This window comes from Streptomyces cinnabarinus (assembly GCF_027270315.1).
Classification (GTDB): domain Bacteria; phylum Actinomycetota; class Actinomycetes; order Streptomycetales; family Streptomycetaceae; genus Streptomyces; species Streptomyces cinnabarinus.
Genome location: NZ_CP114413.1, coordinates 4,384,505 through 4,440,200, shown reverse-complemented (window position 1 = coordinate 4,440,200; position 55,696 = coordinate 4,384,505). Strand labels below are relative to the sequence as shown.

Here is a 55,696-nt window from a genome sequence, read left to right as displayed (position 1 = left end):
AGAACGCTGAGGACTACACCTGGTCGGCCGCTGCCATCGGCGCCCAGAACGCGGCGAGCTACCAGCTCTCCACCGGTGAGCCCGTGATGGCGATCGGCGGCTTCAACGGCACCGACCCGTCCCCGACGCTGGCCCAGTTCAAGGAGTACGTGGCGGACGGAAAGATCCACTACTTCATCTCCAGCGGCTCCGGCGGCGGCATGGGCGGCGGCGACAGCGGTACGTCGTCCCAGATCACGGAGTGGGTGGAGGCCAACTTCAAGCAGGTGACGGTCGGTTCTGCCACCTTCTACGACCTGACGCACGAGGCGAGCAGCTAGGCGGTCGCCGGCGGCCCGAAACGCGCTGTACACCGTATAGGAGCCCCTATACGGTGTACAGCATGTCCACCCCCCAAAGTCTCCAGCGCCCCCAAGGCACCCAAGGCCACCCCCAGCGCTGGCTGATCCTCGGTGTCCTCTGCCTCGCGGTGCTCACCGTGGTGCTCGACAACACCGTCCTCAACGTGGCCATCCCCTCGCTCACCCGCGAACTGGGCGCGAGTACCTCCGACATCCAGTGGATGATCAACGCCTACTCGCTCGTGCAGTCGGGCCTGCTGCTCACGGCGGGCAGCGCGGCCGACCGCTACGGCCGCAAGAAGCTGCTGGCCGTCGGCCTGGCGCTGTTCGGCGCGGGCTCGCTGGTCGCCGGACTCGCCGATTCCACGGGCCAGTTGATCGCGGCCCGGGCCGGGATGGGCGTCGGCGGCGCGCTGCTGATGACCACCGTCCTGGCGGTGGCGATCCAGATCTTCACCCCGGAGGAGCAGCCCAAGGCGATCGGCATCTGGGCCGCGGTGAACTCCCTGGGCTTCGCGGCCGGACCGCTGCTGGGCGGATTCATGCTGGACCACTTCTGGTGGGGTGCGATCTTCCTGATCAACATCCCGGTCGCGGCGCTCGCCTTCGCGGCCGTAGTGGTGCTCGTCCCGGAGTCCAAGAACCCGCAGGGCGACCGCCCCGACCTGCTGGGCGCCGTGCTCTCCACGATCGGCATGGCCTCCCTGGTGTACGCGATCATCTCCGGGCCCGAGCACGGCTGGACGTCGGGCCGGGTCCTGGCCACGGCGGCCGTGGCGATCGCCGTACTGGCCGCCTTCGCGTACTGGGAGAGCCGGATCCCCCACCCCATGATCGACATGCACTTCTTCCGGAACCGCCAGTTCACGGGGGCGGTCTCGGGCGGTGTCCTGATCACGTTCGGCATGGGCGGCTCGCTCTTCCTGCTCACCCAGCACATGCAGTTCGTGCTCGGCTACGAGCCCCTGGAGGCCGGTCTGCGGACCGCTCCGCTCGCCCTGATGATCGTGGCGCTGAACTTCACCGGCGTGGCGGCGAAGTGGGCGGCCCGGCTGGGGACCCCGCTCGCCATCGGGCTCGGCATGGCGGTGATGGCGGCCGGTCTGGCGTCCATCGCGGTGGTGGCGTCCGGCGGATACACCGGCACCTTGCTGGGCCTTGTCCTCATCGGCACCGGTGCGGCGGTGGCGAGTCCGGCGATGTCGCACGCGATCATGAGCGCGATACCGCCGGAGAAGGCGGGGGTCGGCGGCGGGATCAACGGGACGGTGGCGGAGTTCGGCACGGGTCTGGGCGTCGCCGTACTCGGGGCTCTCCTCAACTCTCGGTTCGCGGCGCTGATTCCGATGGCGGCGGGGTCCCTGCCGGGGGCGTTGGCGGCGGCGCGGTCGGATGCGGAGCGGGCGCGGGTGACTTCGGCGTTCTCTTCCGGGCTGGAGACGAGCTTGTTGGTGGGGGCGTTGGCCGTGTTGCTCGGGGGGTTGGTCGCCGGGGCGTTGCTGCGCAGGGCGGAGAGGGCAGACTCGGAGGTGGTGAGCGCCCACTAGCTCGGGTTGTTCGGGTGCGTGGGCGGCTGCGGGACCGTCGTGGTTGATCGCGCAGTTCCCCGCGCCCCTGACGGGGCGCTCATGCTTGACCTGGTTTGTTCATCTAGGAAGGTGCGCCATGGCGAAAGCGGCCGCGCGGCCGGCCAGCGTTTGGCTGGAGGACAAGTCGCGTCGGGGTGGGAAGGGCGGCGGTGGCCAGCCCACCGGGCTCGACCGGGAGCGGATCACCGAGGTGTCCGTGCGGCTGCTGGACGCGGAGGGGCTCGCCAAGTTCTCCATGCGACGGCTGGCCGCCGAACTGAAGGTCACGGCCATGTCCGTCTACTGGTACGTCGACACCAAGGACGACCTGCTCGAACTGGCCCTGGACGCCGTCTACGGCGAGGTCCGCCTCCCCGACCCGGACACGGACGAGGACTGGCGCGATCAACTGCGCACGCTGGCCGGCGAGTACCGCGCCCTGCTGGTCCGCCACCCCTGGCTGTCCCCGCTCGCCGGCACCTACCTCAACATCGGCCCCAACTCCCTGGCCTTCTCCCGGGTCGTCCAGCGCGTCATCCGCAAAACGGGCCTGCCCGCCGAGGGCGTAACAGGCGCGATCTCCGCCGTCTTCCAGTTCGTGTACGGCTACGGCACCATCGAGGGCCTCTTCTTCACCCGGGTCCACAGCGCGGGCATGACCCCCGACACCTACTTCGAGCACGCCATGACGACGGTGAGCGAGGTCCCGGCCACCGCCGGAATCATCGAGGAGGCCAAGGACATCATGGAAGCCCGAGGCGGCGACACGGTCGAGGAAATGCTGGAACGGGACTTCGTCTTCGCCCTGGACCTACTGGTGGCAGGCATCGAGGCCATGGTGGCAAGGGCCGAGTAGAACGGACCCAGGGGCGCGGGGAACTGCGCGACCAGCCACGACGAGGCAGCAGTCGCGCACAAATCCCAAGCCCCAACCCACTAGGCGCCCGGCGAAGCCAACCGCGCCGGAAATCCCCCCGTAGCCACCGGACCCCACCGCTCCGGCGTGACCCGGATGATCGACTTCCCTTGCTTCACCATCGCCGCCCGATACTCGTCCCAGTCCGGATGCTCCCCGGCGATGTTCCGGTAGTACTCCACCAACGGCTCCACGGACTCGGGCGAGTCGACAACCTCCGCGACACCGTCCACCTGCACCCACGGCCCGTTCCAGTCATCGCTCAGCACGATGAGACTCACCCGGGGATCCCGCTTCGCGTTCCGCGTCTTCGCCCGCTCGGGATACGTAGAAACGACAATCCGCCCCGAGTCGTCCACCCCGCACGTCAGCGGTGACCCCTGAGGGCTCCCGTCGCCCCGCCGCGTCAGCAGGATCGCCCGATGACGCGGCCGTACGAAGTCCAGCAACTCGTCCAGCGAAACAGCGGTGTTGGTCGCGATGTTCGGTGCCATGGCCTCACCCTAGGGGCAGCGACTCCCCCTGCACGGCCTGGACATCCAGCTCCACCTTCAGCGTCGTACCAATGGCCGCGATCCCCGCCTGGACGATCTGGTTGTAGTCCATGGCGAAGTCCTCGCGCCGCAGCTCCGCCGTGGCCCGGAACGCGGCCCGGGTCCCACCCCAGGGGTCCGACCCGGTCCCCAGATACGCGAGATCCAGGTCAACCGGCCGTACGACACCGTGCAAAGCCAGCTCCCCATGCACGACCCACCCGTCGGCCCCCACTCTCGCCGTCAGCCCGGTCGAGCGATACGTGATCTCCGGATACCGCTCCACGTCCAGAAAATCCGCCGCCCGAAGATGCTCGTCCCGCCCGGCATTCCCCGTATCGATCGACGCGGCCCGAATCACCGCCGAAACCGACGACTTCGCGACATCGTCCGGCGCGACCTCGACCACCGCCGTGAAGTCGGTGAACCGTCCGCGCACACTGGAGATCCCCAGATGCTGGGCCACCGCACCCACCGTGGAGTGCGCCGGGTCGACCGTCCACGGCCCCGGCGGCGGCAGCTCCGTCCCGCCCTGCCGCGCCAGCGTCACCGTGCCGACCTCGGCCCGACCGCTCCCCGTGACGATCGCGCCGGCCGCGGCGGGCGCGTACCCGACGGCCGTGATGATGACGGTGTACGCCCCGGGCGGGAGGGGAGTGGTGTCCCGTACCGCCCCTTCCGCGTCCGCGGGGGCGCGCAGCACCTGCGTGCCGGTCCTGTCCGTCACCGTGACGACCGCGTGCGACACGGCCCATCCGTCCCGGGTGCGGATCCTCGCGGTCAGTCCCATGTCGTGTGACTCCTCGAACGTGAACATGAAACCGGCCCGTGGGGCGCACCTCCGCTCAGAGCGCGCTCCACGGGCCGGGGTCCGGAACTACTCGCCGGGGTGGGCGAGTTCGATGTCGTGGCCGTCGACGCCGGGGCCGGTCAGGGCCAGCGCGGACGCCACCGGCGGGTACCCCGTCGCGATGACGGTGTAGTCGCCGCCGTCCAGGTCGGTGAAGGCGTACGCCCCGTCCGAACCGGTCGTCGCCGTGCCGACGACGTTGCCCGCCGCGTCCACGAGCGTCACCCGCGCGTCGGCCAGCGGACCGTGCGGCGCCCGGACGATGCCCTGGAGCAGGGCGCCGGAGTCGAGGTCGACCTCTACCCGGGTGACCCCGGTGCCGCCGATCTCGACGGGCACGGCGTGCGGCCGGAACCCGTCGGCGTTGACCGCGACGGTGACCGTGCCCGGCACCAGTTCGGCGAGGGCGAACTCGCCCTGCTCCCCGGTGACGGCGGTGGCCAGCAGGTCCCCGCGCACATCGGTGACGATCACCATCGCGTCCTTCACCGGCAGCCCGCCCTCGGCCGCCCGCACCACACCGCTGAGCCCGCTGGTGCCGCTGAGCAGGAGGTCGTAGGCGAGCGGCTCGGTGCCGACGACGAGGGTGGACGCCTGTGGCTGGTAGCCGTCGGCGGAGGCGATCAGGACGTAGGAGCCGGTGCCGGGCGCGTCGACGCCGTAGGAGCCGTCCGGCTGGGCCACCGAGCGGCCGAGCTGTCGTCCGGTGAGCGAGATCAGGGTGACCGTGGCCCGGGGGACCGGCGCGCTCTCGGCGCCGCGGACGAATCCGCGGACGGGGATGCCGCTGGGCAGGGGCTCGGAAATCACGGGTGCCTCCTCGGCAACAGGAACCTCAGAGACCTCAGGAGCCACGGAAGCCGCAGCGGTCGGAGCCTTCGGCTCGCTCGCCTCCGCCGCCTGGGCCAGCGCGCCGGACGTCCGCAGCGGGACCTCCTTGATGAACAGGGTCACCAGGAAGGCGAGGAAGGCGATCGGGGCGACGTACAGGAAGATGTCGGCGATGCCGTGTCCGTAGGCGCTCTCCAGCCAGGTCCGGATGTGCGTGGGCAGCGCGTCCATGTCGGGCAGTTCACCGCTGCCCACGGCCTTGGCGGCGGCCGCCTGCTCCTGCGGGCTGAGCGAGCCGATGGTGTCGGTGGCGTAGTGGCTGATCCGGGTCGTCATCACGGAGCCGAGCGCCGAGACGCCCATCGCGCCGCCGAGGGACCGGAAGAAGGTGACCACCGAGCTGGCGGCGCCGAGTTCGTGCGGGGCGACCTGGTTCTGCGTGGAGAGCACCAGGTTCTGCATCATCATGCCGATGCCGAGGCCCATGACCGCCATGAAGACGGCGATGTGCCAGTACTCGGTGTCATAGCGCATGGTGCCCAGCAGACCGAGGCCCGCCGTCACCAGCACACCGCCCGTGACCAGCCACGCCTTCCACTTGCCGGTCTTGGTGATCACCGCGCCGGAGACGGTGGAGGAGACGAACAGACCGGCGATCATCGGGATGGTCATGACGCCCGACATCGTCGGGGACATGTCCCGCGCGAGCTGGAAGTACTGGCTGAAGAAGACGGTGCCCGCGAACATCGCGACACCGACGAGCAGGGAGGCCAGCGAGGCCAGCGTGATGGTGCGGTTGCGGAACAGGCGCAGCGGGATGATCGGCTCGCTCGCCTTGGTCTCGACGAGGAGGAAGAGCAGCGTCAGCGCGAGCGCGCCGCCGACCATCGCGCAGGTCTGCCAGGACAGCCAGGCGTACTTGTCGTCCGCGAAGGTGACCCAGATCAGCAGCAGGCTGACGGCGGCGGTGATGACGAAGGCACCGGCCCAGTCGACCTTGACCTTGCGCTTGCTCTCCGGCAGATGCAGCGTCTTCTGGAGCACGAACAGGGCGATCAGCGCGAACGGCACACCCACGTACAGGCACCAGCGCCAGCCCAGCCACTCGGTGTCGGTGATGACACCGCCGACCAGCGGACCGCCGACGGTCGCGACGGCGAAGGTCGCGCCGAGGTAGCCGGAGTAACGGCCGCGCTCCCGGGGGGAGATCATCGCGGCCATGATGATCTGGGCGAGCGCGGTCAGACCACCGGCGCCGAGCCCCTGGATCACCCGGGCGCCGATCAGCATCCCGGAGTTCTGGGCCAGGCCGGCGATGACCGAGCCGATGATGTAGATGACCAGGGCTATCTGGACCAGGGCCTTCTTGCTGACCAGGTCGGCCAGCTTGCCCCACAGCGGGGTCGACGCCGTCATCGACAGCAGCGCGGCGGTCACGACCCAGGTGTACGCGCTCTGTCCGCCGCCGAGGTCCTGGATGATCTCGGGCAGGGCGTTGGAGACGATGGTGGAGGACAGGATCGCGGCGAACATGCCGAGCAGCAGCCCGGAGAGCGCCTCCATGATCTGCCGATGCGTCATGGGAGCCTCGCCGGAGCCTCCTCCATGCTTGGCATGAGCCCGCACACCGGCTGGTGTGGTCGTTGCCATGGGCTTCCTTCTCTTATGCGGTGGTCTGCGCGGTGAACGCGGGTGTACGGGGGGACTGTTCGTCGAAGCAACGCCTCAGCCGGGCCATGAGCCGGGTGAGCTGGTCGACCTCGTCGTCGGTCCAGTCGCTCAGGCGCTCGGCGAGCAGCCGGGTGGTGCACCGGGCGAGCTCCTCGACCCGGGCTCGCCCCGCGGGCGTGAGCCGCAGGATGCGGCTGCGCTTGTCGGCGGGGTCGGGGGAGCGGTCGATCCAGCCGTGCTCGGCGACGTGGGCGACATGGCGGCTGGTGACGGACATGTCCACGGCGAGCAGCTCGGCGAGCTTGCTCATGCGCATGTCGCCGTGGCGGTCCAGGAGCGTCAGTACGGCGGCGGACCCGCTCGGGCAGTCGGCCGGCAGCACCCGCCCCAGCTCCCGTTTCACGGCCCCGAAGGCACTGAACTGCCGGACGAGCTCCTCGTAGAGCGCCTGCTCGGCCATCGCACCTCCCGGGTTTTGTTGCTTAGGGCAACCATAGAGAGGTTGGTTGCTACAGGCAAACAAACCGGGTGGGGCTGGTCTCAAAACTTGGCAAAGGCAAGTATTGCGAACGTAAATGTGCAGGTCGGGAGGGATGTGTGACGGGTGGTGCAGGAACCCGGCCCGCACTTGGGCGCCACCTCGGGATTCGCTAGTGTTTCGGCCCATGGCTAACACCCAGGGCCCCCAGGGCAACCACGACCCCGCCGGCAGCACCCAGATGTTCCGCGCGTTCGTCGACGAGGCCCCGCAGGGGCGTCAGCAGGCGGCCGCCTCCTCCGGTCCCCGCATCGGCCTGATCCTCGGTGTCGTCGTCGCCGTCGCGGTCGTCGCGGCGGTGGCCTGGCTCGCGCTGAAGTAGCCCGCGCCGCTCACTCCCACCGGACGGTCACGTCCCGCGTCTCGACGTGCATGCCCAGCGGTACGCGCCAGGCGTCGACGCACACCGTCCAGGTCCGCTCCTTCCGCGCGCCGCCCGCGATCGGTGCCGGAAGGCTCTCCACCGACTCCACGGTCCCCCAGTCGACCCCGAGCGCCCCGATGATGTGCGTCCCGAAGGTCACGCTGCCCGAACGCACCGGGCTGCCCCCGGAGTTGCGGAAGCCGAGCGTCACCTTCTCGCACCACCGCTCCTCCGCGCCCGCCCGCTCCGGCTCGGACCAGGAGAGGGCGGCGGGCGTGGCAGGAGTCGGTGAAGTCGCGGGCGTACGGCTTGGTTCGGCGCCCTCCGTCGAGGGGGTGGGCTGGGGGTCGGCCGAAGTTCCGGTCCTCGAAGGGGAGTTGCCCGGCTCCTGAGGCGTCCGAGACGGCTGCTGAGGCTCCCTGGGCGGCTCCTCCGTCTCCAGCGGCACCAGGGTCACCTGGCCGGTCGGTGACGCCATCGCCGTACCGGATCTTCCCGGCGCCCCCACGGCGACGTACCCGTCACCGTCCCCGTCGCCCGCGCATGCCGCCAGGAGGCCGCTCAGGCACACGACGGCCGCAGAGGCGCCGATGAGGGCGCATCTGCGGCCAGGTGTCCATGTCGTCGCGCGGAGCATCGCGCCATGGTGGCTGACGCCCCGTCAGAAGGGAAGCCTCAGTCGGAGATGAGGCCCTCGCGGAGCTGGGCCAGGGTCCGGGTCAGCAGCCGGGAGACGTGCATCTGGGAGATGCCGACCTCCTCGCCGATCTGGGACTGGGTCATGTTGGCGAAGAAGCGCAGCATGATGATCCGCCGCTCACGGGGCGGGAGTTTGGCCAGCAGCGGCTTGAGGGACTCGCGGTACTCGACGCCCTCCAGCGCGCTGTCCTCGTAGCCGAGGCGGTCCGCCAGGGAGCCTTCGCCGCCGTCGTCCTCGGGGGCCGGGGAGTCCAGCGAGGAGGCTGTGTAGGCGTTGCCGACCGCCAGGCCGTCGACCACGTCCTCCTCGGACACGCCCAGTACCGCGGCGAGTTCGGTGACCGTCGGCGAGCGGTCCAGCTTCTGGGAGAGCTCGTCGCTGGCCTTCGTCAGCGCCAGGCGCAGCTCCTGGAGGCGGCGCGGGACCCGCACCGACCACGAGGTGTCGCGGAAGAACCGCTTGATCTCGCCGACCACCGTCGGCATCGCGAACGTCGGGAACTCCACGCCCCGTTCGCAGTCGAAGCGGTCGATCGCCTTGATCAGCCCGATGGTGCCGACCTGGACGATGTCCTCCATCGGCTCGTTGCGGGAGCGGAAGCGGGCCGCGGCGTACCGGACGAGCGGGAGGTTCAGCTCGATCAGGGTGTCGCGGACGTAGGCGCGCTCGGGGCTGTTCTCGTCCAGCGCGGCGAGCCGCAGGAACAGGGAGCGGGACAGGGTGCGGGTGTCGATCGCCCCGGAGGCCGGAAGGGCCGGGGCGGGCGCGGCTTCGGCAAGGGCCGTTACGTCGTTGTCGAGCGCGGGCGCAGCCTCGCTCTTCGTGAGCGTGAGCACCTTGGAGCTGCCCTGTTCTGCGGACATGCCACCCCCTCTGGGTCGCGGGACGGTCGCGGCGAACGCTCCCATTGAGGAACGCAGCCTTCACCTGAATACCGGAGCCGAAGCCGCGGCAAACGCGCTTCCGGCAGAATGTCACATGTCGGCAACACGCTGTAGTGACATGTCGACATGTAAGACACCAATCAGCCCTGGAAACAAGGGGTCTGACGGCTTTTCGGCGCGAAACTGTCGGGAACGGCCCAGGTGAGCGATTCGCTCTCCCCGGCGACTGTTCGGTCAGCTGTTCGTTCGGCTATTCGACCGAGTCTCCATCAGGCGTCGATGCGGTTCGCGGACCGCAGCCGCTGGAAGCTACGCGCGAGTAGCCGCGACACATGCATCTGGGAGACGCCGAGTTCGGCACTGATCTGCGACTGGGTGAGATTGCTGTAGTAGCGCAGCAGCAGAATGCGCTGTTCCCGCTCGGGGAGTTGGACCAGCAGATGCCGGACCAGGTCGCGGTGCTCCACGCCGTCCAGCGCGGGGTCCTCGTAACCGAGCCGGTCCAGCAGTCCGGGCAGCCCGTCGCCCTCCTGGGCGGCCTCCAGCGAGGTGGCGTGGTACGACCGTCCGGCCTCGATGCAGGACAGCACCTCCTCCTCGCTGATGCGCAGCCGCTCGGCGATCTCGGCGGTGCTCGGGGAGCGCCCGAAGGCGGTGGTGAGGTCCTCTGTCGCGCTGTTGACCTGCACCCACAGCTCGTGCAGCCGGCGCGGTACGTGGACCGTGCGGACGTTGTCCCGGAAGTACCGCTTGATCTCGCCCACGACCGTCGGCATCGCGAAGGTGGGGAACTGCACGCCCCGGTCCGGGTCGAAGCGGTCGATGGCGTTGATGAGCCCGATGGTGCCGACCTGGATCACGTCCTCCATCGGCTCGTTGCGGGAGCGGAACCGGGCGGCCGCGTAGCGCACGAGCGGGAGGTTCGCCTCGATCAGCGCCCCGCGCACCCGGTTGTGCTCCGGCGTGCCCGGCCGGAGCTCCTTGAGCTGGCCGAAGAGCACCTGGGTGAGCGCGCGGGTGTCGGCACCGCGGCTGCGCGGGGCGGCGGGGGCCGCCTCCGGCGCTGCTTCCGGGGCGGCTTCCGGGGCTGCTTCCTGGGGAGGCGCAGTACTGGCCGACACGGTCAACTCCACCTCATAATCCATCAACTCATCCGTCAAAAGCGGTCATAGCATCACAAGACATGTGCACTGTGTGCAAGCACCGCATCACACCGTGTTGAGAGTGAAGTGACTTGAAAGATGCAAAAAGCCCCCTACCGTTCCGGTAGAGGGCGGTGCTGCCGAGGGGGCCTAGTACGGGTAGTCCGCGATCACCCAGGTGGCGAACTCCTTCCAGAGGGCCACGCCCGCCTGGTGCTCGGGGTGCTCCACGTACCGGCGCAGCGCTTCCGCGTCGTCGAAGCCGGAGTTGATCGCGTAGTCGTAGGCGATGGGACGGTCGCTGAGGTTCCAGCCGAGCTCCCAGAAGCGGATCTCGGAGATCGTGTCCGGCAGCGACTGGAAGGCCTTCTCGCCCTCCAGGACGCGCGGGTCGTCCCGCTCGACACCCTCGTTGAGCTTGAAGAGGACCAGGTGGCGGATCATGAGTCTCCTCCGTTGGCGATCCACGTCATGAATTCGCCGATGGCCTTGGCGGCGTCCGATATGCCCTCGAACCCTATCTGCACATAGTCGGCGGCCTTGGCCGGGTCCGTGATGATCACATAGAGCACGAAGACCACGAGCACATAGACGGCGACCTTCTTCGAATTCACCGCCACTGCGGCCTCCCTGCCCTTGTCGCCCCCGATGGGCCCCCTGTTGACGGCGGTGAGTGTAACCTTCACGCCCTTTTTAGGGACCAACGGCCCGTGCCGGGAGGCCCTTTGTCACGTCCCCCCGGGGAGGCGGGCGGGCAGGATGGAGGCGCGGCCCCGGGGGACCTGGCAGGAATCCTCAGGGCCCGGACGGAACCCCACTGCGGGGCACTCGCCGACGGTCTCCCCCGTACGCCGGCAGTGCTGCGGGCGCCGTCCGGACGCACGAAGGGCCCCGTCTTTCGACGGGGCCCTTCTTATGGCGGTAGCGGAGGGATTTGAACCCTCGGTGACTTGCGCCACACTCGCTTTCGAGGCGAGCTCCTTCGGCCGCTCGGACACGCTACCGAGGGAGACCTTACAGCACGGTGGGCCCTGCTCAGAAATCGGTATTCACCGGTTCCGGAAGAACTCCGTGAGGAGCCCGGCGCACTCCTCGGCGAGCACGCCCTCGATCACCTCGGGGCGGTGGTTGAGCCGCCGGTCGCGCACGACGTCCCAGAGGGAGCCGGCCGCACCGGCCTTCTCGTCCCGGGCGCCGTAGACGACCCGGTCCACCCGGGACTGCACGAGCGCGCCCGCGCACATGGTGCACGGCTCCAGGGTGACGACGAGCGTGCAACCGGTCAGCCGCCACTCGCCGGTCTCCGCCGCCGCCCGCCGGATCGCCAGCACCTCCGCGTGCGCGGTCGGATCGCCGGTCGCCTCGCGCTCGTTGTGACCGGCGCCGAGCACCGTCGTACCGTCCGCGGACAGCACGACGGCGCCGACGGGGACGTCCCCGCCCCGGACGGCCAGTTCGGCCTGGTCCAGGGCGAGCCGCATCGCGGCCCGCCAGCGGTCGCGTACCGGGTCCGGGGGACCCGTGGGGGTGGCCGGGGTCAGCGGACGGTCTCCAGGACCTCCGCGGCGCCCAGGGCCTCGGCGATGGCACCCAGCGCGTCGTCGGCGTCCAGGGCCTTCAGCTCCTTCTCGCTGACACCGAGGTCGTCGAGGATCTCGCTGTCGCCGACCGGGCTGTGCGGCACCGCGTCGCCGGCGCCCTCCTCGTCGTCGTCGGAGTCGCCGTCCGGCTCCTCCGTGCCGTCGAGGTCGAGGGAGTCCAGATCGGCGTCGTCGTCACCGGGCTCCCTCCCGAGCAGCTCGTCGGTGAGCAGGATCTCCCCGTAACTGCTGCGGGCAGCGGCGGCGGCGTCCGAGACGTAGATCCGCGGGTCGTCCTCGCCGTCGATCCGGACGACGCCGAACCAGGCGTCCTCCTGCTCGATGAGCACCAGCACCGTGTCGTCCTCGGGAGAGGCTTCACGGGCCAGGTCGGCCAGATCCGACAGGGTCTCCACATCGTCGAGCTCTTTGTCGCTCGCTTCCCACCCGTCTTCGGTGCGCGCGAGCAGTGCGGCGAAGTACACCGTGACTCTCCCACTGGTCATAGGCGTGCCGGTTGGGGGTCCCCCCGGCGGAGGTTGCGGGCGGAGAGCGGTGCTCCGAGCCCCACCCACTCGGAATCGTGGCAGAAACGGAGCGTTCAGGGGACGTCTTCCGCTCCCTGTGTCCGCCCGTTTTGATCGTCCACCAGCGGGATCGTACGCGGCGCCCGGCGTGGTTCACGCATCAGGCGGCCCAAGAACGGCCCAAGCCCTACCAGCGGAAGGTGCGCATGCGCATGGCGTGGCGCAGCCGGGCGGCCTTGGCGCGCCGGGGCTGCACCCGGTCGCGCAACTCCCGCGCCTCGGCCAGTTCCCGCAGGAACCGGGCCCGGCGCCGACGGCGTTCCGCGTCGGTCTCCGGCGGCTCGGCACCCTTCGGGGACTCACTGTCAGGCATCTGCACACCCCCAGTACGTCCCTCCCACTTTCCCTCTGATGGGCGGTTTGATGCCAGCGCGAGCGGCACGGTGGCCCGGTTACTGTTAGGGACATGCGTCTCCACGTCGTCGACCACCCGCTGGTCGCCCACAAGCTCACCACGCTGCGCGACCAGCGCACCGACTCCGCGACGTTCCGGCGGCTCGCCGACGAACTGGTCACCCTGCTCGCCTACGAGGCCACGCGGGACGTCCGTACCGAACAGGTGGACATCCAGACGCCGGTCGAGCGGACCACGGGCGTCAAGCTCTCCTACCCGCGCCCGCTAGTGGTGCCGATCCTGCGCGCCGGGCTCGGCATGCTGGAGGGCATGGTCCGGCTGCTGCCCACCGCGGAAGTCGGCTTCATGGGCATGATCCGCAACGAGGAGACGCTTCAGGCGTCCACCTACGCCACGCGGATGCCGGAGGACCTGTCCGGGCGGCAGGTGTACGTCCTCGACCCGATGCTGGCCACGGGCGGCACGCTCGTCGCGGCCATCCAGGAGCTCATCAAGCGCGGTGCGGACGATGTGACCGCGGTGGTGCTGCTGGCCGCGCCGGAGGGCGTCGAGGTCATGGAGCGGGAGCTGGCAGGGACGCCGGTGACCGTGGTCACGGCGTCTGTTGACGAGCGGCTCAATGAGCACGGGTACATCGTGCCGGGGCTGGGGGACGCGGGTGACCGGATGTACGGGGCCGCTGAGTAGGTGCGGCACCGCGGGGGCTGGTCGCGCCCCGCGGCGGAGCCGCATATCGATGCAGCCCCACGCCCCTAAGTGCGTCTCAGCAGGCCTTCTTTGATGTGGCGGGCGTCGGCTTGGGCTTGGCCAGTGCGGTCAGGGCCTTGGTGGCGCCCGCCTTTGTCGTCAGGTTCTTGAAGGCCGTGCCGATGATCAGGTCCACCTCGGTGCCCTTGCGCTTGGCGTCCGTGCGGCGCTCGGCGGTGGTGAGCTGGGTGCCGAGGACCGGCAGCGAGGTGTCCAGGGCCGAGGAGGGGCCGAGCAGTATGCCGGTGCCCTTGACCTTCTTGTCGTACTCCTTGGTCGCGTTGCCCACGTCGCCGATCTTGAAGCCGCGCTTCTTCAGTTCCTCCGCGGTCTTCTTGGCGAGGCCGCCGACGGGCGTGGCGTTGAGGACGTTGACGGTGATCTGGCCCGGCTTGGGCAGGGCGGCGACGGCCGGCGTGGCCGTGGGGGTCGCCCGGGTGCCGCAGTCCGCCTTGGGGCCGGCCGCCGAGGCTTCCTCGCCACCGCCGGTGAAGACGTCGATGAGCTGGAACGTGCCCCAGCCGATCACGCCGAGCGCGGTGACGGAGGCGACGGTCAGGAGCACGAGCCTGCCGCGCCGCCGGGGACGGCGCATCCGGGGGTACTTGTTCCCCCGGATCCGGTACTGGCCGCCCATGCCAGGGGGAGTCAGCATGCTCATGGGCGCAGCGTAGTGCGCCGCGGCGGCGATTCCTACTAGATGATCATTCGACGCCGGTCAGGAGAACCCGAAAGGGCCAACCCTTCACCGGACGGACACCTGACGTGCGCGCCGGAGGGGGCCCTGGTCCCGCCCTAGTCCAGCTCGAGCACGCGCGCGTGCAGCACCTGGCGCTGCTGGAGCGCGGCGCGCACGGCCCGGTGCAGGCCGTCCTCCAGGTACAGGTCGCCCTGCCACTTCACTACGTGTGCGAACAGGTCGCCGTAGAAGGTGGAGTCCTCGGCGAGGAGGGTTTCCAGGTCGAGCTGGCCCTTGGTCGTCACGAGCTGATCGAGGCGGACCGGGCGCGGCGCGACGTCCGCCCACTGCCGGGTGCTTTCCCGGCCGTGGTCGGGGTACGGCCGGCCGTTTCCGATGCGCTTGAAGATCACACGGAAAGCCTACCGGTCCAGACGTTCCGGGCGCAGCCATGGCGACGGAGTGTGACGCTGGAAAAGCTTGTGCAATCCAGGGCGAATCGGAAAAGGTGCCTGAGATGAGTGACAGGGAAACCATGCCGTCGGCCGCCGCTCCCGAGAAGCCCGGGAGCGCCCCCGCTCTTCCGAAGGAGGCTCTGGAGATCGCCTCCGGGTACGCCTTCACCGGTCCCGCCCTGGACCTCGGCGCCCTCCTGTGGGACGGACAGTGCCTCGCCGACGCGCAGATCCGGGTGCCGCTGCCGATGCTCAACCGGCACGGTCTGGTCGCCGGGGCGACCGGCACCGGCAAGACCAAGACGCTCCAGCTGATCGCCGAACAGCTCTCGGCGCAGGGCGTGCCGGTGTTCCTCGCCGACATCAAGGGCGATCTGTCGGGGATCTCGGCGCCGGGAAAGCCCGGTGAGCGGGTCGGCGCCCGCGCGGCAGAGGTTCACCAGACGTGGAAGGCGACCGGCTTCCCCGCGGAGTTCTACGCCCTCGGCGGCCTCGGCCACGGCATCCCGGTCCGCGCCACGATCACCAGCTTCGGACCGGTCCTGCTCGCCAAGGTGCTCCGGCTGAACCAGACCCAGGAGCAGTCCCTCGGCCTGATCTTCCACTACGCCGACACCAAGGGCCTGGAGCTGGTCGACCTCAAGGACCTGCGGGCGGTGGTCGCCTTCCTCACCTCCGACGAGGGCAAGGCCGAGCTGAAGAACATCGGCGGGCTGTCCACGGCCACGGCGGGCGTGATCCTTCGATCCCTGACCGCCTTCGAGTCCCAGGGCATGGGCGGCTTCTTCGGGGAGCCGGAGTTCGACACGGCCGAGTTCCTGCGGATGGCGCAGGACGGGCGGCGGGGTGTGGTGTCGGTGCTGGAGCTGGCCGCGGTGCAGGACAGGCCGCAGCTGTTCTCCACGTTCCTGATGTGGCTGCTCGCCGATCTCTTCCACGATCTGCCCGAGGTCGGCGACGCCGACCGGCCGAAGCTGGTGTTCTTCTTCGACGAGGCGCATCTGCTGTTCAACGACGCCTCCAAGGCGTTCCTGGACTCCATCACGCAGACCGTGCGCCTGATTCGCTCGAAAGGGGTCGGCGTCTTCTTCGTCACGCAGACCCCGAAGGACGTACCCGGCGATGTCCTCGCCCAGCTCGGCAACCGGATCCAGCACGCGCTGCGGGCCTTCACCCCGGACGACCAGAAGGCGCTGAAGGCCACGGTGAAGACCTTCCCGAACTCGCCCTACGACCTCGAAGAGCTGCTCACCGGGCTCGGTACCGGCGAGGCCGTGGTCACCGTGCTCAGCGAGAAGGGCGCCCCGACCCCGGTCGCCGCGACCCGGTTGCGGGCACCCGAGTCCCTGATGGGGCCCGTCGAGGCGGAGGAGCTCCAGCGGGCGGTGACGGATTCGGAGCTGTACGGGCGGTACGCGCAGGCGGTCGACCGGGAGTCGGCCTACGAGAAGCTCCGGCGGGCGCCCGCGGGCAAGGGCCCGGACGAGCTGAAGGCGGCGCCGCCGAGGGGGAAGGAGACGGCTCCGAAGGAGGACCGGTCCGTGGTGGAACAGGTCGTCGGCAGCGGGATGTTCAAGTCGCTGGCGCGGTCCATCGGCACCCAGATCGGGCGGGAGATCACCCGTTCGGTCTTCGGGACGGCCCGGCGGAGGCGGTAGGCCCGCCTCCGCGCGCGACTCAGCGGTTCTTCTCCTTCGGGGGCTTCTCACCCTGCTTGACCTGCGGCTTCGGTGTGCTGCGCGCGGCCTCGGCACGCAGCAGGGCGCGCAGGACGGCGTAGGGGTCCATGGGCATGGGGGTGCTCCTCGGGGTCGTACTGACGGTGGGACCGGTGGGGACGGGACCGGCCCTGTCAGCAGCGCAGGACCACCGAGCGCCGGGTGGGCGGGGTGTGGGGGTGCGGGGAAGGGGACGCCGTCCGGGGGTGCGGCGTCAGGCGCGGGGGTACGGCGTCGGTGCGGGGCGTACGGCGGGCGGTGACCGGCCGTGCGGCCGCGTCCACGACGTCGTACTCGACGACTTCCGCGACCACCGCGACCGGAGCCACCTGCACTCCGGCGGGCGCCGCCGGTACGAACAGGGCGAGCAGCAGGACGAAGCCCCGCAGCCAGGCGCGGCTGCGCGGGAGGCGTCGTGCGGTACTCACGGATGTCGTGTCCCCGGCGGAGCCGCGGGGTTCATCGCGGCACGCCTAGATCCGCTCGCACGGCGTACGGGGTGTGGGGGTCGCGGGTGAGGGCGCAGGCTGCGCGGGGGCTTCGGGCGGTCTCACGGACGTCTGTCTCCGGCCTTGCCGGCGGGGGGCATCGCGGCGCGCCCGAGATCCGCTCGCACGGCGTACTGGGTGCGGGGTCACAGGGTGCGTGGGAGGGGGTGGGCGCGGTGGCGGATGTGCAGGCCGGTGATGATCTCGACGGTGCCGACCGCGATCAGCCAGCAGCCGCCGACGAGGGTGAGGGCGGCGACCGACTCGAACGGCGAGACGATCAGCACGATCCCGGCGATGAAGGTGACGATGCCGAGGAACTCCTGCCAGCCGCGGGCGGGCATCGCCGGGTCGGAGGCGGCCGCCAGGGTCTGGGTGATGCCGCGGATCACCCAGCCGACGCCGATCCACAGGGCGAGCAGCAGGACCGACCGCATGGGGGTGCGGAAGCAGAACAGGCCGAGCAGGACCGCCAGGGAGCCGCTGATGAAGGCCAGGACGCGTAGCGAGGTCGTCTGGTGCGTACCGAAGGCGGCGACCAGCTGCAGCACGCCGCTCACCAGCAGATAGACCCCGAACAACACCCCGGCCGCGAGCAGCGAGGCGCCGGGCCACACCAGGACGAGGACCCCGAGCACGAGCGAGGCGACCCCCGTCCCGAGCACCGCCTGCCAGGCCGCACGGGACAGTAGCCGGAGAGGCCCTTCGAAGGGCGGCTCGGGCTCATGACCGCCGCGCGGGACACGGGGCCGCGCATGGACCTTGCGGTCGTCGTATTCGGGCCCCGGTGCCTCGCTCATGGTCCATGGTTGGGCCGGGCTGAAGACGGCTGCCATTCGGGGCGAGCCAGTCGACTGACGCGGCGCGGGCGCGATCAGCCCCCACCGGCCCGCACGCTGACGAGCTACTTGCCGGAGGCTTTCGCCTTCGCCTTCATCTCCTGCTTGTGCGCCCGCACCTTCGCCAGAGACTCCGGCCCCGTGATGTCCGCGACCGAGCGGAAGGACTTGGCCTCGCCGTACGCCCCCGCGGCCTCCCGCCACCCCTGAGGCGCCACACCGAGCTGCTTGCCCAGCAGAGCCAGGAAGATCTGGGCCTTCTGCTTGCCGAAGCCGGGCAGTTCCTCCAGGCGCCGGAGCAGTTCCCCGCCGTCGGACACGCCCTTCCAGACCAGCTCGGCGTTGCCGTCGTAGTGCTCGACCAGGTACTGGCACAACTGCTGGACGCGCTTGGCCATGGACCCCGGATAGCGGTGCACGGCCGGCTTCTCCGACAGCACCGCCACGAAGGCCTCCGGGTCCTGCGCGGCGATCTCATGCGCGTCCAGGTCCTCCGCGCCGAGCCGGTCCGCGATCGTGCGGGGACCCTTGAACGCCCACTCCATCGGAACCTGCTGGTCCAGCAGCATCCCGACCAGCGCGGCGAGCGCACTTCGCCCGAGCAGTTCGTCGGCCTCGGGGTCCTGGGCGAGGTGCAGGGTGGCGTCCATGGGTCGATGATCCCGCGTACCGGCTCAGGTCGCGCGCCAGTACCCCAGCGCGTGCATCCGGTCCTTGGCGACCGCCAGCTCCTTGCGGACGTACGCCGACAGGGTCCGGGTCGTCAGGGTGTCACAGGCGATCCAGACGTACGGGTTCTCGGTGCCCTTCAGAAGGTCGGGCAGGTCCGCCCGTACCGCGTCGACGAGGCCGTGGCGCGGGACCGTGCGGACGTCGGCCGTGTCCCCGCGGAACGGCAGCCCGTCCAGCTTCCCCTCGAACCACACCGTCACCGGGGCCGAACCCAGCTCGTCCAGGAGGGAGTTGAGCGCGGGCAGCGACGCCGGGTCGGCCATAGCGAAGACGTGCGAGGGCTCGGGCCGGGGCCGCTGGAAGCCCGTGCCCTGGACCGTCGCCTCGATGGTGTTCCCGGCCTTCGCCGCCCGCGCCCAGTCACTGGCCACACCTTCGTGCAGCGCGAATTCGAGGCTGAAGGTGCCGGCCTTCGGGTCGGGGTCGACCAGCGTGTACGCCCGCTGGTGCGGCTTGCCCGCGGTGTCGAACCACAGCCGGACCCACATCGTCGGGTGGACGCCGGTCGCCGCGAGCATGCCGCCGTCGGTGAGATGGAGCCGCCGGTAGTCGGAGGAGACGTCCTCGGCGTCGGTGACCGTGAACTCGAAGTCCTTGGCGCCCATCAGTTTCAGGACCGTGCCCTGCCAACCGTGCCCCTGCCCCATATCGCCTCTTCACCCTTCGCGTACTATTCCGCACGAATTACTTAGGCAAGGCTAACCTAAAGCACAGTGCTAGGACAGGAGGGTGACAGGTGACCGCACAGATCTACCGCGACGCCTGGGGCATCCCGCATCTGCGGGCGGACGGCGCACGCGAACTCGCCCGCGCCCAGGGCCGCGTCACCGCCCTCGACCGGGCCTGGCAGCTGGAGGTCGAGCGGCACCGCGCCCAGGGCACCTCGGCCGCCCTGCTCGGTCCGGACGCCCTGCCCTGGGACCGCTTCGTCCGCCGGGCCAGGCTCGACGACACCGCCCGCCGCTGCTGGGCGGAGCTGGAGCGCCGGGACCCGGAGACCGCCGACTGGGTGCGAGCCTATGTGGAGGGGGTCAACGAGGGCCTCGCCGGGGCCGACCTGCCGCTCGGCACCCCCGGCCGCTGGGAGCCCTGGACCCCGCTCGGCATCTGGCTCGGCATCCACATCCTCTTCGCCGGCTTCCCCGCCAAGCTCTGGCGCGAACGGGCGGTCCGGCAGCTCGGCGAGGAGGCCGTCGGCCTGTTCGCCATCGACGGCCCCGGCACCTCCGGCAGCAACGGCTGGCTGGTCGGCGCCGAGCGCACGCACACCGGGCAGCCGATCATCGCGGGCGACCCGCACCGGTTCATCGAGGACGCGGGCGTCTACCAGCAGATCCATCTGTCCTGCCCCGAGTTCGACGTCATCGGCCTCGCCGTCCCCGGTGTCCCCGGCATCGGCCACTTCGGGCACACCGGCACGGTCGCCTGGGCCATCACCAACGCCATGGCCGACTACCAGGACCTGTACCGGGAGCGGCTGCGCCGGACCGGAGCGGGTGTGGAGGCGCTCGGCCCGGACGGCGTCTGGCGGCGGGCCGCCCGGCACACCGAGACCATCGAGGTGGCCGGGGAGGGGCCGGTCGAGGTCGAGGTCATCGAGACCGACCGCGGCCCGGTGGTGATCGGCGGCCCCGAGGGCCCGGACGACGGCTCCGACGCCGACTGCGCCGTCAGCCTCCGCTATCCGCCCCGCGTCACCGGCGACCTGGGCTTCAGCGCCCTCCTGCCACTGCTGCGCGCCCGCCGGGCCGCCGACGTGGACCGCGCCTTCGACCACTGGACCGAGCCGGTCAACGTCGTCCAGGCCGCCGACACCGAGGGCGGCCTGCTGCACCGCGTCGCCGGGAAGGTGCCGCTGCGCGCGGAGGCCAACCGCGTCCGGCTGGTCGACGCCTGGGAACCCGGCCACGACTGGCAGGGCTGGCACGAGATGCCGTACGGCGACTTCACCGACGGTGTCGCGGTGATGGCCAACCAGCGCGGCCCGGCCGCGCCCCTCGGCGTCGAGTTCGCCCCGCCGCACCGCGCCGACCGCATCACCGCGCTGCTGGGGGAGGGGGAGCGCTGGTCGCCCGGCGACATGGCGACGATCCACATGGACACCCTGCTGGCCTCCGCGACGCCCCTGCTGGAGAATCTCGCCGCCCTCGACGGCCTCTCCCCCGAGGCGGCCGGCCTCCGCGAGGAACTCCTCGCCTGGGATCGCCACATGGACGCCGACAGCCGGCCGGCCGCCCGCTACGCGGCGGTGCGCAGCGCGGTCGTACGGCGGCTCGCCGCGCACCCCGCCTTCGCCGGGCTGACCGCCCTGCCCGCCTACCCCGAGGTCCTGCTCCCCTGGCTGGCCCTGGTCCCACGTATCGGCTTCGCCCTCGAACACCTGCTGCGCGCCGAGGAGTTGTACGGCGTCGACCGTCCCGAGGCGGTGCGCGCCGCCCTGGAGGAGGTGGCCGCGCGGCCGCCCGAGGGCACCTGGGGCGACACCCACCGGCTCGCGCCCTGGCGGGCGATCCCGGCCGAGTACGACGAACCCGGACTCTCCGGCGACCACGACTGCGTGCTGTGCACCTCCGCCGTCCCCGGCATCACCGACCTCGCCGCCCGAGGCCCCGCCGCCCGCTACGTCTGGGACCTGGCCGACCGCGAACACAGCCTGTGGGCCGTGCCGTTCGGAGCGTCCGGCGTGCCGGGCACCCCCCACCACCGTGATCAACTGCCCTTGTGGACCCGGGGAGACCTCATCCCCGTCGTCACCGACTTCGACCGACTGGAGAAGGAAACCGATGTCTGAGCCCCGCGAGCCGGAGTACGAGCAGCCGGTCGACGGTTTCGGCACCGTGCGCGTCCTGCGCCTCGACCCGCAGGCCGACGCCGACGTCGTGCACGCCTGGGCGAGCGAGGAACGCGCCTCCTTCTGGGGCATGAACGGCCTCACCCGCGACCAGGTCGCCGAGATCTACGCCCACCTGGACTCCCTCGACACCCACCACGCCTACCTGGTGCAGCGCGACGGAGTCCCGGCCGCGCTGCTCCAGACCTACGAGCCCGAGGCGGACCGGGTCAGCGAGTGCTACGAGGTCGAGCCCGGCGACATCGGCGTCCACCTCCTGCTCGCCCCCGCGGGCCCGGAGGGCGCCCGCCCCGGCTGGACGTCCGCGCTGCTCGGCGCGATCGCCTCCTACGTCCTCATCGGCCTCGACCGGCGGCGGGTCGTCGTCGACCCCGACGTGGCCAACGAGAAGGCCGTCGCCCGCTTCCTGCGCCAGGGCTTCGAACAGGGCCCGCTCGTCACCCTCCCCGAGATAGACATCCCGGACGTGTACCTGCCCGAGAAGAAGGCCCAACTTGCCTTCCTCCGCCGGGAGGTAGCCTTCCCAGGGTGACCCCGGAGGACTTAGTCACCCACTACAACCTGGAGCCGATACCGCGCGAGGGCGGCCTGTTCGCCCGTACCTGGGAAGGCCCCGCGCGGGCCGACGGACGCCCCTCGGGCACCGCCATAGTCGCCCTGCTCACCGCCGAGCCGGGCGACTTCTCCGCGCTGCACCGCCTGACCGGCGACGAGGTCTGGCACTTCTACCTCGGCGATCCCCTGGAGATGCTGCTCCTCGCCCCCGACGGCAGCTCCCGCACGGTCGCCCTGGGCCCGGACATACTGCACGGTCAGCAACCGCAGTTGACCGTCCCCGCGGGCACCTGGATGGGCGCGCGGGTGGTGACGGGCGGCGCGTGGACCTTCTTCGGCTGCACGATGGCGCCCGGCTTCACCTACGAGGACTACGAGCACGGCGACGCGGAGCGACTCGTCGCCCGCTATCCGCACGAGGCGGAGCGGATCGTGCGACTGTGCCGCCCATGAACCCGCGGAAGCTGCTCGAAGGACAGGTCGTCCTGGGAACGGGAGCCGGCGGCGGAGGTCATGCACGCCCGTGCGGCGGCCGTGGAGTACAGCCGCGACGGCATCCGCGTCAACACGGTCTCGCCCGGCCCGATCGACCGGGACGGACTGGCGGAGGCCTGGCCGGAGGGCGTACGGCCGTGGGGCGGCTCGGGCGCCCGGAGGACGTGGGGGACGCGTGCGTGTTCCTCGCGTCGCCGCCGACGGCATGGATCACCGGTCACGATCTAGTCGTGGACGGAGGAGCGTCTGCCCGCCCGACCTGGTGAGCGGAGCGGCTGTGGTGTACGTACGTATCCACGTGGCTGAGTCCGGGGAAGACGGAGAGACGACGTGGTCCGAAGGCGCGGAGTTCAAGGGCTGGTGCTGCTGGGCGCCGTGCTGGTCCTGCTCGTCCTCGGCGGCGCGGGAACGGCGTCGGCACACGCCGCCCTCCGGGGCACCGACCCCGACGACGGATCCGTCCTCCGCACGGCCCCCCGTCAGCTCACCCTGACCTTCACCGAGTCCGTCGGCCTGCTCGACGACTCCGTACGCGTTCTGGGCCCTGACGGGAGGCGGCTGCGGCTCGGGGAGGCGGAGCACGAGAACGGGGACAACACGGCGAGGGTGACCCTGCCCCGCGGCCTGGACCAGGGCACCTACACGGTCGCCTGGCGCGTGGTCTCGGCGGACAGCCACCCGGTGTCCGGCGCCTTCACCTTCTCGGTCGGCAAGCCGTCCCCGGCCCCGGCCGCGGTGGACACCGGGCCGACGGAGGATCCGGCGACGGCCGCCCTGCACAAGATCGCGCGGTATCTGGCGTACCTGGCGGCGGCGCTGCTGATCGGGACGGGGACGTTCATCGTCCTATGCCGTCCCCCGGATCCGTCGGCACTCCGGCGGCCCCTGGTCGTCGGCTGGTGGACGCTGGTGGGTGCGACGCTGGCGCTGCTGTTGCTGCGGGGCCCGTACGAGACGGGGGAGGGCCCGGGAGCGGCATTCGACTCCGAGGCACTGACACGGACGCTGACGGGCCGCCCGGGGCTGGCGCTGCTGGCGAGGCTGGCGTTGCTGTTGCTGGCGGCAGCACTGCTGAACTGGCGGCTGAGGAACATACCCAAGGGGCGCGGGGGACTGCGCGACCAGCCACGACGGCGCCGCACCCAGCATCTGGCCCTGCTCGGCACAGCAATAGCCCTGGCCTTCACCTGGGCTGCCTCGGACCACGCCTCCGCCGGAATCCAGGTGCCGTTGGCCATGGCATCCTCCGCGTCGCACCTCCTGGCGACAGCCATTTGGCTCGGCGGCCTGACAGCCCTCCTCCTCACCCTCCGCCGTACAACCCCCACCCCGGAGACAGTCACCCGCTTCTCCCGCCTGGCCTTCGCCTCCGTGACCGTCCTCGTCGTCACCGGCGTCTACCAGTCCTGGCGCGGCCTCGGCTCCTGGAACGCGCTCACGGAGACGACGTACGGCCGCCTCCTGACCCTCAAGCTGGTCGTGGTGGCCCTTCTCCTCGGCGCCGCGGCGGTGTCCCGCAGCTGGACGGCACGGCTGGCGACGGTCGAGGCGGAGACAGCCGTACGCGTCCCGGAGCCGGTCGGCGGCCCGCCCCTGCCGGATCCACCGCCCTCGCCCGCGCCCTCGGGCGAACAGCACCGGGCCCTGCGCCGCTCCGTGCTGGCCGAGGTGGCCGTCGGAGTGGTCGTGCTGGTGATCACCACGGTGCTCACCGCGACCCTGCCCGGCCGGGCCGTGGCGGAGGCCAGTACCGGGGCCGAGGCCGCGCGGCCGGTCGGCGGCACCGTCGCCGTCTCGGTCCCCTTCGACGTCGGCACCCCCGGCGGCACCGGCAAGGTCGAACTCACCCTCGACCCCGGCCGGGTCGGCGACAACTCGCTCCAGGCCGTGGTGTTCGGTCCGGACGGCGGCATCTCCACCGTGCCCGAACTGCGGGTCTCCTTCACCCTCCCCGCCCAGGACGTGGGCCCGCTCGACGCCGGCCTCACCGACCAGGGCGGCTACTGGGGCAACAGCTTCGTCAACCTGCCCCTCGCGGGCACCTGGACCATGAAGGTCACCGTGCGGGTGTCGGAGATCGACCAGGTGAGCGTGGAGCGGCGGATCGAGGTCGGCTGAGACTTCGGCGGACCGGGCTCAGTGGTAGGCGTGCACGACGGCGTGACCCTTGCCGCGTCCGATCATCCACTTGTTGACCGGCGTGGTGATCACGAACGCGACCGCGAAGCCGCCGAGCAGGGCCGACCAGAAGAGCCCGTCGTCGAGGTGGGCGTCCATGGCCCCGGGCGTCAGGGCGATGATCGCGTTGTCCACGAGCTCCATCACGGCGATGGAGACGGTGTCGGCGGCGAGGGCGACCTTGATGGCGGACTTGAGGTCTAGCCCGGCCCGCCGGACGGCGAACAGCGTGAACGAGTACCCGAACAGGAACGCCAGGGTGATCGCCAGCACCATGGTCTGGACGTTCCCCCACCCCAGCGCGGTCCCGATCACCATGCCGAGGATCTCACCGATGGCGCACCCGGTGAGGCAGTGCAGCGTGGCCTTGACGGCCATGGACCAGGAGGCGCCCGGAGCGTGACCGGAGTGGTGGGCATGGTGCGAGTGGTCCCCGTGCTGACCGCTGTGCTGATCGGTGTGATGGGCGCTGTGATCCATGACTACGTCCTCGTTCCCCTGTTAACGCGACCCGAGTTCCTGTGTACCCGGGCCCATCGCGCTGAACGTTATACCCCCCAGGGGTATAACTGGAAGACGTTTAAGCTGTCAGGCGTTGTGGGGGAGCGGGGCGGCCGGGCTGACCAGGCGCGCGGCGCGGAGGTCGGCCCAGAACGCGGCCGGGACGGTCTCGTTCAGCGCGGCGGTGTCCTCGGCGATACGGCTGGGGCGGGTGGCGCCGGGGATGACGGCGGCGGAGGCGGGGTGGGCCAGGGAGAACTGGAGGGCGGCCGCCTTGATGCTCACGCCGTGCCGGTCGGCCAGCGCCTTCAGCCTGCCGACGCGGTCGACGATCTCGGCGGGGGCCTGCTGGTACTCGAAGTGGGTGCCACCGGCGAGGATGCCGGAGCTGTAGGGGCCACCGACGACCATGTCGACGCCCTGCTCCTGCGCCATGGGCAACAGGCGGGTGAGGGCGTGCTCGTGGTCGAGGAGGGTGTAGCGGCCGGCGAGGAGGAAGCCGTCGGGCTGCGGCTCGTCGAGGGCGAGGGTGAGCTCGATGGGCTCGGTCCTGTTGACGCCGAGGCCCCAGGCCCCGATGACACCTTCGTCGCGCAGCCGCGACAGCACCCGGAAGGCTCCGGTACGGGCCTCCTCGAACTTGCTCAGCCACTGATCACCGTGGAAGTCCTGGGCGATGTCATGAACCCAGACGATGTCGAGCCGATCGGTGCCGAGCCGCCTGAGGCTGCCCTCGATGGAACGCTCGGTGGCCTCGGCGGTCCACTCGTGGAGGATCCTGTTCGGGTTGCCGTGCTCGAACAGCCCGCCCTTCTCGCCGAAGTCGGGTACGTCCGTCTCGTGCTCGTCGAGGACGACCCGCCCGACCTTGGTGGACAGCACGAACTCGTCGCGAGGCTTACCGGCCAGCACCTCCCCGAGCCGCTCCTCGGCCAGGCCCGCGCCGTAGAAGGGGGCGGTGTCGTAGAAGCGGATGCCGTGCTCCCAGGCGGCCTCGACGGTGGCCCGGGCCTCGTCGTCGGGGATCGCACGGAACATGTTGCCGAGCGGGGCGGTACCGAAGCCGAGACGGCCGGGAAGGATGTCCTTGAGCGACATGGAAGTGCCTTTGCGGGTGTGGGGAGTGGGGAGGGGGCGGGAGTACCCCCGCAACGCCTTACTTGCAAAGACAATACTTGTGCACGCGGGCTAATGTAGGAGATGGCATCCCGCGCTCACCCTTAAGTTGTCCCGTGCCCGGGAAGGAGCCGAGAAGGAACCGAGCCGGAAAACGTCGAAGGGCCCCACTGCGAACAGTGGGGCCCTTCGACAACGTGCCCGGTGAGGCACTGGCGGAGGATACGAGATTCGAACTCGTGAGGGGTTGCCCCCAACACGCTTTCCAAGCGTGCGCCCTAGGCCTCTAGGCGAATCCTCCGCGGCAAACAATACAAGACGTTGAGGAGTGCTCGCGAACTCGTTCCCACCCGCCGCCATCGGGTACTGTTTGGGCAGCCCCTCACGCGGCGCTATCTGACTGAACTCCCCCAGGGCCGGAAGGCAGCAAGGGTAGGTTGGCTCTGGCGGGTGCGTGGGGGGCGCTTGCGTTCCCGGGCGGAGCCCGCGCGGAGGGCCGGGTTGTCAGTGGGCGCCTATAACCTCGTATGCGTGTCGTCTCTCGCGCTGTACCGCCGCTATCGCCCGGAGTCGTTCGCCGAGGTCATCGGGCAGGAGCATGTCACCGACCCGTTGCAGCAGGCGCTGCGGAACAACCGGGTCAATCACGCGTACCTGTTCAGCGGGCCGCGTGGCTGCGGCAAGACGACCAGCGCTCGGATCCTCGCCCGCTGTCTGAACTGTGAGCAAGGTCCCACGCCCACCCCGTGCGGCGAGTGCCAGTCGTGCCAGGACCTGGCCCGGAACGGCCCCGGGTCCATCGACGTCATCGAGATCGACGCCGCCTCGCACGGTGGCGTGGACGACGCCCGTGAGCTGCGCGAGAAGGCATTCTTCGGACCCGCGAGCAGCCGCTACAAGATCTACATCATCGACGAGGCCCACATGGTCACGTCGGCGGGCTTCAACGCGCTGCTCAAGGTCGTCGAGGAGCCGCCCGAGCATCTGAAGTTCATCTTCGCCACCACCGAGCCCGAGAAGGTCATCGGGACCATCCGGTCGCGGACCCACCACTACCCGTTCCGGCTGGTGCCGCCCGGCACCCTGCGGGACTACCTCGCCGAGGTCTGCGGACGCGAGAAGATCCCCGTCGAGGACGGCGTGCTCCCGCTCGTCGTCCGCGCGGGCGCCGGTTCCGTGCGTGACTCCATGTCCGTCATGGACCAGCTCCTCGCCGGTGCGCGGGAGGACGGTGTGACGTATGCCATGGCCACCTCCCTCCTCGGCTACACCGACGGCTCCCTCCTCGACTCCGTCGTGGAGTCCTTCGCCACCGGTGACGGCGCCGCCGCCTTCGAGGTCGTCGACCGGATCATCGAGGGCGGCAACGACCCCCGCCGGTTCGTCGCCGATCTGCTGGAGCGGCTGCGCGACCTCGTGATCCTCGCCGCCGTCCCGGACGCCGTCGAGAAGGGGCTGCTCGACGCCCCGGCCGACGTCCTGGAGCGCATGCAGGCCCAGGCCGGCACCTTCGGCGCCGCCGAGCTCAGCCGCGCCGCCGACCTCGTCAACGAGGGCCTGACCGAGATGCGGGGCGCCACCTCCCCGCGGCTCCAGCTCGAACTGATCTGCGCGCGCGTGCTGCTCCCCGCCGCCTACGGGGACCAGCGTTCCGTCATGGCCCGTCTGGACCGGCTGGAGCGGGGCGTCAGCTTCTCGGGCGGCGCGGGCACGCCCGCGATGGGCTACGCCCCCGGGCCCGAAGCCCATAGGCCGGAAGCCCATGTGCCGGAAGCCCACGGGTCGGCACACCCGGCTCCGGCCGCCGTCCCACCCGGCGGCGGCCCGGCGGCGGCCCGTGCGGCGGTACGGGGGGCGGGCCCCGCGACTCCGGCTCCGCAGCCCCAGCCCTACGCACCGGCGGCGCCCCAGCCCCCCGCCCCGGTCGCCGAGCAGCCCCCTGCTCCCCAGGCGCCCCAGCCCCAGCAGCCCCCTGCCCCGGCAGCGGCCCCCGCTCCGGCCCCCGAGCCCACCCCGGCCCCGGCCGCCCCCGGCGCCTGGCCCACCGCCACCACCGCCGGCAGCGGTCGCCGTCCGGGCGGCTGGCCCACCGCGACCCCCGCGGGCACCGGAAGCCAGCCCGCGCCCACACCCACCCCGAGCGCCCCGGCACCGGCGCCCCAGACCGCGCCCCCGCCCGCCCCCACCCCTGCCGCCGCCCCCGTCGGCGGCCTCGACCCCCGCACGCTCTGGCCGAACATCCTGGAGGCCGTCAAGAACCGCCGCCGCTTCACCTGGATCCTGCTCAGCCAGAACGCCCAGGTGACCGGCTTCGACGGCACGACCCTCCAGCTCGGCTTCGTCAACGCCGGCGCCCGCGACAACTTCGCGAGCAGCGGCAGCGAGGACGTCCTGCGCCAGGCGCTCGCCGAGCAGTTCAGCGTCCAGTGGAAGGTCGAGGCGATCATCGACCCCTCGGGCGGCGGCTCCGCACCCCCGCAGGGCGGCTATGGCGGTGGCGGTGGTTACGGCGGTGGCGGCGCTACGACCGCCCCCTCGCGACCGGCACCTCCCCAGCCGGCGTCCCCCGGCCCCACTCCCGCGGCCCCGGCACCCGCCGCGCCCGCACAAGCGGCGCCCCCCGCCCCCGTGTCCCCGCCTCCCGCTCCGACCCCGGTCGCCCCCGAGGACGACATCCCCGAGGACGACGACCCGGACCTCAACGAATCGGCACTCTCCGGCCACGACCTGATCGTCCGCGAACTGGGCGCGACGGTGGTCGAGGAGTTCACGAACGAGTAGGGGCCCAGAACCAGCAGGGGCCAGAACGGGTAAGGCCCAAAGGGAAGCCGCGGAACCCACGGAGGCCCCCGCGGACCGCCCCGTTTCGTACGAACCCACAACCCCCACGCCCACCCCCTTCATCGACCCACACAATCCCGCCACCCCCGCTCCGGTTAGGCTGACCCCCGTGAAGGTCCTCGTCATCGGCAGCGGCGCCCGCGAACACGCCCTGTGCCGCTCCCTGTCCCTCGACCCCGACGTCACCGCGCTGCACTGCGCCCCCGGCAACGCCGGCATCGCCGAGGTCGCCGAGCTGCATGCGGTCGACGCCCTGGACGGTGCCGCCGTCACCGCGCTGGCCACCGAACTCGGCGCCGAACTGGTCGTCGTAGGGCCGGAGGCGCCCCTGGTCGCCGGTGTCGCCGACGCCGTGCGTGAGGCGGGCATCCCGGTCTTCGGCCCCTCCAAGGAGGCCGCGCAGATCGAGGGCTCCAAGGCCTTCGCCAAGGACGTGATGGCCGGGGCCGGGGTCCCGACCGCGCGGGCGTACGTCTGTACGACGCCCGAGGAGGTCGACGAGGCCCTCGACGCCTTCGGCGCCCCCTACGTCGTCAAGGACGACGGTCTCGCCGCCGGCAAGGGCGTCGTCGTGACCGCCGACCTGGAGGCCGCGCGGGCGCACGCCAACGCCTGTGAGCGGGTCGTCATCGAGGAGTTCCTCGACGGCCCCGAGGTCTCCCTCTTCGCCATCACCGACGGCGAGACGGTCCTCCCCCTCAAGCCCGCCCAGGACTTCAAGCGGGCGCTCGACGGGGACGAGGGGCCGAACACCGGCGGCATGGGCGCGTACTCCCCGCTGCCCTGGGCCGATCCGAAGCTGGTGGACGAGGTCATGGAGACCGTTCTCCAGCCGACCGTCGACGAGATGCACCGCCGTGGCACACCGTTCTCGGGTCTGCTGTACGCCGGTCTCGCGATCACCTCGCGCGGGGTGCGCGTGATCGAGTTCAACGCCCGTTTCGGTGACCCGGAGACCCAGGTCGTCCTGGCCCGCCTCAAGACGCCGCTGGCCGGGGTCCTGCTGGCCGCCGCCAAGGGGGACCTCGCCGACCTGGAGCCGCTGCGCTGGAGCTCCGACGCCGCGGTCACCGTGGTCGTCGCCTCGCACAACTACCCCGGCACCCCGCGCACCGGCGACCCGATCACCGGCCTCGACGAGGTCGCCGCGCAGGACGCCCCGCACGCGTACGTGCTGCACGCCGGCACGAAGACCGACGGCGACGCCGTGGTCAGCGCGGGCGGCCGGGTGCTGTCGGTCACGGCGACCGGAGCGGACCTGGCCGAGGCCCGTGAGCGCGCCTACCGCGCGGTCGGCCGCATCCGGCTCGATGGCTCCCAGCACCGTACGGACATCGCCGCGAAGGCGGCCGCCGAGTAGCCGCACACGGCACCCTCTGGATGAACCCGCCAGGCCCCGGATCCGTCTCAGGAACCGGGGCCTGATGCTTGCTGTGGGTCATACACCTTTCCCCAGAGCCATTCCATCGAGTGACCGATGCCCCATCCGGCTGACGTGGGCCGGGGCCCCAACTATGGTGCGGCGCAAGCATTCCGGCACTTGGCCCACCGGCATTGCGATGTCGGTGGGGGGTGCCACAGTGGGGGAGTGACCAACACCAGGACAGGTGGGACAGGCGGAGCCGGGACGGTCCGCGCGACGGGGAGGGGGTGAGGTCCGGTCGTGACCGGTATGGGTGTGGAAGCGGGCGCGCAGGCCGCGCGTTCCCGGGCCATGGCCGTGCTGCGGATCCGCAGCCGGGCGCTGGCCGTCGCCCTGCTGCCCGCCGCGCTCGCCGTGGTGCTGCTGGCCGGTGGTTCCACCGGGCATCTCGTGGGCTCCGGCTGGCATGCGGCGCGATGGGTCGTGACCTGCGTGGCCGTGCTCGTCCTGCTGGCCGCGGGCGGAATCGCGCTGGTCGTCGCCCGGTCGAGACCGGCCGTCAGCCCTACGGTCACCATCGCGGAAGAGTCGGCCCCTGACCTCTACCGCATGGTGCGTGACCTGGCCGACCGCCTCGACGTACCGGCCCCGTCCGCGATAGCGCTCACGCCGGACTGCGACAGCTGGCTGGAGGACCGCACGCATCCGGCGCACGGCCCGCCCCAGCCGGAGGCGCGCGACGAGCTCACCGGCGGACTGCGCGGCCCGCACCGCCGGGCCACCGCCGCCCCGGTCCTGGTCATCGGCTCCCCGTTCCTGTGGTGGATGCGGGTGGGCGAGCTGCGCGCCGTCCTCGCGCCGGTGGTGGCCGGTACGGGCCCCTCGGCGCACCCCGACATAGCCGCGGCCCGCCGTTTCGTACGGGGTCTCGACGCGGCGGTGGCGGTCAGCGCGGCGCCGAACCGGGGACCGCTGTCCCGGGCCGTGCTCTCCGGCGTCGGCCGGGTGGCCCGTCTGCTGCTGCGCAGCTGCCGGGCGCACGCGGCGGAGATGGAGCGCGGCGTGGCCGCCGCGGCCGCCGAGCGTGCACAGGCTGTGGATTACGGACTGCGCATCGTCGCCCAGGAGCAGGTGGGCCTGGCGTACGCGGGCTGGGACCGGCTGCTGACCCGGGTCGCGCTTCCGGCCTGGCGGATGGGCCGCTGGCCGTCCCGCCTGGACGCGGGCGTGGTGGCGGCCCTGACCGAACTGTCCCGCCGTGACCGCCTGGCCGAGGGTTTCGCCTCCCGGCTGGGCGAGCGCCCGGCGTGCGACCTGCTGGAGGAACCGGGAGCGGTGGACGAGGCGGCGTCCCTGCTGGCCGCCCGCCTCTTCCACGGCGGCCCGGCCGAATCCGGCCCCGACTGGTCCCCGGTGGGCTGGCAGGAGTACCCGGAGGAGGTCGTGGACCGCAAATGGCGTACGGACGCGGCCCGCCTGCACAAGGTCCTGGACTCCCTGGGCGTCCGCACCCCGGACCCCCGGACGAACGGCCCGACCCTGTCCCGCGTACTGGACCATCTGTCGGCACCGGAGGAGACCGTGGAGGCGCCCGGGGCGGAGGCCACCGGAGCCGCAGCCACCGTCGTAGCCGAAGCAGAACCCGACGCCGACGTCGACGAGCCCGAGAACGAACGCTGTGCCACCCTCGCCGCCGGCCTCACCGCCGAGCTGGCCCGCGAGGAGGCCGCCGCCCCTACCGGCCCCACCACCCCCACCCCCGACCCCACCGCCCTCTGGGACGACGGCACCCTCCCGCTCTTCCCGCTCCAGCCCCCGCGCTCCGCCCGAGAGCTCCTCGCCGACCACGTGACCGCGATGGTCTGCTGTGCCGCCATGGACACCGCGGGCGCCACCCCCGGCCTGGACTGGCTCGACGGCCCCACCCTCCTCGTCAACGGAGAACGCGCGGCCGACCTCACCCCCCGCGTCCTCAGCCTCATCGAGGAGGGCGACCCGGCGCCGCTGAAGGCGTGGCTGATCGAATCCGGCATACGCCCGGAGAAGCCGGTACGGCTCGTCTGACGACCGGCGTCTGGAGTCTCGTATTCCACTTTCGGTCAATTCGCAACGAGTAGTGACCGCGTGCGTGCGCAATGTGATGTGCTGGGACCGTTCACGCACGAGCAAGGGCTTACGACGTACACCACGGGGGCACGGGAGGGGAGCGACCATGGGGTCGAAGCCGATCCGCCGCTGGGAGTCGGGAGCACTCGCGCACGCCGTCACGGACCCCTTCGGCCAGGGCCCCGTCCCCTGGCTCCGCGGCACCGAGACGTACTTCGGCGACACGGGCCAGATGGTCCCCTGGTACGTCGACACCCCCCCGGGCACCGCACCGGACAGCCACCCGGGCGAGCACCGCGTCCCCGCCCCACGCAACACCCGCAACACCCGCACCCCCCGCCCCGCGGGCCCCCGCTCCGCCGATGACGTGAACCGCCAGATCAAGGGCTTCACCTCCACCGGCGCGGTCGCCCCCGGCGAGGCCGTCGACTTCCACATCACCGTCGACCCGCCCCAGGAATTCGCGGTGGACATCTACCGCATCGGCCACTACGGCGGAGACGGCGCCGCGAAGATCACCACCAGCCCCCGTCTCTCCGGCATCGTCCAGCCCCCGCCGCTGACCGCGGACCGCACGGTCTCCTGCCACCACTGGTGGCTCTCCTGGCGGCTCCAGGTCCCGTCGTTCTGGAGCAACGGCGCCTACGTCGCGGTCCTCACCACCGTCGACGGCTACCGCTCCCACATCCCGTTCACCGTCCGCGACAAGCACCCGGCGGACCTGCTGCTGCTCCTGCCCGACATCACCTGGCAGGCGTACAACCTCTACCCGGAGGACGGCCGCATCGGCGCCAGCCTCTACCACGCGTGGGACGAGGAGGGCCGGCTGCTCGGCGAGTCCGACGCCGCCACGACCGTCTCCTTCGATCGCCCTTACGCCGGTGCGGGGCTCCCCCTGCACGTCGGCCACGCCTACGACTTCATCCGCTTCGCCGAGCGCTACGGCTATGACCTCGCCTACGCCGACGCCCGCGATCTGCACGCCGGCCAGGTCGACCCCACCCGCTACCGCGGCCTGGTCTTCCCCGGCCACGACGAGTACTGGTCGCCCCAAATGCGCCGCACCGTGGAGCTGGCCCGGGAACACGGCACCTCGCTGGTCTTCCTCTCCGCCAACACCATGTACTGGCAGGTGGAGTTGGGCCCCTCCCCGTCCGGCGTCCCCGACCGCCTGCTGACCTGCCGCAAACGCCGGGGTCCGGGCAAGCCGGTCCTGTGGCGCGAGATCGACCGCCCCGAGCAGCAGCTGGTCGGCATCCAGTACGCGGGCCGGGTCCCCGAGCCCCACCCTCTGATCGTGCGCAACGCCGACCACTGGCTGTGGGACGCCACCGGCTCCCACGAGGGCGACGAGGTCACCGGCATGGTCGCGGGCGAGGCCGACCGCTACTTCCCGCGCACCGCGCTGCCCGTACACGAGGAGCGCGTCCTGCTGGCGCACTCCCCGTACGCCGACGCCGACGGCGCCCTCCGCCACCAGGAGACCTCCCTGTACCGGGCCCCCTCCGGCGCCCTGGTCTTCGCCTCCGGCACCTTCGCCTGGTCCCCCGCCCTGGACCGCCCGGGCCATGTCGACCCCCGTATCCAGCGCGCCACCGCCAACCTCCTGGACCGCATCTGCAAGCGTGACTGAGCCCGGCCCGGGTACCCGCGGGGCGCCCCAGGGCACCCGAGGTCCAAGGTCGGCGGCCCGTACGGGACAATCGACCCGTTGGACAGAACCACGGGAGGGAACCGTGTCCGGATTCGTAGAAAAGCCCGAGCCGATTCAGGTTCCGGGCCTGGTGCACCTGCACACCGGCAAGGTGCGCGAGCTGTACCAGAACGAGACGGGCGACCTCGTGATGGTCGCCAGCGACCGACTGTCGGCCTTCGACTGGGTGCTCCCGACCGAGATCCCCGACAAGGGGCGCGTCCTCACCCAGCTCTCCCTGTGGTGGTTCGACCAGCTCGCCGACCTGGTCCCCAACCACGTGCTGAGCACCGAGCTGCCGCCCGGCGCCCCCGCCGACTGGGCGGGCCGCACCCTGATCTGCAAGTCGCTGCGGATGGTGCCGGTGGAGTGCGTGGCCCGCGGCTACCTCACCGGCTCGGGTCTGCTGGAGTACAACGACTCCCGCACGGTCTGCGGTCTCGCCCTCCCCGAAGGCCTGGTCGACGGCAGTGAACTGCCCGCCCCGATCTTCACCCCGGCCACCAAGGCCGCGGTCGGCGAGCACGACGAGAACGTCTCCTACGAGGAGGTCGTCCGCCAGGTCGGCGCCGACACCGCCGCCGAGCTGCGCCAGGCGACCCTCGCGGTGTACTCCCGCGCCCGGGACATCGCGCGCGAGCGCGGCATCATCCTCGCCGACACCAAGTTCGAGTTCGGCTTCGAGGACAGCAGCCTCGTCATCGCCGACGAGGTCCTCACCCCGGACTCCTCCCGCTTCTGGCCGGTGGACCAGTGGGAGCCGGGCCGCGCGCAGCCGTCGTACGACAAGCAGTTCGTGCGCGACTGGCTGACCTCGCCGGAGTCCGGCTGGGACCGCAAGAGCGAGCAGCCCCCGCCGGCCCTGCCGCAGCACGTGGTCGACGCCACCCGCGCCAAGTACGTGGAGGCGTACGAGCGTCTGACTGGCACTAGCTGGAGCTAGGGAACGAAGAAGCCCCCCGGTCCAGGACCGGGGGGCTCATTCAGAGCGAACGACGAGGTTCGAACTCGCGACCTCAACCTTGGCAAGGTTGCGCTCTACCAACTGAGCTACGTTCGCATGCGCCGTGGCGCGAGAACCACTATACCCAACCTCGCTCCCGGGCGAGCCGCACCGCCGCGTGCCGGTTCTCCGCCCCGAGCTTGGAGACCGCCGAGGAGAGATAGTTCCGCACGGTCCCCTGGGGCAGCGCGGCCCGCTCCGCGATCTCCGCCACGGGGGCTCCGTCGGCGGCCAGTTCCAGCACCTCGGCCTCCCGCGCGGTCAGCGGGGAGTCCCCGGCGGAGATCGCGTCGGCGGCCAACTCGGGGTCCACATAACGGTTTCCGGACCGGACCGTCCGGATGATCTCGGCGAGCCGCTGGGCGCTGACGGTCTTCGGGACGAACCCGCGCACACCCGCCGCAAGCGCCCGCTTGAGATGCCCGGGGCGGCCATGGCTGGTCACGATCATGACCTGGCAGGACGGCAGTTCCGCCCGCAGGGATGTGGCGACCTTCACACCGTCCGCGCCGGGCATCTGAAGATCCAGCACCGCCACATCGGGTGCGTGGGCCCGTGCCATCGCCAGCGCCTCCGGACCGGAGGCCGCCTCGGCGACGACCACCAGGTCGTCCTCCAGCGAGAGCAGCGCGGCCAGCGCACCCCGGATCAGATGCTCGTCGTCGGCGAGCAGCACCCGTACCCGCTCGCTCACACCGCCACCGCCGTCACCGGCACCTCGGCCACCACACGGAACACTCCTGCCTCAGCCCCCGCCTCCAACGTCCCCGCCACGGCCGCGAGCCGCTCCCGCAGCCCGGCCAGCCCGGAGCCGCCGCCCTCCGCGGCGGCGCCGGCGACCCCGTCGTTCTCCACCGTCAGCACCACACACCCCTCCCGTACCCGCACGGACACCGCGCACCGTTCCGCGTTCCCGTGCCGCAGCACATTGGTGGTGGCCTCCCGGACCACCCATGCCAGCGCCGACTGCACCTCGGCGGGCAGCCCCTCGACCGGCCCGCTCACCTCGCAGTCGATCCCAGCGGCCGTCAACACGCCCCGCGCACCGGAGAGTTCGGCCCCGAGATCGGCCTCGCGATAGCCCCGTACGACATCCCGCACCTCGCGCTGCGACTCCCGCGCGATCCGCTGGACCTCGACCATCTGCTCCTCGGCCTCGGGCCGCCCGCGCCGGGCGAGCTGTACGGCCAGTTCGCTCTTCAGCGCGATGACCGCGAGATTGCGCCCCATCACATCGTGCAGATCCCGTCCGAACCGCAGCCGCTCCTCGGCGACGGCGAGCCGGGCGCGGGTCTCGCGGGCCTCGTCGAGTTCGTAGACGGCCTTCAGCAGCCAGACGGAGAAGACGGCGGTGAAGGCGAGGAAGCCGCTGCCGGCCAGCACGATCAGCCCGACGACCAGTCCCGCGAGCACGGATCCGTCCAGCGCGAACACGACCACGGCCGTACCCGCGGCGAAGCCCGAGACGATCGCGTAGACGTGCCTGCGCGCGTCCACCCCGAGCGCCATGATGCCCACGCCGAAGACCATGACGACACCGAAGACGCTGCCCGCGGCGGACTCGACCGCCTCGCCCTCCGGGCCGTACTGGGCGATCGCGAAGGCCGTGCCGGCGACCGCCGAGGTGAGCGCGCCGAGCGTCCACAGCAGACGTACCGGCTGCTCGCGCAGGCCGCGCACCCAGTCCACGGACCGGGCCACGGTCAGCGCGCAGACCGCGGCGTGGGCGCACACGAGCAGCATCAACAGGCCACCGAGCCCGCCGCCGATCTCCCCCATGACCGGCACTCCGGCCCCGGAGATCTCCACCACCGCGAAGAACTGGAACGACCACCGGGTGTACGTCTCCACCTTCGCCGGGGTGCTCTTGCCCCGCCACCAACTGCCCGGCCCGCGCATGCGCCCGTCCCCCTCACCTCAACGCCGGGGTTCCCAGCGGAACCACCGTCGTACAGCAAACACGGACACCGCGGTCCAGGCCAGCGCGGTGAGCAGGGCGCCCGTCGCCTCGTAGCCGGACAGTTCGCCGGTCCAGCCACCGCGGACCAGGGTGACCACCGGGGTCAGCGGCAGGAGTTCGCACACCGAGGCCGCCCGGTCGGGCAGGAGCTCCAGCGGGAAGGCCATGCCGGAGAAGAGCATCGAGACGAACACCACGGGCAGCGTGGTGACCTGGGCGCTCTCCGTGGTGCGGGTGAACGCCGAGGTGACGGCCGCGAGCGCGGCGCACATCACGAGCCCGACCAGCAGGGCCAGGACGGCGAGGTGCGGGGCGCGGGGCGCGGGCATGTCGAGCAGGACCGCGCAGCCCACCGCGAGCAGTACGGACTGGGCGAGGCCGGTGGTGACGGCCGGCAGGGCGGATCCGGCGAGGATCTCGTTGTCCCGCAGCTCCCCGGTGCGCAGTCGCTTCAGGACGAGTTCCTCGCGCCGCGCGGTAAAGACGCCGACGAGCGCCCCGTACACCGCGAAGAGCAGCGAGAACCCGATGGCGGCGGGCAGGATGACGGTGCCGGGGGTGAGACCGTGCTCCTCCAGGTCCATGTCCTTGGTCGTCGAGTACACGCTGAGCGGCAGGACCAGGGGGACGAACAGGGCGGCGAAGAGGGTTCCCCTGCTGCGTCCGAGCAGGGTGAGCTCGGCTCGGGCCAGCGCCGCCATCCGGCCGGCCGGGGTGGTGACGGCGCTGCTCATGCCGCGTACTCCTTCTTCTCGGATGCGGACGCGGACATGGATCCGGCCGCGGAGTCGGACTCGGACGCCTCTCGCGCGATCGTCAGGAACGCCTCCTCCAGCGAGGCCGACCGCACATCCAGCCCCCGCAGCTCCACCCCGGCCTCCTCGGCCCACACCAGCAGCCGGGTCGCCGCCCGCTGGAGCTCATGGGTGCGCAGCCGGACGACCCGTCCCTCGACGTCGTGCCCGGACACGCCCAGCTCGCCGAGCGGCGGCAGGTCGCCCAGGAAGTAGCCCTCGGGCAGTTCGAAGGCGATGCGCGAGGGCTGGGACGCGGTCACCTCGGCCGGGGTCCCGGCGGCCGCGATCCGCCCCTGGTGCAGGATCGCCAGCCGGTCGGCGAGGCCCTCGGCCTCCTCCAGATAGTGCGTGGTCAGCAGCACGGTCGTACCGGCGTCGCGCAGTCCGCGCACCAACTCCCAGGTGTCCCGGCGCCCTTCGGCGTCGAGCCCGGTCGTCGGCTCGTCCAGGAACAGCACCTCGGGATCCCCGAGCAGCGCGAGCGCCAGATCCAGACGCCGCCGCTCACCCCCGGACAACTGCTTCACCCGCACATCTGCCTTGGTGGCGAGACCGACCCGCTCCAGCACCTCCAGCGGCGGACGCGCCCCGCTCACACACCCGGCCCACATCCGCGCGGTCTCGGTGACGGTCAGCTCGGACGGGAACCCGCCCTCCTGGAGCATGACCCCGGTCCGCGGCCGTACGGCGGCCCGCTCGGTGTAGGGATCGTGGCCGAGCACCCGCACCTGCCCCCCGGCCGGCCGGGCGAGCCCCTCCAGCAGTTCGACGGTGGAGGTCTTGCCCGCGCCATTGGTGCCGAGCAACGCGAAGACCTCACCGCGGGTCACCGAGAAGGTGATTCCGCGTACCGCCTCGAACCCGCCCCCGTACACACGCCGCAGGTCGGCGACCTCAATCACGTGTCCGTGTTCGTTCCTGTCCATGACTTCAGACTCCCGGTGTTCCGGGCCGCTCGGCAGTGCGCGCTGTCATCGCCAGGCATGACAAATGTCAGAAGCAAGTGAGGACGGCCGACAGGAAACATGAAAAGACCCCGGTCCAGTGGACCGGGGTCTCATTCCCGAGCGGACGACGAGGCTCGAACTCGCGACCTCAACCTTGGCAAGGTTGCGCTCTACCAACTGAGCTACGTCCGCATTGCCTCCGACCGCCAGCTGTAACAAGCACAGCCACCGATCGGCGCGAGCACCAGCCTACCTGATCCAGAAGGATCCTCGGTACGGCGATGCAGAGCGGGTGACAGGAATTGCACACTGCGCCTTCCCCCTGGAAGGGGGATGTTCTACTACTGAACTACACCCGCATGTACTCCGTGAGCTGGGATTTTCCGTCCCCGCCCCGCGGCGTGCTCCAGACTCTAGCTGATCGGGAGGGGTGCCGCGCAAGTCGGTTGTCCTCAGGGCCCGCTGGCGGCCCCGAGGACGGTGACCGGGTGGACCCTCACTGCGCCGCGGCGAATGCCTCGTAGACCTTCTTGGGGATCCGGCCGCGGGCCGGTACGTCCATCTTGTTGGCCTGCGCCCAGGCCCGGACGGCCGCCGGGTCGGGGGCGACCTCGGTCTGCCGGTAGGCCTTGCCGGAGCGCGACCGCTTGCGGCCGGCCTCCACGTACGGCTCAAGCGCCTTACGCAGTTTCTCGGCATTCGTTTGATTCAGGTCGATCTCGTACGACTTGCCGTCGAGTCCGAAGGCGATCGTTTCCGCCGCTTCCGAGCCGTCGATGTCGTCAAAGAGGGTGACCACGACCTTCTGCGCCACGAAATTGGTCCCTTCGTACGGCACGGGTGACAATTCATTTGTACAGTGCCCGACAATGCATTGTGAAGCCCGACTAAATCCTTCCGCGTGTCCGAGCGCAATAGGTTTCGGGTGACGATCTCGGATCTTTCCCGGAACTTTTCCGTGTACCCGCTCTTCCGATGGCTCGTGACAGCCATCACGTAGATTCCTACAAGTCGACGCGCGTAGAAATTTTGTGCAGGTAGTCTGAAACCACCTGCAGGAACCTGCTCAGCACCACACCACCGGGAGTGCACGTGGCACGCGTCGTAGTCGACGTCATGCTCAAGCCGGAGATCCTCGACCCCCAGGGCCAGGCGGTGCAGCGCGCACTGCCGCGGCTGGGTTTCGACGGCATCTCGGACGTACGTCAGGGAAAGCGATTCGAACTGGAAGTTGACGGGCCGGTCGACGAGGCCGCGCTCGCCCGCATCCATGATCTTGCGGAATCCTTCCTCGCCAACACCGTGATCGAGGACTTCACCGTCAAGGTGGAGGAAGTCGCGGAGGCTGCGAAGTGACCGCTCGTATTGGCGTCGTCACTTTCCCAGGGAGTCTCGACGACCGGGACACCCAGCGTGCGATCCGCCTCGCGGGCGCCGAACCGGTCGCCCTCTGGCACAAGGACAAGGACCTCCACCAGGTCGACGCCGTGGTGCTGCCCGGCGGCTTCTCCTACGGCGACTACCTGCGCGCCGGAGCCATCTCCCGCTTCTCGCCGGTGATGGAGACCGTCATCGAGCAGGCGAAGGCCGGACTCCCGGTCCTCGGCATCTGCAACGGCTTCCAGGTCCTCACCGAGGCGCACCTGCTCCCCGGCGGCATGCTCGGCAACGACCACCTGCACTTCATCTGCCGCGACCAGAAGCTGCGGGTGGAGAACGCGTCCACGGCCTGGACCAGCGACTACGAGGCGGGCCAGGAGATCCATATCCCGCTGAAGAACATGGACGGCCGCTACGTCGCCGACCAGTACACGCTGGACAAGCTGGAGGCCGAGGGCCGGGTCGCGTTCCGCTACCTCGACTTCAACCCCAACGGCTCGCTCAACGACATCGCCGGCATCACCAACGAGGCCGGGAACGTCGTAGGCCTCATGCCGCACCCGGAGCACGCCGTCGAGCCCCTGATCGGGTCGGGCCGCACCGACGGTCTCCCGTTCTTCACCTCGATCCTCAAGAAGCTGGTCAACGCATGAGCCGGACGCCTCTGGACACGGTCGAGCACGCGGCCGCGACCCCCGACGTCGAGCTGCCCTGGGCCGAACTCGGCCTGAAGAAGGACGAGTACGAGAGGGTCGTGGAGATCCTCGGCCGCCGCCCCACGGGCGCGGAGCTGGCCATGTACTCCGTCATGTGGTCCGAGCACTGCTCGTACAAGTCCTCCAAGGTCCACCTCCGCCAGTTCGGCGAGAAGGCCCCGCAGTCCGACGCGCTGCTCGTCGGCATCGGTGAGAACGCCGGTGTCGTCGACGTCGGCCAGGGCTACGCGGTCACCTTCAAGGTCGAGTCGCACAACCACCCCTCCTACGTCGAGCCCTACCAGGGCGCGGCCACGGGCGTGGGCGGCATCGTGCGCGACATCATCGCGATGGGCGCGCGTCCGGTCGCGGTCGTGGACCCGCTGCGCTTCGGCGCGGCCGACCACCCCGACACCAAGCGCGTGCTGCCGGGCGTCGTCGCCGGCATTGGCGGCTACGGCAACTGCCTGGGCCTGCCCAACATCGGCGGCGAGGTCGTCTTCGACTCCTGCTATCAGGGCAACCCGCTGGTCAACGCCGGTGCCATCGGTGTGATGCGGCACGAGGACATCCACCTCGCGAAGGCGTCCGGCGCGGGCAACAAGGTCATCCTGTACGGGGCCCGCACCGGCGGTGACGGTATCGGCGGCGCCTCGATCCTCGCCTCCGAGACCTTCGACGACGCCAAGCCCTCGAAGCGTCCGGCGGTCCAGGTCGGCGACCCCTTCCAGGAGAAGCTGCTCATCGAGTGCACCCTGGAGGCGTTCCAGGAGAAGCTGGTGGTCGGCATCCAGGACCTGGGCGCGGCGGGCCTGTCCTGTGCCACGTCCGAGCTGGCCTCGAACGGCTCCGGCGGCATGACCGTCACCCTGGACGACGTACCGCTGCGCGACTCCACGCTCTCTCCTGAGGAGATCCTCATGAGCGAGTCGCAGGAGCGCATGTGCGCGGTCGTGGAGCCGGAGAAGGTCGCCCGGTTCCTGGAGATCTGTGAGAAGTGGGACGTCATCGCCACCGTCATCGGTGAGGTCACCGACGGCGACCGCCTTGAGATCTACTGGCACGGCGGCAAGATCGTCGACGTCGACCCGCGCACGGTCGCGCACGACGGCCCGGTCTACGAGCGCCCCTACGCCCGCCCGTCCTGGCAGGACGAGCTCCAGGCGGACGACGCCAACAAGCTGCCGCGGCCCGCGTCCGCGCAGGAGCTGAAGGACCAGGTCCTGAAGCTGGTGGCCTCCCCCAACCAGGCGTCGAAGAAGTGGATCACGTCTCAGTACGACCACTTCGTGCAGGGCAACACGGTGCTGGCCCAGCCGGAGGACTCCGGCATGATCCGCATCGACGAGGAGACCGGCCTCGGCGTCGCCATCGCGACGGACGGCAACGGCCGTTACGCCAAGCTGGACCCGTACCACGGTGCCCAGCTGGCGCTGGCGGAGGCGTACCGGAACGTGGCGACGACGGGCGCGAAGCCGCTCGCGGTCTCCGACTGCCTGAACTTCGGCTCGCCCGAGGACCCGGCGGTGATGTGGCAGTTCGCGGAGGCCATCCGCGGTCTGGCGGACGCCTGCCAGCAGCTCGGCACCCCGGTGACCGGCGGCAATGTCTCCCTCTACAACCAGACCGGCGAGGTCGCCATCCACCCGACCCCGGTGGTTGCGGTGCTCGGCGTCATCGACGATGTCGCCCGTCGCACGCCGGTCGCCTTCCAGGAGGAGGGGCAGCTGCTCTACCTCCTCGGCGACACGCGTGAGGAGTTCGGCGGCTCGGCCTGGTCCCAGGTCGTCCACGACCACCTCGGCGGACTGCCCCCGAAGGTGGACCTGGAGCGTGAGCGGCTGCTCGCCGAGATCCTGATCTCCGCCTCCCGCGACGGCATGATCGACTCGGCGCACGACCTGTCCGACGGCGGTCTCGTCCAGGCGGTCGTGGAGTCGGCGCTGCTCGGCGGCAAGGGCGCCCGGCTGGTCGTCCCGGACGGTCTGGACGCGTTCACCTTCCTCTTCTCGGAGTCGGCGGGCCGCGCGGTCGTCGCCGTGCCCCGCTCGGAGGAGGTCCGCTTCAACGACATGTGCGGTGCGCGGGGCCTTCCGGTCACCCGCATCGGTGTCGTCGACGGTGACTCGGTGGAGGTGCAGGGCGAGTTCGCGCTCTCCCTGACGGAGCTGCGCGAGGCGCACGAGGCGACGATTCCGGCTCTGCTGGCGTAGTCGTCCCGGCTGTTTGTGAGAAGCCCCCGTCCGGTCAGCCGGGCGGGGGCTTCGGCATGTTCGCCGTTGGTCCTTGGCTGTTCGCCGTTCACCGGAAAGAGTGCTTGCACGGAGTTACGTAATTCCGTAATCTCGGAGCATGGACCTGGAAGAGCGCGTCACCGATCTCGAACGCCGACTGGCGGCACTCGAAGCGGCGGGCCGGACCACCCCGCGCGTCGGCGAGGGCGACTTCTGGGCCCTGGAGACCTTGAAGGAGCAGATGTCCGAGGCGGGGGCCACGGACGGGGGCGTCCTGTTCACCGGGGAGGTGCGACTGCCGACCGGGGAGCAGTACGGCTGGCAGCGCACCGCGCTCGTCGAGGACCTGCTGGACGAGGAGTGGTCGGAAAGCACCGACGCGTTCGCCGCGCTCGCTCATCCGGTACGGCTGAGGCTGCTGCGCGAGGTGCTCGGCGGCCGCCGCACCGTGGCCGAACTGACCGCGCTGGAAGAACTCGGCACGACCGGCCAGATCTACCACCACCTGCCCCAACTGACCGCCGGGGGCTGGCTGCACGCCACCGCACGCGGCCGCTACGAAGTGCCGCCGGGACGGGTCGTGCCACTGCTCGTCATGCTCGCGGCGGCCCGGCCGTAGGCCACGAGAACAACCGCAACACAGGGGGAAACCATGTCCGCACGCAAGCTCGCCATGATCGGCTTCCGGCTCCTGCTGATGGCCTTCTTCGGCCTCGTGATTGCCGACGTCTGGCTCGACCTCGGCTATCCGCACTGGTGGAACTTCCTGCTCCTGGTCCTGGCGTACGCCCTTGTCGTCACCGCGAACCGGCCCGCGCGCGCAAGCAAAGGGCAGTCGGCGGAGGAGGGCGAGCCGCTGGATCGTGAGCGGAGAGCGGCCGAACCGATAGAGGTCGACCCGCCCGTCACCGGCCGCTGGTCCGCGCTCAACAGCCCGGCGAACCGCACCCCGAGCCACGGCACCCACGCCTACGGCCAGACCTACGCCATCGACATCGTCGCCGAGCCCGAGCCGGGCGCCCGCCCCGGCTTCCGCGCGCTGTGGCCGCTCGCCCGGCGCAACGCCGACTTCCCGGCCTTCCGCGCCCCGCTGCACGCGGTGGCCGACGGCACGGTCGTGCGGGCCGAGGACCGGCAGCGCGACCATCTCAGCCGCACCTCCCTGCCGGGGCTGCTGTATCTGATGCTCGTCGAGGCGTCGGTGCGCGAGATGGCGGGCGTCCGGCGCATCGTCGGCAACCACCTCGTCCTCGACCTCGGCGACGGCACCCACGCCCTCTACGCCCACCTGAACCACGGCTCGCTGACCGTGGCCGAGGGCGACCGGGTGCGCGCCGGGCAGGTGCTCGCCCGGTGCGGGAACTCGGGCAACTCCAGTGAGCCGCATGTGCACTTCCAGCTGATGGACGGATCCGACCCGGACACCGCCCGCGGCCTGCCGTTCCGCTGGCGGGGCATAGGCGTCCCCGGCAACGGCGAGATCTTCGAAGCTCCTGTGTCGGCCGAGCAGTCTGCCTAGGCTTGATCGCATGCCCCCGGCCAAGAAGCGCGCCCGCGCCTACGATCCCGCCAAGACCCGCACCGCCGTCTTCGCACAGTTCCGGCACGTCCAGGACGCCGTGCGCGGGCTGACGCCCGAGCAACTCGCACTGCCCACCCGGCTCGGCGAGTGGACCGTACGGGAGCTGGTCGCGCACATCGGGATGGCGCTGACCGGCATCGGGCGCTCCCTGGACCTGCCGGAGCCGCCCAGGCCGGATGCCGTGCTGGTGGAGTGGCCGTTCGCGACCGCCGCCAGCTCCTCGGCCATCGACGACTTCACCCGGCGCCTGGTCCAGGATCACCCCGACCTCGACACCTACCTCGCCGACATCGCCCGCACCCTCGAGGAGCAGCTGGACACCCACCCGGGCACCCGGCTGCTCCAGACCAACGCCGGCGCCCTGCCGCTGGCCGACTACCTGGTCACCCGAGCCGTGGAACTGGTCGTCCACACCGACGACCTGAACGCCGCGGTGCCGGGCCTCGAAGTGCCCTACGACCGGCAGGCCCTCGCCATCTGCGCCCGGCTGCTCGCCGACGCGCTCGCGGTGAAGGCGCCCGGCGGTTCGACCGAGGTGCGGATCCCGCCGTATGCCGTCGTGCAGTGCGTGGAGGGCCCCCGGCACACCCGGGGCACTCCGCCCAATGTCGTCGAGACCGACCCGCTGACCTGGGTCCGGCTGGCGACGGGGCGGGTGCGGTGGCCGGAGGCGGTCGAGCAGGCGAAGGTCAGCGCCAGCGGGGAGCGCGCCGATCTGAGCGGTCTGCTGCCCCTGATGAGCTGACGGCACCGCGCCCGACACAACGGACCGATAACGACCCCGAACCCAACACCCGCCTCGTGCGTCGAAGAGACATGAAGCGGACCACAAGTGTGAAGTACGCCGCCGCGGCCCTGGCCGGCACCGCCGTGCTGGCCGCCTGCGGGACGGAGTCCGGCAGCGACAGCGGCGCGGTCGGAGACGGCGGGAAGACCAAGAAGGCCACCGACATCGCGGACACCCGCTGGGTCCCGCAGAAGGTGACCGTCGACGGAAAGGAGTACGGCCTGCCGACCGAGGACGAGAACTTCCGGGTCGATCAGGCGTACATCCTGCTCAAGCCCGGCGCTGCCGAGCCCGACGTCGGAGGTGGGGAATCCGGCGGCACGGTCGGCTGCAACGACTTCGGCGCCGACGTCGAGATCGACGGCGACACCGTGAAGATCACCGACCTCACCTCGACCGCGATGGGCTGCCCCGGCCCCGTGCAGGAGTTCGAGGAGCGGTTCATGAGCGTGTTCAGCGGCACCCTCAAGGCCGCCGTCGAGGACCGGGAGGGCACCAAGACCCTCACTCTGACCAGCAAGGACGGCGACTCGATCACCCTGGGCGAGGGAGCTGCCAAGGACGAGCCCGAGCCGGCCCTGAAGGGCACCAAGTGGACCATCGACACCCTGGTCTCCGGCAAGGGCGACGACGCCACGGCGAAGTCCCTGCCCAAGGGGACCAAGGCCCACCTCACCCTGGCCAAGGACGGCACCGCGAGCGGCAACCTCGGCTGCAACAACTTCCGCGGCGAGGCGACCGTCAAGAACGGCACCATCGAGTTCGGCCGGCTGTCCACCACGCGCATGCTGTGCGAGGGCCCGGTGATGAAGGCGGAGCAGGAGATGATCGACATCCTCACCGGCAAGGTGTCCTACCAGCAGAAAGACGGCACGCTGACCCTCACCAAGGCCTCCGGGGACGGTCTCGTCGCCCGTGCGAAGTAAGAAAGCCCACTCTCAGCGAATTCGGACCAGTGGTCGATCTCGCCTACACTCGGAGCCGTGCCACGTGGTGACGGTCGACTCAATCACGATCTGCTCCCCGGCGAGAAAGGCCCCCAGGACGCGTGTGGCGTCTTCGGTGTCTGGGCTCCGGGCGAAGAGGTCGCAAAGCTCACGTACTTCGGGCTCTACGCCCTCCAGCATCGGGGCCAGGAATCCGCGGGAATCGCGGTCAGCAACGGCTCCCAGATCCTCGTCTTCAAGGACATGGGCCTGGTGTCCCAGGTCTTCGACGAGACCTCTCTCGGTTCGCTCCAGGGTCATATCGCGGTCGGTCACGCCCGCTACTCGACCACCGGTGCCTCCGTGTGGGAGAACGCCCAGCCGACGTTCCGTGCCACCGCGCACGGCTCGATCGCGCTCGGCCACAACGGCAACCTCGTCAACACCGCCCAGCTCGCCGAGATGGTCGCCGACCTGCCCAAGCAGGAGGGCCGCACCCCGCGTGTGGCGGCGACCAACGACACCGACCTGCTGACCGCGCTGCTCGCGGCCCAGGTGGACGAGGACGGCAAGCCGCTGACCATCGAGGAAGCCGCCCACCAGATCCTTCCGCAGGTCAAGGGCGCCTTCTCGCTGGTCTTCATGGACGAGCACACCCTCTACGCCGCCCGTGACCCGCAGGGCATCCGCCCGCTGGTCCTCGGGCGGCTGGAGCGCGGCTGGGTCGTCGCCTCGGAGTCCGCTGCCCTGGACATCTGCGGTGCGAGCTACGTGCGCGAGATCGAGCCGGGCGAGTTCATCGCCATCGACGAGAACGGGCTGCGCACCTCGCGATTCGCGGAAGCGAAGCCCAAGGGCTGTGTCTTCGAGTACGTGTACCTGGCCCGCCCGGACACCGACATCGCCGGCCGCAATGTGTACCTCTCCCGCGTGGAGATGGGCCGCAAGCTCGCGAAGGAAGCCCCGGTCGAGGCCGACCTGGTCATAGCGACCCCGGAATCCGGCACCCCGGCCGCCATCGGCTACGCGGAGGCCTCCGGCATCCCCTTCGGCGCGGGCCTGGTGAAGAACGCCTACGTCGGCCGTACGTTCATCCAGCCCTCGCAGACGATCCGGCAGCTCGGAATCCGCCTGAAGCTGAACCCGCTGAAGGAAGTCATCAAGGGCAAGCGCCTGGTCGTCGTCGACGACTCCATCGTGCGCGGCAACACCCAGCGCGCCCTGGTCCGCATGCTCCGCGAGGCCGGCGCCGCCGAGGTCCACATCCGGATCTCCTCGCCGCCCGTGAAGTGGCCCTGCTTCTTCGGCATCGACTTCGCCACCCGCGCCGAGCTCATCGCCAACGGCATGACCATCGACGAGATCGGCACCTCGCTGGGCGCCGACTCGCTGGCGTACATCTCCATCGACGGCATGATCGAGGCGACCACCATCGCCAAGCCGAACCTCTGCCGCGCCTGCTTCGACGGTGAGTATCCGATGGAGCTCCCGGACCCCGAGCTGCTCGGGAAGCAGCTTCTGGAGACCGAGCTGGCGGCCGGCCCTGCGGCCACGGCCGCGGCCGACGCGATCCGTCGCCCGTAAGCCCCCGTAGTACGACACGAAAGTTCTCAAGGTCATGTCTGCAGAGACCACTGGTGCCAGCTACGCAGCCGCGGGCGTCGACATCGAGGCGGGCGACCGCGCCGTAGAGCTGATGAAGGAGTGGGTGAAGAAGACCCAGCGCCCCGAGGTCCTCGGCGGCCTCGGCGGTTTCGCCGGCCTCTTCGACGCCTCCGCCCTCAAGCGCTACGAGCGCCCGCTGCTGGCCTCCGCCACCGACGGTGTCGGCACCAAGGTCGACATCGCACGTCAGATGGGCGTCTACGACACCATCGGCCACGACCTCGTGGCGATGGTCATGGACGACATCGTGGTGTGCGGCGCCGAGCCGCTGTTCATGACGGACTACATCTGCGTCGGCAAGGTCCACCCCGAGCGGGTGGCGGCGATCGTGAAGGGCATCGCCGAGGGCTGTGTCCTCGCCGGCTGCGCCCTGGTCGGCGGCGAGACGGCCGAACACCCCGGCCTGCTCGGTCCGGACGACTTCGACGTCGCGGGCGCCGGTACGGGCGTCGTGGAGGCCGACCGGCTGCTCGGCGCGGATCGCATCCGTAAGGGTGACACCGTGATCGCCATGGCGGCCTCCGGTCTTCACTCGAACGGGTACTCGCTGGTCCGGCACGTCCTGCTGAACCAGGCCGGGCTCGCCCTGGACGCGCGGATCGAGGAGTTCGGCCGCACCCTCGGCGAGGAGCTGCTGGAGCCCACCAAGATCTACTCGCTGGACTGTCTGGCGCTGACCCGGACCGCCGAGGTGCACGCGTTCAGCCATGTCACCGGTGGCGGTCTGGCCGCCAACCTGGCCCGCGTGATCCCGGACGGCCTGCACGCGATCGTCGACCGCGCCACCTGGACCCCGGCCCCGATCTTCGACCTCGTCGGCAGGACCGGCTCGGTCGAGCGTCTGGAGCTGGAGAAGACCCTGAACATGGGCGTCGGCATGATCGCGATCGTGCCGGAGGAGTCCACGGACGTGGCACTGGCGACGCTGGCCGACCGCGGGGTCGAGTCCTGGGTCGCCGGCGAGATCACGGACCGGGGCGACCACGAGACGGGCGCCGAGCTGATCAACGACTACGCGGTCTGACCCCCGCACAGGGCGCACAAGGCAGCGCAAAACCCGGTCCGGCGGCGGGAACCGCCTCGGACCGGGTAGAGCACAGCTGGAACGTCAAGCGCCGCGGCGTTGAGACTGTGACGTGGGACCGGACTCGTCGTCCTCGTCCTCATCGTCGTCGTTGTACAGATCCGCGTACTGGGCGTACGGGTCATCGTCGTCTTCGTCGTCCTCGAACGGCTCGCCATTCGGCGGCTGGTTCGAAGTCGAAGCGCCCAGCTCGTTGGCCAGACGCGACAGGTCAGTCCCGCCGCTGTTGTACTTCAGCTGGCGGGCGACCTTCGTCTGCTTGGCCTTGGCCCGGCCGCGCCCCATGGCTCGACCCCCTCGGTGACGGGGCTCGACGGCCCCAGAGTCTTGACACGCGTTCATGATCCGGAACGGACTCTCCTCGGAGAGACCGGCCCGTAGGGCTTCCACGGTACCTGAGCCCACGCGCATACGGTACGTCGCCCGCAGCACGTGCCTGGACCCAGGACCCTCGGGGCGCCCCGTCCCCGCTGGTCAACCGCGATTTTAACTACTTCTGGGCGGGCGACCCGCCGACGAACGTGAGAGTTCTCTCTAAGTGCTCGCCGACGGGTACCGGACGCGTTCAAGAGCGCCTCGAGGAGCGGCCCGTCAGCGGGCGCGGCGGGCCTCCGACATCCGCTGCTCGGCGATCCGGTCGGCCGCGGCGGCCGGCGGAATCCCGTCCGCCTTCGCACGTGCGAATATGGCCAGCGTGGTGTCGTAGATCTTGGCCGCCTTCGCCCTGCACCGCTCGAAGTCGAAGCCGTGCAGCTCGTCGGCGACCTGGATGACACCGCCGGCGTTCACCACGTAGTCCGGCGCGTAGAGGATCCCGCGGTCGGCGAGGTCCTTCTCCACACCCGGGTGGGCGAGCTGGTTGTTGGCGGCGCCGCAGACCACCTTGGCGGTCAGCACCGGCACGGAGTCGTCGTTCAGCGCGCCGCCGAGCGCGCACGGCGCGTAGATGTCGAGGTTCTCGATCCGGATCAGCGCCTCGGTGTCGGCCACGGCCGTGACCCCGGGGTGCCGCTCGGTGATCCGGCGCACGGCGTCCTCGCGGACGTCGGTCACGAAGACCTCGGCGCCCTCCGAGACGAGGTGCTCGACCAGGTGGTGGCCGACCTTGCCGACGCCCGCGATCCCCACCCGCCTGCCGTGCAGCGACGGGTCGCCCCACAGGTGCTGGGCGGAGGCGCGCATGCCCTGGTAGACGCCGAACGCGGTGAGCACGGAGGAGTCACCCGCGCCGCCGTTCTCGGGGGAGCGCCCGGTGGTCCAGCGGCACTCGCGGGCCACGACGTCCATGTCGGCGACATAGGTGCCGACGTCGCAGGCGGTGACGTAGCGGCCGCCGAGGGAGGCCACGAAGCGACCGTAGGCGAGCAGCAGCTCGTCGCTCTTGATCGTCTCCGGGTCGCCGATGATCACGGCCTTGCCGCCGCCGTGGTCAAGACCGGCCATGGCGTTCTTGTACGACATCCCGCGCGCCAGGTTGAGGGCGTCGGCGACGGCCTCCGCCTCGGTCGCGTAGGGGTAGAAGCGCGTACCGCCGAGGGCGGGGCCCAGCGCGGTGCTGTGGATGGCGATGACGGCCTTGAGGCCGCTGGCACGGTCCTGGCAGAGCACGACTTGCTCATGACCCCCCTGTTCCGACTGGAACAGGGTGTGCAGGACGCCGTCGGTTACGTCGGTCACTGTGGTGACTCCTGGGTAAGTAGCGGCGGTTCGGAGCAGCTCCCGTACGGGTGGCGGGAGCTGTGTGGGACGAGATTAGAGCCTGGGGCGCCCCGCCACCTCGACGTGCTCAGGATCACCTACTCCCGGTGTACCCCCGTGCGACGATTTGCATAGTTTTCCCGCCGCTTTGTGAGCGGGTTTCGCAGGTTTTCCTGGCAGACGGCGGGGGAGGGAGCAGGCGTGCCCAAGGTGTCCTCGGTGATCGTCCCGTACGCGGCCTACTTGCGCGTGTACGAGCCGCTGGCCGCCTTCCCCGAACCCGAGCGCGGCCACTGGACGCGCTACGCCCGCCGCACCGACCGCCCCTCGTACCAGGACGAACTGCGCCGCGCCCTCGCCGACTTGCTGCCCACCCCGCCGGTCCCGGTGCCGGTGCACGAGAGCCTGGACGCGTTCGTGCTGGAGGTGGACGGCGTGGTGTGCGTCTGCCCGTGGCGCACCAGGCTGCGCGGCTGGCAGGCGCTCGGCGATCTGGCCGAGGAGTTCCCGGCACCGGTCCTGGACGCCGTACTCCCCCCGGTCGTACGGCGGCAGGCGACCCAGGACTACGAGCGGTGGCTGTCCCGCAATCCGGACGCCCGGCCCTGGATCCGCACCTCGACCTGGCAGGTGCCGCTGCACTGGTTCGTGCTGGTCTCCGACGAGGAGCGGCGCTACGACAAGGGCACCGGCGAGATCCCGCCGCTGCTGCGGTACCGCACGCCGATGGTGCAGGCGCGGCGCCGGGTGGCGCGGGCGCTCAGGACGCTGAAGGACACCATCGAGGAAGGGCCGCTGATGGACGGCCTGGTGGAGGTCGGGCGCTGGCTGGAGGAGTTCCATCCGCGCTCCCTGGTCGAACTCGACTACGGCGGCCTGGTGCACGTCCTGCCGGCCGGTGAGCTGGAGGACGACCACTCGGCGGCGGACGTGGCCGAGGGCATCGCCGCGCTGCGCGCCGGGGACGGGGCTGCGGCGGGTGCGGCGTACGGGCGGCTGGTGGAGCGGTGGCGGTCGGTACGGGACCGGCGGTCGGCCAACTGAGCCCCTGAGGCTGCCGAGTGTGGCCCAGGTCACGAACTGACGTTTGACCAGACGCCCATTTTGGGGTTTCGTCCTCCCTCACATGCGACCCGAGTTGCTGAAGTTTCGTCAACAAGGGACGTACGACCCGATCCGGGCGTTCACCTCAAGGTGTGTCAAGCGTGATGGACCGCACTTACGCGGCCCTTGCGTCTCTTGCCCCCCCTCATGCCAAAATAGGACAAGGAGTCCGGGGAGGGCTCCGCTCGCATTGCACGCTTTGGGGGGTCTGGTGACTCCTGATCGCCCTGTGACTGATCGTCACAGCGGCGTGACTGTCCGCTATGGCATGGTCCATCGGCTTCCGTCGCTGATGAACACCTGGAGGGGCAATTCCATCGGTTTGGCCGACGCGGCTGGACAGATGGTGTAGTTGTAGTGCCGAGGACAAGCCGTTCGTCCTATAACCGACTCGACTCGCGTCCGCCATTTCGGGCAACGCGGGTCAAGGTGCAGAATTTAGAGGAAAGAACCGAGAAGGTTCGGTTCTCCCGAGGAGGCCGCTCATGACCGCTCGCACCCCTGATGCCGAGCCGCTGCTGACCCCGGCTGAGGTCGCCACCATGTTCCGCGTCGACCCCAAGACGGTCACGCGGTGGGCGAAGGCCGGAAAGCTCACGTCCATCCGTACGCTCGGCGGACACCGCCGTTACCGCGAGGCTGAGGTCCGCGCTCTGCTCGCGGGCATCCCGCAGCAGCGCAGCGAAGCCTGAACAACTACATAACCGGGCAATTCGGCAGTTCCCCCAACATGCCGAGGCGTCCGGGCCCTACAGCTCCAAGCGACGCGGGTACTGCCCCAACAGCACCCACGCCCACGGCTTCAGGCAACTGACAGGGTGCGTCGTAGATCGCGCTGGACTCCGCCGGGTCCAGCGCGATCTTTTTTGTGCGTCCTGACAGGCTCAGGGACGGCTCTGTGTGTGGCCTTGTCGGAGCCTGGGGAGGGGTGTCGGATCTCCTGTGGACGCGGCCCCGTGGGTGGTGCAATTGCACATATTAAATTGACCAGTTGTAGGTGGGGTGTAAGTACCGCGGTTCCGGAAACTCATGCGGTGACACCCGTCACATGCCAGGGAGCTTGTTGCCTTTGGCGTATGTGCGCTAGAGGAGGCATGCCCTCCAGCGCCCCCCGGCGGGGCGGGTGTTGAGGCCGGCGAGCGTCACGCGGGGGACGGACTGCCGTCCTCGACGGGCTCGGCGGCCTCCACCTGCTCGTCGGGCGTGTGGTCGGCGGAGGGCGGTGGAGAGTCCATCGCGAGCCGCAGGAGCTGATGGCAGATCGGACAGTGCCGGGTGAGATGCCGGTAGGACGAAGCGGCCGACAGATGCGCGCGGAGCAACGCCCGCGTCTCGTGCCTAGCCGAAGCCGCCATACGCCACCTCCAGGGGCCGTACGGAGAAGGAGCCCTGGTTTCTGGGTACCGAGCGAATGTGACGCCGTCAAGACGGCGTGAGCGGACGCGGGGCACCTTCGTGCCCTCTACGAGGCAACGCAGAAGGGCCCGGATCTTTCGATCCGGGCCCTTCTGCGTTGATGCGGTCCTGACGGGATTTGCTGTACCCGATTGCGGCTGCGCCGCGGGCGCGGCCTCCACCTTGGCAGGGCGGTGAGGTTGTCGGGTTGTGTGGCGGCATGAGTAGAGCCCGCACCCTTGACGGGCCGGGCTCTACTTCATCGATGCGGTCCTGACGGGATTTGAACCCGCGGCCTCCACCTTGACAGGGTGGCGAGCACTCCAAACTGCTCCACAGGACCAGGTTTCGCGGCGCTTTTTCCTGCGTTGCGCTGCGAGAAGAGACTGTACAGGAGGGTGGGTGTCCTGGTCGAACTCACCCTCTGTGCGGGAGCCGTTACGGCGCCAGCGTGTCGATCGCCTTCACGATCCGCTTGTCCGAGACCGGGTACGCCGTGCCGAGCGCATGGGCGAAATAGCTGACCCGGAGCTCCTCGATCATCCAGCGGACATCGAGCACCTGCTGCGGCACCGGACGCCCCTGCGGCATCTGCTCCAGCAGCCACGCGTACTCGTCCTGCATCTCATGGACCTTCTCCATACGGGTCGTGTCCCGCTGGACGCCCGTGGGCATCTGCTGAAGCCGCCGGTCCGCCGCCACCAGATACCGCATCAGATCAGGCAGCCGCCGAATCCCCGCCGACGTCACGAAGCCGGGCTTAACCAGCGCGTTGAGCTGCTTACGGACATCCGTCAGGTTTGCCAGCAGCGTCGGGCTCTGCACGGCCTTGAGACGCCGCTCACAGGCCTGCCAGGCGGCCAGCACCTGCTGCACCTGCCCGACCGTACGCACCGTGGTGTCGACGATCTCCGCACGGACCTTCTCGTACAGCTTCCGGTACGACTCCTCGTCCCACGCCGGCCCCCCGAAGTCCCCCATCAGCTTGTCCGCCGCCGCCATCACGCAGTCGTCGAACAGCGCCTGCATCGAGCCGTGCGGATTGGCCGACAGGGCGAGCTTCTGGGCGTTCGTCAGCTTGTCGGAGGCGTACTTCGCCGCGTTGACCGGGATGTTGCGCAGGATCAGCCGCCGGGTGCCCTGCCACATCGCCAGGGCCTGCTCGGCCTCGCTGTCGAAGAGCCGCACGGAGACCGTGTCGCCGTCGTCCACCAGCGCCGGGTACGCCTTCACCGGCTGCCCCGCCCGACGCGTCTCGAAGACCCGGGCGAGCGTGCCGATCGACCAGTCGGTCAGACCCTTGCGCTCCAGCGACTCCCCGCCCTCACGAGAGGCGGTGGCCGCCGCGGCCTGCGACAGCGCCTGGCGCGCCTTCGGCTTCAGCTGGAGCCGCAACGCCTCCAGATCCTTGTCCTCGGCCAGCTTGCGGCGACGCTCGTCCACGATCCGGAAGGTGATCCGGAGGTGATCCGGCACCCTCGCCCAGTCGAAGTCGTCCGCCTCGAACGGCACACCCACCATGCGCTTCAGCTCGCGGGCCATCGTCACCGTCAAGGGCTCCTGGAGCGGGACCGCCGTGTCCAGGAAGCGCTTGGCGAAGTTCGGCGCCGGCACGTAGTTGCGGCGGATCGGCTTCGGGAGGGAACGGATCAGCTCCGTCACGACCTCCTCCCGCAACCCCGGGATCTGCCAGTCGAAGCCCTCGTCGGTGACCTGGTTCAGCACCTGGAGCGGGATGTGGACCGTCACACCGTCCGCGTCCGCGCCCGGCTCGAACTGGTACGTCACCCGGAACTTCAACGGCCCCTGCCGCCACGAGTCCGGATAGTCGGCCTTGGTGACCGCCTCCGCCGACTCCCGGATCAGCATCTCCCGCTCGAAGTCCAGGAACTCCGGCTCCTCGTGCCGCTTCCGCTTCCACCACGAGTCGAAGTGGGCGCCGGAGACGACGTGTTCGGGCACCCGACGGTCGTAGAAGTCGAACAGCGTGTCGTCGTCGACGACGATGTCCCGCCGCCGCGCCCGGTGTTCGAGCTCCTCGACCTCGCTCAGCAGCTTGCGGTTGTCCGCGAAGAACTTGTGATGGGTGCGCCAGTCACCCTCGACGAGCGCGTTGCGGATGAACAGCTCGCGGGAGACCTCCGGATCGACCCGGCCGTAGTTCACCTTGCGCTGGGCGACGATCGGCACGCCGTACAGCGTCACCTTCTCGTACGCCATCA

55 protein-coding genes, 6 tRNA genes, 1 other RNA gene and 1 pseudogene (2 of these 63 cut by a window edge) are annotated in these 55,696 nt (G+C 70.6%); 28 read left to right on the top strand and 35 right to left on the bottom strand.

Annotation, left to right across the window (positions count from 1 at the left end):
* The 3 genes from STRCI_RS20015 to STRCI_RS20005 all read left to right on the top strand — a co-directional run.
* A protein-coding gene (locus STRCI_RS20015; RefSeq protein ID WP_269660321.1) for a glycosyltransferase family 39 protein crosses the window boundary here: on the top strand, positions 1–320 show its end. 1,810 nt of this gene lie to the left of the window's left edge; only the last 320 of its 2,130 coding nucleotides appear in the window; the start codon falls outside the window, past its left edge; its stop codon occupies positions 318–320.
* Between the two features lie 62 nt (positions 321–382).
* Complete coding sequence (locus STRCI_RS20010) at positions 383–1,888, top strand: MFS transporter (protein ID WP_269660320.1); 1,506 nt, start codon at positions 383–385, stop codon at positions 1,886–1,888.
* Positions 1,889–2,006: 118 nt separating this feature from the next.
* Positions 2,007–2,765: a TetR/AcrR family transcriptional regulator gene (locus STRCI_RS20005; protein WP_269660319.1), complete on the top strand. Its 759-nt coding sequence runs from the start codon at positions 2,007–2,009 to the stop codon at positions 2,763–2,765.
* An 80-nt stretch (positions 2,766–2,845) separates the two neighbouring features.
* Here STRCI_RS20005 and STRCI_RS20000 read toward each other — a convergent pair whose 3' ends face one another.
* The 4 genes from STRCI_RS20000 to STRCI_RS19985 form a co-directional block, all read right to left on the bottom strand.
* A complete protein-coding gene (locus tag STRCI_RS20000; protein WP_015659381.1) occupies positions 2,846–3,319 on the bottom strand; it encodes a PPOX class F420-dependent oxidoreductase in 474 nt (157 codons plus the stop codon).
* 4 nt (positions 3,320–3,323) lie between these two features.
* A complete protein-coding gene (locus STRCI_RS19995; protein WP_269660318.1) occupies positions 3,324–4,148 on the bottom strand; it encodes a YceI family protein in 825 nt (274 codons plus the stop codon).
* 87 nt (positions 4,149–4,235) lie between these two features.
* The gene (locus STRCI_RS19990) at positions 4,236–6,620 is read right to left on the bottom strand and encodes an MFS transporter (protein ID WP_472926750.1); all 2,385 of its coding nucleotides are present in this window, start codon (positions 6,618–6,620) and stop codon (positions 4,236–4,238) included.
* An 82-nt stretch (positions 6,621–6,702) separates the two neighbouring features.
* Positions 6,703–7,170 (bottom strand): MarR family winged helix-turn-helix transcriptional regulator, encoded by a 468-nt coding sequence (locus tag STRCI_RS19985; RefSeq protein ID WP_269660316.1) that lies wholly within the window; start codon positions 7,168–7,170, stop codon positions 6,703–6,705.
* Between the two features lie 205 nt (positions 7,171–7,375).
* Here STRCI_RS19985 and STRCI_RS19980 point away from each other — a divergent pair, with 205 nt between their 5' ends.
* Positions 7,376–7,570, top strand: coding sequence for a hypothetical protein (locus STRCI_RS19980; protein ID WP_269660315.1), 195 nt, complete (start codon positions 7,376–7,378; stop codon positions 7,568–7,570).
* Between the two features lie 10 nt (positions 7,571–7,580).
* Here STRCI_RS19980 and STRCI_RS19975 read toward each other — a convergent pair whose 3' ends face one another.
* The 9 genes from STRCI_RS19975 to STRCI_RS19935 form a co-directional block, all read right to left on the bottom strand.
* On the bottom strand, positions 7,581–8,249 hold the full coding sequence (locus tag STRCI_RS19975; protein WP_269660314.1) for a hypothetical protein: 669 nt from the start codon (positions 8,247–8,249) through the stop codon (positions 7,581–7,583).
* Between the two features lie 38 nt (positions 8,250–8,287).
* A complete protein-coding gene (locus tag STRCI_RS19970; RefSeq protein ID WP_269660313.1) occupies positions 8,288–9,175 on the bottom strand; it encodes an RNA polymerase sigma factor SigF in 888 nt (295 codons plus the stop codon).
* A gap of 290 nt (positions 9,176–9,465) precedes the next feature.
* Positions 9,466–10,341 carry an RNA polymerase sigma factor SigF gene (locus tag STRCI_RS19965; RefSeq protein ID WP_269660312.1) on the bottom strand — a complete coding sequence of 292 codons (876 nt, stop codon included), beginning with the start codon at positions 10,339–10,341 and terminating at the stop codon, positions 9,466–9,468.
* 147 nt (positions 10,342–10,488) lie between these two features.
* On the bottom strand, positions 10,489–10,782 hold the full coding sequence (locus STRCI_RS19960; protein WP_269660311.1) for a Dabb family protein: 294 nt from the start codon (positions 10,780–10,782) through the stop codon (positions 10,489–10,491).
* Positions 10,779–10,958 (bottom strand): hypothetical protein, encoded by a 180-nt coding sequence (locus tag STRCI_RS19955; RefSeq protein ID WP_269660310.1) that lies wholly within the window; start codon positions 10,956–10,958, stop codon positions 10,779–10,781. Before STRCI_RS19955 ends, STRCI_RS19960 begins: the two co-directional genes overlap by 4 nt.
* Positions 10,959–11,254: 296 nt before the next feature.
* Positions 11,255–11,342, bottom strand: a tRNA-Ser gene (locus STRCI_RS19950).
* Between the two features lie 45 nt (positions 11,343–11,387).
* Positions 11,388–11,819 (bottom strand): tRNA adenosine(34) deaminase TadA, encoded by a 432-nt coding sequence (tadA, locus tag STRCI_RS19945; RefSeq protein ID WP_269660309.1) that lies wholly within the window; start codon positions 11,817–11,819, stop codon positions 11,388–11,390.
* A 56-nt stretch (positions 11,820–11,875) separates the two neighbouring features.
* On the bottom strand, positions 11,876–12,403 hold the full coding sequence (locus STRCI_RS19940) for a tRNA adenosine deaminase-associated protein (protein ID WP_269664592.1): 528 nt from the start codon (positions 12,401–12,403) through the stop codon (positions 11,876–11,878).
* Between the two features lie 229 nt (positions 12,404–12,632).
* Positions 12,633–12,818, bottom strand: coding sequence for a hypothetical protein (locus STRCI_RS19935; RefSeq protein WP_269660308.1), 186 nt, complete (start codon positions 12,816–12,818; stop codon positions 12,633–12,635).
* A 93-nt stretch (positions 12,819–12,911) separates the two neighbouring features.
* On the opposite strand from STRCI_RS19935, the gene upp reads away from it, so the two are divergent.
* Positions 12,912–13,547 carry a uracil phosphoribosyltransferase gene (gene upp, locus STRCI_RS19930; RefSeq protein ID WP_015659394.1) on the top strand — a complete coding sequence of 212 codons (636 nt, stop codon included), beginning with the start codon at positions 12,912–12,914 and terminating at the stop codon, positions 13,545–13,547.
* 76 nt (positions 13,548–13,623) lie between these two features.
* Here upp and STRCI_RS19925 read toward each other — a convergent pair whose 3' ends face one another.
* Complete coding sequence (locus STRCI_RS19925; protein WP_269660307.1) at positions 13,624–14,268, bottom strand: LytR C-terminal domain-containing protein; 645 nt, start codon at positions 14,266–14,268, stop codon at positions 13,624–13,626.
* A 134-nt stretch (positions 14,269–14,402) separates the two neighbouring features.
* Positions 14,403–14,699, bottom strand: coding sequence for a type II toxin-antitoxin system VapB family antitoxin (locus STRCI_RS19920; protein WP_003999914.1), 297 nt, complete (start codon positions 14,697–14,699; stop codon positions 14,403–14,405).
* Between the two features lie 104 nt (positions 14,700–14,803).
* Between STRCI_RS19920 and STRCI_RS19915 the strand changes: the two genes are divergently transcribed.
* Complete coding sequence (locus STRCI_RS19915; RefSeq protein ID WP_269660306.1) at positions 14,804–16,399, top strand: helicase HerA-like domain-containing protein; 1,596 nt, start codon at positions 14,804–14,806, stop codon at positions 16,397–16,399.
* A gap of 194 nt (positions 16,400–16,593) precedes the next feature.
* Here the strand turns inward: STRCI_RS19915 and STRCI_RS19910 are convergent, their stop codons facing one another.
* From STRCI_RS19910 to STRCI_RS19895, 4 genes are all read right to left on the bottom strand, one after another.
* The gene (locus tag STRCI_RS19910) at positions 16,594–16,887 is read right to left on the bottom strand and encodes a hypothetical protein (protein WP_269660305.1); all 294 of its coding nucleotides are present in this window, start codon (positions 16,885–16,887) and stop codon (positions 16,594–16,596) included.
* A 206-nt stretch (positions 16,888–17,093) separates the two neighbouring features.
* Positions 17,094–17,747, bottom strand: coding sequence for an HdeD family acid-resistance protein (locus STRCI_RS19905; RefSeq protein ID WP_269660304.1), 654 nt, complete (start codon positions 17,745–17,747; stop codon positions 17,094–17,096).
* Between the two features lie 104 nt (positions 17,748–17,851).
* Positions 17,852–18,436 (bottom strand): HhH-GPD-type base excision DNA repair protein, encoded by a 585-nt coding sequence (locus STRCI_RS19900; RefSeq protein WP_269660303.1) that lies wholly within the window; start codon positions 18,434–18,436, stop codon positions 17,852–17,854.
* A gap of 24 nt (positions 18,437–18,460) precedes the next feature.
* Positions 18,461–19,165, bottom strand: a complete 705-nt coding sequence (locus STRCI_RS19895) for a siderophore-interacting protein (RefSeq protein ID WP_269660302.1) — start codon at positions 19,163–19,165, stop codon at positions 18,461–18,463.
* An 89-nt stretch (positions 19,166–19,254) separates the two neighbouring features.
* Here STRCI_RS19895 and STRCI_RS19890 point away from each other — a divergent pair, with 89 nt between their 5' ends.
* From STRCI_RS19890 to STRCI_RS19870, 5 genes and pseudogenes are all read left to right on the top strand, one after another.
* A complete protein-coding gene (locus tag STRCI_RS19890) occupies positions 19,255–21,309 on the top strand; it encodes a penicillin acylase family protein (protein ID WP_269660301.1) in 2,055 nt (684 codons plus the stop codon).
* Entirely contained in the window at positions 21,302–21,901 is a 600-nt protein-coding gene (locus STRCI_RS19885; RefSeq protein ID WP_269660300.1) for a GNAT family N-acetyltransferase, read from the top strand. The genes STRCI_RS19890 and STRCI_RS19885 overlap by 8 nt, the downstream gene beginning before the upstream one ends.
* Positions 21,898–22,377 carry a cupin domain-containing protein gene (locus tag STRCI_RS19880; protein WP_269660299.1) on the top strand — a complete coding sequence of 160 codons (480 nt, stop codon included), beginning with the start codon at positions 21,898–21,900 and terminating at the stop codon, positions 22,375–22,377. Before STRCI_RS19885 ends, STRCI_RS19880 begins: the two co-directional genes overlap by 4 nt.
* A 48-nt stretch (positions 22,378–22,425) precedes the next feature.
* Positions 22,426–22,685, top strand: a pseudogene (locus tag STRCI_RS19875) (SDR family oxidoreductase); the annotation flags it as partial.
* Between the two features lie 94 nt (positions 22,686–22,779).
* The gene (locus tag STRCI_RS19870) at positions 22,780–24,537 is read left to right on the top strand and encodes a copper resistance CopC/CopD family protein (protein ID WP_269664591.1); all 1,758 of its coding nucleotides are present in this window, start codon (positions 22,780–22,782) and stop codon (positions 24,535–24,537) included.
* An 18-nt stretch (positions 24,538–24,555) separates the two neighbouring features.
* Here the strand turns inward: STRCI_RS19870 and STRCI_RS19865 are convergent, their stop codons facing one another.
* From STRCI_RS19865 to STRCI_RS19855, 3 genes are all read right to left on the bottom strand, one after another.
* Positions 24,556–25,077, bottom strand: coding sequence for a DUF4396 domain-containing protein (locus STRCI_RS19865; RefSeq protein WP_269660298.1), 522 nt, complete (start codon positions 25,075–25,077; stop codon positions 24,556–24,558).
* Between the two features lie 108 nt (positions 25,078–25,185).
* On the bottom strand, positions 25,186–26,196 hold the full coding sequence (locus STRCI_RS19860; protein ID WP_269660297.1) for an aldo/keto reductase: 1,011 nt from the start codon (positions 26,194–26,196) through the stop codon (positions 25,186–25,188).
* Positions 26,197–26,427: 231 nt separating this feature from the next.
* Positions 26,428–26,515 (bottom strand) — tRNA-Ser (locus STRCI_RS19855).
* Positions 26,516–26,587: 72 nt separating this feature from the next.
* Here STRCI_RS19855 and ffs point away from each other — a divergent pair.
* The 6 genes from ffs (at position 26,588) to STRCI_RS19825 (ending at position 35,160) form a co-directional block, all read left to right on the top strand.
* An RNA gene (gene ffs / locus STRCI_RS19850) (signal recognition particle sRNA small type) lies at positions 26,588–26,686 on the top strand.
* A gap of 59 nt (positions 26,687–26,745) precedes the next feature.
* The gene (locus tag STRCI_RS19845; RefSeq protein WP_269660296.1) at positions 26,746–28,995 is read left to right on the top strand and encodes a DNA polymerase III subunit gamma and tau; all 2,250 of its coding nucleotides are present in this window, start codon (positions 26,746–26,748) and stop codon (positions 28,993–28,995) included.
* A 169-nt stretch (positions 28,996–29,164) separates the two neighbouring features.
* Positions 29,165–30,415, top strand: coding sequence for a phosphoribosylamine--glycine ligase (gene purD / locus STRCI_RS19840; protein WP_269660295.1), 1,251 nt, complete (start codon positions 29,165–29,167; stop codon positions 30,413–30,415).
* A gap of 312 nt (positions 30,416–30,727) precedes the next feature.
* Positions 30,728–32,482, top strand: a complete 1,755-nt coding sequence (locus STRCI_RS19835; RefSeq protein WP_269664590.1) for a M48 family metalloprotease — start codon at positions 30,728–30,730, stop codon at positions 32,480–32,482.
* Positions 32,483–32,630: 148 nt separating this feature from the next.
* The gene (locus tag STRCI_RS19830; protein ID WP_269660294.1) at positions 32,631–34,157 is read left to right on the top strand and encodes a N,N-dimethylformamidase beta subunit family domain-containing protein; all 1,527 of its coding nucleotides are present in this window, start codon (positions 32,631–32,633) and stop codon (positions 34,155–34,157) included.
* 103 nt (positions 34,158–34,260) lie between these two features.
* Complete coding sequence (locus tag STRCI_RS19825) at positions 34,261–35,160, top strand: phosphoribosylaminoimidazolesuccinocarboxamide synthase (protein ID WP_269660293.1); 900 nt, start codon at positions 34,261–34,263, stop codon at positions 35,158–35,160.
* A gap of 44 nt (positions 35,161–35,204) precedes the next feature.
* Here STRCI_RS19825 and STRCI_RS19820 read toward each other — a convergent pair.
* The 8 genes from STRCI_RS19820 to STRCI_RS19785 all read right to left on the bottom strand — a co-directional run bounded on the left by STRCI_RS19820 (position 35,205) and on the right by STRCI_RS19785 (position 39,738).
* A tRNA-Gly gene (locus STRCI_RS19820) sits at positions 35,205–35,277 on the bottom strand.
* Between the two features lie 22 nt (positions 35,278–35,299).
* Positions 35,300–35,914, bottom strand: a complete 615-nt coding sequence (locus STRCI_RS19815) for a response regulator transcription factor (RefSeq protein WP_269660292.1) — start codon at positions 35,912–35,914, stop codon at positions 35,300–35,302.
* Positions 35,911–37,119, bottom strand: coding sequence for a sensor histidine kinase (locus tag STRCI_RS19810; protein WP_269660291.1), 1,209 nt, complete (start codon positions 37,117–37,119; stop codon positions 35,911–35,913). Before STRCI_RS19810 ends, STRCI_RS19815 begins: the two co-directional genes overlap by 4 nt.
* An 18-nt stretch (positions 37,120–37,137) precedes the next feature.
* Entirely contained in the window at positions 37,138–37,914 is a 777-nt protein-coding gene (locus STRCI_RS19805; RefSeq protein ID WP_269660290.1) for an ABC transporter permease, read from the bottom strand.
* Positions 37,911–38,903, bottom strand: coding sequence for an ABC transporter ATP-binding protein (locus STRCI_RS19800; protein WP_269660289.1), 993 nt, complete (start codon positions 38,901–38,903; stop codon positions 37,911–37,913). The genes STRCI_RS19805 and STRCI_RS19800 overlap by 4 nt, the downstream gene beginning before the upstream one ends.
* Positions 38,904–39,043: 140 nt before the next feature.
* Positions 39,044–39,116 (bottom strand) — tRNA-Gly (locus tag STRCI_RS19795).
* 95 nt (positions 39,117–39,211) lie between these two features.
* Positions 39,212–39,283 (bottom strand) — tRNA-Gly (locus STRCI_RS19790).
* Between the two features lie 137 nt (positions 39,284–39,420).
* Positions 39,421–39,738, bottom strand: a complete 318-nt coding sequence (locus STRCI_RS19785; RefSeq protein WP_041821757.1) for a histone-like nucleoid-structuring protein Lsr2 — start codon at positions 39,736–39,738, stop codon at positions 39,421–39,423.
* Positions 39,739–40,016: 278 nt separating this feature from the next.
* Here STRCI_RS19785 and purS point away from each other — a divergent pair, with 278 nt between their 5' ends.
* The 9 genes from purS (at position 40,017) to purM (ending at position 49,217) form a co-directional block, all read left to right on the top strand.
* A complete protein-coding gene (purS, locus tag STRCI_RS19780; protein ID WP_007383088.1) occupies positions 40,017–40,280 on the top strand; it encodes a phosphoribosylformylglycinamidine synthase subunit PurS in 264 nt (87 codons plus the stop codon).
* Entirely contained in the window at positions 40,277–40,957 is a 681-nt protein-coding gene (gene purQ / locus STRCI_RS19775; protein ID WP_269660288.1) for a phosphoribosylformylglycinamidine synthase subunit PurQ, read from the top strand. Before purS ends, purQ begins: the two co-directional genes overlap by 4 nt.
* A complete protein-coding gene (gene purL, locus STRCI_RS19770) occupies positions 40,954–43,212 on the top strand; it encodes a phosphoribosylformylglycinamidine synthase subunit PurL (RefSeq protein WP_269660287.1) in 2,259 nt (752 codons plus the stop codon). The genes purQ and purL overlap by 4 nt, the downstream gene beginning before the upstream one ends.
* A gap of 139 nt (positions 43,213–43,351) precedes the next feature.
* A complete protein-coding gene (locus STRCI_RS19765) occupies positions 43,352–43,852 on the top strand; it encodes an ArsR/SmtB family transcription factor (protein WP_269660286.1) in 501 nt (166 codons plus the stop codon).
* Positions 43,853–43,885: 33 nt separating this feature from the next.
* Entirely contained in the window at positions 43,886–44,752 is an 867-nt protein-coding gene (locus tag STRCI_RS19760; RefSeq protein ID WP_269660285.1) for a M23 family metallopeptidase, read from the top strand.
* Between the two features lie 10 nt (positions 44,753–44,762).
* Positions 44,763–45,560: a maleylpyruvate isomerase family mycothiol-dependent enzyme gene (locus STRCI_RS19755; protein ID WP_269660284.1), complete on the top strand. Its 798-nt coding sequence runs from the start codon at positions 44,763–44,765 to the stop codon at positions 45,558–45,560.
* Positions 45,561–45,631: 71 nt separating this feature from the next.
* Complete coding sequence (locus tag STRCI_RS19750) at positions 45,632–46,528, top strand: META domain-containing protein (protein ID WP_269660283.1); 897 nt, start codon at positions 45,632–45,634, stop codon at positions 46,526–46,528.
* A 57-nt stretch (positions 46,529–46,585) separates the two neighbouring features.
* A complete protein-coding gene (purF, locus tag STRCI_RS19745; RefSeq protein WP_269660282.1) occupies positions 46,586–48,112 on the top strand; it encodes an amidophosphoribosyltransferase in 1,527 nt (508 codons plus the stop codon).
* Positions 48,113–48,146: 34 nt separating this feature from the next.
* The gene (purM, locus tag STRCI_RS19740; RefSeq protein WP_269660281.1) at positions 48,147–49,217 is read left to right on the top strand and encodes a phosphoribosylformylglycinamidine cyclo-ligase; all 1,071 of its coding nucleotides are present in this window, start codon (positions 48,147–48,149) and stop codon (positions 49,215–49,217) included.
* Positions 49,218–49,301: 84 nt separating this feature from the next.
* Here purM and STRCI_RS19735 read toward each other — a convergent pair whose 3' ends face one another.
* A complete protein-coding gene (locus STRCI_RS19735) occupies positions 49,302–49,562 on the bottom strand; it encodes a DUF3073 domain-containing protein (protein ID WP_269660280.1) in 261 nt (86 codons plus the stop codon).
* Positions 49,563–49,868: 306 nt separating this feature from the next.
* Entirely contained in the window at positions 49,869–50,954 is a 1,086-nt protein-coding gene (locus STRCI_RS19730; RefSeq protein WP_269660279.1) for a Leu/Phe/Val dehydrogenase, read from the bottom strand.
* Positions 50,955–51,176: 222 nt separating this feature from the next.
* Here STRCI_RS19730 and STRCI_RS19725 point away from each other — a divergent pair, with 222 nt between their 5' ends.
* Both STRCI_RS19725 and bldC read left to right on the top strand, forming a co-directional pair.
* Entirely contained in the window at positions 51,177–52,019 is an 843-nt protein-coding gene (locus tag STRCI_RS19725) for a DUF8083 family protein (protein ID WP_269660278.1), read from the top strand.
* Between the two features lie 545 nt (positions 52,020–52,564).
* Positions 52,565–52,771 carry a developmental transcriptional regulator BldC gene (bldC, locus tag STRCI_RS19720; RefSeq protein WP_003949541.1) on the top strand — a complete coding sequence of 69 codons (207 nt, stop codon included), beginning with the start codon at positions 52,565–52,567 and terminating at the stop codon, positions 52,769–52,771.
* Positions 52,772–53,221: 450 nt separating this feature from the next.
* Here bldC and STRCI_RS19715 read toward each other — a convergent pair whose 3' ends face one another.
* The 3 genes from STRCI_RS19715 to hrpA form a co-directional block, all read right to left on the bottom strand.
* Positions 53,222–53,434, bottom strand: a complete 213-nt coding sequence (locus tag STRCI_RS19715; protein WP_269660277.1) for a DUF6274 family protein — start codon at positions 53,432–53,434, stop codon at positions 53,222–53,224.
* Between the two features lie 308 nt (positions 53,435–53,742).
* Positions 53,743–53,817 (bottom strand) — tRNA-Asp (locus STRCI_RS19710).
* Between the two features lie 95 nt (positions 53,818–53,912).
* A protein-coding gene (hrpA, locus tag STRCI_RS19705; protein WP_269660276.1) for an ATP-dependent RNA helicase HrpA crosses the window boundary here: on the bottom strand, positions 53,913–55,696 show its end. Its footprint extends 2,161 nt past the window's final position; 1,784 of the gene's 3,945 nt are visible here — the last part of the coding sequence; its start codon lies off the right edge, out of view — the gene reads right to left on this strand; it ends in the stop codon at positions 53,913–53,915.

What these genes read in the sequence shown, in the direction of transcription:
- STRCI_RS19800 (WP_269660289.1), bottom strand. Translation starts at nt 38,903, where the DNA reads ATGGACAGGAACGAACACGGACACGTGATTGAGGTCGCCGACCTGCGG.
- STRCI_RS19990 (WP_472926750.1), bottom strand. Translation starts at nt 6,620, where the DNA reads ATGACGCATCGGCAGATCATGGAGGCGCTCTCCGGGCTGCTGCTCGGC.
- STRCI_RS19810 (WP_269660291.1), bottom strand. Translation starts at nt 37,119, where the DNA reads ATGCGCGGGCCGGGCAGTTGGTGGCGGGGCAAGAGCACCCCGGCGAAG.
- STRCI_RS19905 (WP_269660304.1), bottom strand. Translation starts at nt 17,747, where the DNA reads ATGAGCGAGGCACCGGGGCCCGAATACGACGACCGCAAGGTCCATGCG.
- STRCI_RS20005 (WP_269660319.1), top strand. Translation starts at nt 2,007, where the DNA reads ATGGCGAAAGCGGCCGCGCGGCCGGCCAGCGTTTGGCTGGAGGACAAG.
- tadA (WP_269660309.1), bottom strand. Translation starts at nt 11,819, where the DNA reads ATGCGGCTCGCCCTGGACCAGGCCGAACTGGCCGTCCGGGGCGGGGAC.
- STRCI_RS19995 (WP_269660318.1), bottom strand. Translation starts at nt 4,148, where the DNA reads ATGGGACTGACCGCGAGGATCCGCACCCGGGACGGATGGGCCGTGTCG.
- STRCI_RS19935 (WP_269660308.1), bottom strand. Translation starts at nt 12,818, where the DNA reads ATGCCTGACAGTGAGTCCCCGAAGGGTGCCGAGCCGCCGGAGACCGAC.
- STRCI_RS19965 (WP_269660312.1), bottom strand. Translation starts at nt 10,341, where the DNA reads ATGGATTATGAGGTGGAGTTGACCGTGTCGGCCAGTACTGCGCCTCCC.
- STRCI_RS19980 (WP_269660315.1), top strand. Translation starts at nt 7,376, where the DNA reads ATGGCTAACACCCAGGGCCCCCAGGGCAACCACGACCCCGCCGGCAGC.
- STRCI_RS19750 (WP_269660283.1), top strand. Translation starts at nt 45,632, where the DNA reads ATGAAGCGGACCACAAGTGTGAAGTACGCCGCCGCGGCCCTGGCCGGC.
- STRCI_RS19900 (WP_269660303.1), bottom strand. Translation starts at nt 18,436, where the DNA reads ATGGACGCCACCCTGCACCTCGCCCAGGACCCCGAGGCCGACGAACTG.
- STRCI_RS19985 (WP_269660316.1), bottom strand. Translation starts at nt 7,170, where the DNA reads ATGGCCGAGCAGGCGCTCTACGAGGAGCTCGTCCGGCAGTTCAGTGCC.
- STRCI_RS19805 (WP_269660290.1), bottom strand. Translation starts at nt 37,914, where the DNA reads ATGAGCAGCGCCGTCACCACCCCGGCCGGCCGGATGGCGGCGCTGGCC.
- bldC (WP_003949541.1), top strand. Translation starts at nt 52,565, where the DNA reads ATGACCGCTCGCACCCCTGATGCCGAGCCGCTGCTGACCCCGGCTGAG.
- STRCI_RS19975 (WP_269660314.1), bottom strand. Translation starts at nt 8,249, where the DNA reads ATGCTCCGCGCGACGACATGGACACCTGGCCGCAGATGCGCCCTCATC.
- STRCI_RS19765 (WP_269660286.1), top strand. Translation starts at nt 43,352, where the DNA reads ATGGACCTGGAAGAGCGCGTCACCGATCTCGAACGCCGACTGGCGGCA.
- STRCI_RS19895 (WP_269660302.1), bottom strand. Translation starts at nt 19,165, where the DNA reads ATGGGGCAGGGGCACGGTTGGCAGGGCACGGTCCTGAAACTGATGGGC.
- STRCI_RS19760 (WP_269660285.1), top strand. Translation starts at nt 43,886, where the DNA reads ATGTCCGCACGCAAGCTCGCCATGATCGGCTTCCGGCTCCTGCTGATG.
- STRCI_RS19970 (WP_269660313.1), bottom strand. Translation starts at nt 9,175, where the DNA reads ATGTCCGCAGAACAGGGCAGCTCCAAGGTGCTCACGCTCACGAAGAGC.
- STRCI_RS19960 (WP_269660311.1), bottom strand. Translation starts at nt 10,782, where the DNA reads ATGATCCGCCACCTGGTCCTCTTCAAGCTCAACGAGGGTGTCGAGCGG.
- STRCI_RS19755 (WP_269660284.1), top strand. Translation starts at nt 44,763, where the DNA reads ATGCCCCCGGCCAAGAAGCGCGCCCGCGCCTACGATCCCGCCAAGACC.
- STRCI_RS19830 (WP_269660294.1), top strand. Translation starts at nt 32,631, where the DNA reads ATGGGGTCGAAGCCGATCCGCCGCTGGGAGTCGGGAGCACTCGCGCAC.
- STRCI_RS19860 (WP_269660297.1), bottom strand. Translation starts at nt 26,196, where the DNA reads ATGTCGCTCAAGGACATCCTTCCCGGCCGTCTCGGCTTCGGTACCGCC.
- purM (WP_269660281.1), top strand. Translation starts at nt 48,147, where the DNA reads ATGTCTGCAGAGACCACTGGTGCCAGCTACGCAGCCGCGGGCGTCGAC.
- STRCI_RS19715 (WP_269660277.1), bottom strand. Translation starts at nt 53,434, where the DNA reads ATGGCGGCTTCGGCTAGGCACGAGACGCGGGCGTTGCTCCGCGCGCAT.
- purL (WP_269660287.1), top strand. Translation starts at nt 40,954, where the DNA reads ATGAGCCGGACGCCTCTGGACACGGTCGAGCACGCGGCCGCGACCCCC.
- STRCI_RS19885 (WP_269660300.1), top strand. Translation starts at nt 21,302, where the DNA reads ATGTCTGAGCCCCGCGAGCCGGAGTACGAGCAGCCGGTCGACGGTTTC.
- STRCI_RS19925 (WP_269660307.1), bottom strand. Translation starts at nt 14,268, where the DNA reads ATGAGCATGCTGACTCCCCCTGGCATGGGCGGCCAGTACCGGATCCGG.
- STRCI_RS19835 (WP_269664590.1), top strand. Translation starts at nt 30,728, where the DNA reads ATGGGTGTGGAAGCGGGCGCGCAGGCCGCGCGTTCCCGGGCCATGGCC.
- STRCI_RS20010 (WP_269660320.1), top strand. Translation starts at nt 383, where the DNA reads ATGTCCACCCCCCAAAGTCTCCAGCGCCCCCAAGGCACCCAAGGCCAC.
- upp (WP_015659394.1), top strand. Translation starts at nt 12,912, where the DNA reads ATGCGTCTCCACGTCGTCGACCACCCGCTGGTCGCCCACAAGCTCACC.
- STRCI_RS19915 (WP_269660306.1), top strand. Translation starts at nt 14,804, where the DNA reads ATGAGTGACAGGGAAACCATGCCGTCGGCCGCCGCTCCCGAGAAGCCC.
- STRCI_RS20000 (WP_015659381.1), bottom strand. Translation starts at nt 3,319, where the DNA reads ATGGCACCGAACATCGCGACCAACACCGCTGTTTCGCTGGACGAGTTG.
- STRCI_RS19865 (WP_269660298.1), bottom strand. Translation starts at nt 25,077, where the DNA reads ATGGATCACAGCGCCCATCACACCGATCAGCACAGCGGTCAGCACGGG.
- STRCI_RS19735 (WP_269660280.1), bottom strand. Translation starts at nt 49,562, where the DNA reads ATGGGGCGCGGCCGGGCCAAGGCCAAGCAGACGAAGGTCGCCCGCCAG.